The sequence below is a fragment of the Actinosynnema sp. NPDC049800 genome (assembly GCF_040656635.1).
Taxonomy (GTDB): domain Bacteria; phylum Actinomycetota; class Actinomycetes; order Mycobacteriales; family Pseudonocardiaceae; genus Actinosynnema.
Map to the genome: position 1 here is coordinate 1 of NZ_JBFAMT010000030.1, position 57,671 is coordinate 57,671.

A 57,671-nucleotide genomic window follows, 5' to 3' on the forward strand; every position below is an offset into this window, starting at 1 on the left:
GGGCAGGCTTGGCGGACGCTTTTCCCGCCAGGCCTGCCCGGCTTTGGCCTGCCTGGGGTGCCCGTAAGGGCCCCATGTCAAATCGAGCCGAACAGCACCACCCCGAACGCCGAACTCCCGCACCTGAACGCAGGACACTCCCGACCTGAACTCAGGACACGCCCAGCGTCGGGTCAGTCGGTCTGGTCCACGCCCAGGTAGAAGGCGATCAGGCGCAGCAGGTGCTCCGTGTCCACCGGCTTGGTCACGTAATCGGTCGCCCCCGAAGCCAGGGACTTCTCCCGGTCACCCTTCATCGCCTTGGCCGTCACCGCGATCACCGGCAGGTCGGCGTACCGCGACATCGCCCGGATCGCGGCCATGGTGGCGTTCCCGTCCAACTCCGGCATCATGATGTCCATCAGCACCAGCGTCACGTCGTCGTACTGCTCCAACGCCCGCACCCCGGTGATCCCGTTGTCCGCGTAGATCACCTGCAACCCGTGCAGCTCCAGCACGCTCGTCAACGCGAACACGTTCCGCAGGTCGTCGTCGACGATCAACACCTTCTCGCCGTGGAACCGCATCGGCGCGGGCGGCAGCTCCGACGGCGCGATGAGCGCCTGCGTGGCGTCGTCGGCGGGCGTCAGCAGCTCCGGCACGACCTCCGGCTCCACCGGGACCGGCGGCACCAGGCCCTGCTCCGCCAGCGGCAGGTACAGCGTGAACGTCGACCCGACGCCCGGCTCGGACCGCACGTCCAACCGACCGTCGAGCAACGTCGCCAGCTCCCGGCTGATCGACAGGCCCAACCCGGTGCCGCCGTACTTCCGCGACGTCGTGCCGTCCGCCTGCTGGAACGCCTCGAAGATCACCGACAACTTGTCCGACGGGATGCCGATGCCGGTGTCCTGCACGTCGAACGCGACCGAGCCCTCGACCACCCGGATCCGCAGCTTGATCTCGCCGTCGTGCGTGAACTTCACCGCGTTCGACAACAGGTTCCGCAGGATCTGCTGCAACCGGTGCTCGTCGGTGTGCAGGGTGGGCGGCACGTCCGGCTCCACCACGACCTCGAACGCCAGCCCCTTCTCCGCGGCCAGCGGCGAGGTCATCGCCTCGACGTACCCGACGACGTCGGACACGTGCACCGGGTCCGTCTGCACCTGCATGTGCCCGGCCTCGACCTTGGTCAGGTCCAGGATGTCGTCGATCAGCTGCAGCAGGTCCGTGCCCGACGAGTGGATGGTCTTGGCGAACTCCACCTGCTTCGGGTTCAGGTTCCCGTCCAGGTTGTCCGCCAGCAGCTTCGCCAGGATCAGCAGGCTGTTCAACGGCGTGCGCAGCTCGTGCGACATGTTCGCCATGAACTCCGACTTGTACTTCGACGCCGACGACAGCTGCCGCGCCCGCGCCTCCAGCTCGACCGAACCGGCCCGCAGCTCCTCGGTCAGCCGCTGCGACTCCACCAGCAGCGTGTCGGTCCGCGCGTTCGCGAGCATCGTGTTCAGGTTGACGCCGATGTTCTCCTTGAGCTGGTCCAACAGGTCCAGGTGCACCTCGGTGAACTCGCCGAACGACCCCAGCTCGATCACGCCGAGCGTCTCGCCCTGGAACACGATCGGCAGTATCACCAGGTTCGCGGGCGGCGCCGAGCCGAGCCCGGAGCCGATCTCGATGTACCCCGGCGGCACGTCGGTGACCAGCACCGTCTTCTTCTCCACCGCGACCTGCCCGACCAGCGACTCGCCGCGCGTGAACCGCGTGGGCCGGCCGCCGCGCGGCGTGTACCCGTAGGACGCGGTCAGGTCCAGGGCGTTCGACTCGGGGTCCGCCAGGAAGAACGCGCCGTGCTGCGCCGACACCAGCGGCGTCAGCTCGCTGATCACCAGCGACGCCATGGCGTTGAGGTCGCGGTGCCCCTGCATCTGGCCGGACAGCCTGGCCAGGTTCGTCTTCAGCCAGTCCTGCTCCTGGTTGGCCCGGGTCGACACCCTCAGGTTGCCGATCATCCGGTTGATGTTGTCCTTCAGCTCGGCGACCTCGCCGGACGCCTCCACGGTGATCTGCCGGGTCAGGTCGCCCGCCGTCACCGCCGTCGCCACCACCGCGATCGCGCGGACCTGCCGGGTCAGGTTCCCGGCCAGCTCGTTGACGTTCTCGGTCAGCCGCTTCCAGGTGCCCGAGACGCCTTCCACCTCGGCCTGGCCGCCGAGCTTGCCCTCGGTGCCGACCTCCCTCGCCACGCGCGTGACCTCCTGGGCGAAGGAGGACAGCTGGTCGACCATCGTGTTGATGGTGGTCTTCAGCTCCAGGATCTCGCCGCGCGCGTCGACGTCGATCTTCTTCGACAGGTCGCCCAACGCCACCGCCGTCGTCACCTGGGCGATGTTGCGCACCTGCGACGTGAGGTTGTTCGCCATGAAGTTGACGTTCTCGGTGAGGTCCTTCCACGTGCCCGCCACGTTCGGCACGCGGGCCTGGCCACCGAGGATCCCCTCGGTGCCGACCTCGCGCGACACGCGGGTGACCTCGTCGGCGAACGCGCGCAGCGTGTCCACCATGCCGTTGATGGTGTCCGCCAGCGCCGCGACCTCGCCCTTGGCCTCGACCGCGATCTTCTTGGACAGGTCGCCGCCCGCGACCGCCGTCGCCACCGCCGCGATCGACCTGACCTGCGTGGACAGGTTGTCGGCCATGACGTTGACGTTGTCGGTGAGGTCCTTCCACGTGCCGGCGACCCCCGGCACCCTGGCCTGACCACCCAACCGCCCGTCCGTGCCGACCTCCCTCGCCACCCGCGTCACTTCATCCGCGAACGAGGACAGCTGGTCGACCATCGTGTTGATGGTCGACTTCAGCTCCAGGATCTCGCCCCGCGCGTCGACCGTGATCTTCTGGGACAGGTCGCCACCGGCGACCGCCGTCGTCACCTGGGCGATCGACCGGACCTGGGCCGTGAGGTTGTTCGCCATGAAGTTGACCGAGTCGGTGAGGTCGCGCCAGGTCCCGGCGACCCCGGGCACCTGCGCCTGACCGCCCAACCGCCCGTCCGTGCCCACCTCGCGGGCCACGCGCGTGACTTCGTCGGCGAAGGAGGACAGCTGGTCGACCATCGTGTTGATGGTGTCCTTCAGCTCCAGGATCTCGCCGCGCGCGTTGACCGTGATCTTCTGCGAGAGGTCGCCGCGCGCGACCGCCGTCGCGACCTGCGCGATGTTGCGGACCTGGGAGGTCAGGTTGCCGGCCATGAAGTTCACGGAGTCGGTGAGGTCGCGCCAGGTGCCCGCCACGCCCGGCACCTGGGCTTGACCGCCCAGCCGCCCGTCGCTGCCGACCTCGCGCGCCACCCGGGTGACCTCGGCCGCGAACGACGACAGCTGGTCGACCATCGTGTTGATGGTGGTCTTGAGCTGCAGGATCTCGCCGCGCGCGTCGACGTCGATCTTCTGCGACAGGTCGCCCTGCGCGACCGCCGTCGTGACCTGCGCGATGTTGCGGACCTGGGAGGTCAGGTTGCCGGCCATGAAGTTCACGGAGTCGGTGAGGTCGCGCCAGGTCCCGGCCACGCCGGGCACCTGGGCCTGACCTCCCAGCCGTCCGTCCGTGCCGACCTCGCGCGCCACCCGCGTCACTTCATCCGCGAACGAGGACAGCTGGTCGACCATCGTGTTGATGGTCGACTTGAGCTCCAGGATCTCGCCCCGCGCGTCGACCGTGATCTTCTGCGACAGGTCGCCCTGCGCCACCGCCGTCGCCACCTGCGCGATGTTCCGCACCTGCGAGGTCAGGTTGTTCGCCATGAAGTTCACGTTGTCGGTCAGGTCGCGCCAGGTCCCGGCCACCCCGGGCACCTGGGCTTGACCGCCCAACCGCCCGTCCGTGCCGACCTCGCGCGCCACACGCGTGACCTCATCCGCGAACGACGACAGCTGATCCACCATCGTGTTGACGGTGTCCTTCAACTCCAGCATCTCGCCCGCCACCGTCACGGTGATCTTCTGCGACAGGTCGCCCTGCGCCACCGCCGTCGCCACCTGCGCGATGTCGCGGACCTGCTTGGTCAGGTTGTCGGACATGAAGTTGACCGAGTCGGTCAGGTCCTTCCACGTGCCCGCCACCCCCGGCACGACCGCCGTGCCGCCGAGCCGCCCGTCGGTGCCGATCTCGCGCGCCACCCGCGTGACCTCGCCCGCGAACGTGCGCAGCGTGGCCGTCATCGAGTTGAAGCTCTCCACCAGCACCGCGACCTCGCCGCGCGCGTCCACCACGATCTCCTGCGACAGGTCGCCCTCGGCGACCGCGGCGAGCACGCGGCTCAGCTCGGCGGTCGGCCTGGTCAGGTCGCCGATCAGGCCGTTCACCGAGTCCGCCGCCGTGGCCCAGCCACCGGTCGAGGTGCTCGGGGCCAGCCGCTCGCCGAGCCTGCCCTCCTGACCGACCGACTGCCGCACCCGGACCAGCTCGCCCACCAGCCACTGGTTGCGCTCCGCGATCTCGTTGAAGACCTCGGCCAGCTCGGCTGTCACCCCGTCGCGGTCTCCGCCCCTTTTGGGCACCACGAGACGACGGCGGAAATTGCCGTCCTTCATCTCACGCATCGCGGTCAGCAGTCGGGACAGGGTCACGTCCGTGTCGTCCTGGGCGGTCGTCACACGAGCCTCCGATGTCAGCGGAACTGCGCCAAGCCTGCCACTGTTGGAGGCAACTTGTCCGATAGGTTGGGTCGACCCGACACACAGGAGCCGTGATGGCCCAGGGCTACCGGCAAGGCGCCGACACGGGCCTCGACCTCGACGCGTGGCGTCGCGTGGTCGACGGCTTCCACGAGGCCGTCGTCGTGCTGGACCCGGAAGGTGTCGTCCGGTTGGCCAACCCTCTCGCACCCGCGCTGTTCCCGCAGGTCCGGACGGGCTCGATGCTGCCGGACGGCGGCACCGGTCGCGGCCGGCGGCAGGACCTCGGCGACGGCTGGGTGGCCTTGTACCGGGGCGTGGACGACTTCCTCGACGACGCCGCCCGCCGGATGACCTCGCTCACGGAGCGTGCGGCGACGCTGCGCGCCGTGGTCGAGCTCGCGCCCGCCGAGCACGCCGTCGTGGTGCTGCCCGGCGTCCGCGGCCGTCTCGAATGGTGGCGGCGCACGCCCGCCGGCGACGTGGCCGTGGCCCGCACCACCCGCCAGGTCGCCGGCACCGCGCCCGGCCTCACCGCCGTGCTGGAACGGCGGGTCGACCACGCCGAGCTGGCCGAGCTGGGCGAGGGCCCGTGGGGCGCGTCCGGTGTCGGCGTGGCCGTGCCGCTGACCGAGGGCGGCGCGCTGGTCTGCTTCGGCGGCACGTGGCACGTCGACCTGCTCAAGCGGTACGCGGCGCGGGCCGCCGCGGCGGTCGAGGCGAGCACCCGGTTCAGCGAGCAGCAGCAGACCGTGGAGGCGCTGAAGGCCGACCTGCTGCCCCTGCCCCTGCCGGAGGTCCCGGGCGTCCACCTGGCCGGCGTCTACGAGCCGGCGCACCGGCGGGTCCTGGTCGGCGGCGACTTCTACGACGTCCACCCCCGTGAGGACGGCAGCGCGGCGTTCGTGCTCGGCGACGTGGCGGGCAACGGGTTGGAGGCCGCCGTGCACAGCAGCCGGGTGCGGCGCAGCCTGCACACCCTGCTCGTGGTCGAGCAGCGGCCCGCGCAGCTGCTGTACCTGCTCAACGCGGCTCTGCGGGCCGCGGGCAGTCGCCTGTTCACCACGCTCGTCGTCGGCACGATGATGCCGGTCCAGACCGGCGGCCTGCGGCTGACCCTGGCCGCCGGCGGCCACCCCGCGCCGCTCGTGCTGCGGGCCGACGGTCGGGTGGACGAGGTCGCCGTGCACGGCGGGATCGTCGGCGTGCTGCCGGAGGTGCGGTTCAACCAGACGACCGTCGCCCTCGGGTCGGGGGAGACGTTGCTGCTCTACAGCGACGGGTTGACCGAGGCGCGCAAGCACGACGACCGGCAGGAGCTGTTCGGCGACGTGCGGCTGAAGGCGGCGCTGGCGGACTGCGCCGGCCTGTCGGCCGAGGCGGTGTCGGACCACCTGCGGCGCGTCGTGTTCGACTGGCTGGGGCAGGCGGAGCACGACGACCTGACCCTGCTCGTGCTGCAAGCGGCGTCCTGAGGCAGCGGCTAGCGGGCGCCGAGCGTGCCGGTCACCGGTTCGGTGCTGATGGCGTAGCAGACCGCGGTCGTGGCGCCGGAGGGCCAGTACTCCTGGGCCGGCATGACCGACCTCGCCGTGACGCCCGGCCGTGACCCGCCCAGGTACGCCTCGACCGCGCGGATGCAGCGGTCCATCGACAGCTCCATCATCGTCCCGTAGCTCGGCGCGGGATCGGTGTGGGACCCCAGCCGGACGACCCCGGGCACGGCTTCGCTGCGGTGCGGCTGGTCGCAGGGCACGACCCGCGTCGGCTCGTCCAGCGGCTCGCCGGCGTAGCACCGCCGCAGCGCGCCGAGACCCGCGGCGAGCGCGCCCTTGACGCTCCCGGTCCGCGTCGCCGCCTTGTTGTCCGGCCCGCGTTCCAGCATCGCGCAGGCGAACCACCGCTCACCGGCGGCCCACTGCTCCGGCGTCGGCCACAGGACCCGGTGTTCCAGCCGCGTGGCCTCGGCGTCCGGACCGCCCAGGTACGCGGCCATCGCGTCGCGGCACGTGGGCGAGATCGTCGTGCCGACCGGTGGGTAGCCGGCCGGGAACCCGGTCGGCAGGTGGTCGGACAGCGCCACCTCCGCCTGGTGCTCCCGCTCGCAGCCGACGGGCTGGAAGGCGTTGTCCACGATGGCCAGGCAGTCGCCGGGTCCGTGGGAACCCACCCGCTTCGGCGGTGGCTCGGCGGAGGTCGTGGTCACCACCGGCGCCGCCGCTCGCGGCGTGCCGGGCACCGAGGTGCCGCCGCAGGCACTCGTCAGCACGAGCGCGAGCACCCCGGCAACGCCGCGCCACCACAGGGAATCAACCACCGGGCCACCGTAAAGTTCGATCACCCGCGCCGGTGCCGCGATGGCAGCAACCTGCCCGCGGGACGGCGCACCCGACGTCCCCGGTCCCTAGGATCGGGTGCTGTGGAGCCACCTCTCGCCGAGGTCGCGCGAGCGCACCGCCGGCTGCTCGACGCGATCGCCGACCTGACCGACGCGCAGGTCGCGGCGCCGTCGCGGCTGCCGGGCTGGACGCGGGGGCACGTGCTGGCCCACCTCGCCGACGCGGCCCGCGCCCGCAGCCGGGTGGTCGAGCACTGGTCGCGCGGCGAGCGGGTGGCGATGTGGGAGCCCGGCGAACGGGACGCGATCATCGAGGCCACCGCGCACCGCGGCGCGGCTGAGCACCGGGCCGCGACCGCGGAGCAGTCCGAACGCCTGGAACGGGCGTGGGCGGGCGTCGCCGACTGGTCGGAGCCGGTCGACCCCGACGAGGCCGACCAGGTCCCGCCGGTGTTCACGCGCTGGCGCGAGGTGTGGATCCACCTGCTGGACCTCGACCTCGGCGTCCGGCCCGCCGAGTGGAGCGCGGACTTCGCCGTGCACACCATCGGCGTGCTGCGAGCGCGGTTGCCCGCCGGCGTGTCCCTGCGGGCGACCGACGTGCCGAGGACGTGGGGCACGGGCACGGAGGTCGTCGGCGGGGTGCGCGACCTCGCCGCCTGGCTCGCCGGCCGCGAGCCCGACGAGCCGCCCACCTCCGCCGCGCCGCTGCCGGAGCTCGGCCCGTGGCCGTCGTACCCGGCGCGCCGTCAGGACCTGCCGGACTGATCCAGCGACAGCGGCACCCAGTGCAGGGCCTCGCGCCACCCCTCTCGGCCGAACGCCCAGTCCGCGAGCACCGCCGCGACGGGGCCGACCCCGATCACGTCGGGCTGCCGGGGCACCTGCGCCCGGAACTGGCGGTCCGGGCCGCCCGCGTGGTGCTCCACGAGGTGGCTGAGGTCGTCGTTCAGGTGCACCCGCAGGTAGTGCTGCCCGGCCGGCTCCAGGTCGAGCCGGTGCACGGTCAGGTGTCGCTGGGTCAGGTCCAGGTCGGCGAGGAGGTCGTGCAGGGCGGCCTCGGACGGCTCGTCCCAGGACTTCCCCGACCACTCGGTCACGCGTACCACCGGCGTCGTCACAGTGCGCAAGATACCCACAGCCCCGAGGCCGCCCGCAAGGCCAGTCCCAGGCCGACGGTCAGCACGAGGGCCGCGGTGATCACGGGCAGGGCGGTGAAGCGGTCGCGCAGGCGTTCGACGGCGGCCAGGCGGTCCCGCAGGCGGACCAGGACGAGGCCGACGGCGGTCAGCGTGACGGCCAGGCCGAGGCCGTAGCCGAGGACGAGCAGCACGCCGAACCAGGTCCGGCCCAGCGCCACCGCGCCGAGCAGCACGACCAGCGCGGACGGGCTCGGCACCAGACCACCCGCCACACCCATGCCGACCAGACCGCTCCGCCCGACACGATGCCCGTGCCCGTGCCCGTGCCCGTGCCCATGCCCGTGGCCGTGCCCGTGCCCGTGACCGACGAGCGCCGGCCGGCGTTCCCTCAGCGACGTGCGCAGCAGCCCGACACCGATCACCGCCACCAGCAGGCCGCTCACCACCCCCAACCACCGCAGCACCGCGTCACCCGCCACCGCACTGGTCGCGCTGATCAGCAACCCCACCACCAACACCCCGGCCGTGTGCGTCACCGTCACCGCCGCACCCACCACCAGGGCGTCACGCGGCGTGCCCGCCCGCCCGGCCAGGTACGCCGCGATCACGGTCTTCCCGTGCCCCGGCAACGCCGCGTGCCCCGCGCCCAGGACCAGCGACAACAGCACCGCCAACACCCCGACCCACGGCGTCGGGTCCCGAACGCCGGCGAACGACGTGAACGCCCGCGTGGCCGCGCCCACCCACGACGGCCCACCCACCGCCGTGCCGACCACCGGCGCGGACGACCCCGCCCCGACCCGCAACACCACCGAACGCACGTCCACCGGGTCCGCCAGCAGGTCGTCCGGGTACTCGCGCAACTCACCCGTCACGCTCACCGCCGGCACCGGCGGGTCGAGCAGCGCCACGCCGTCGCCCACCGCCGTCATCTCCCGCCAGCCGACGCGGTCGTCCCGGTACCCGGCCCGCACCGCCACCGTCGCCCCCGACGCGCCGGCCTCCACCACGCAGGTCAGCCGGGTGGTCGGCAGCCCCGCGTCACCGGGCGGGAACTCGACCGCGCTCGACCGCACCTCGACCGGCACGGCCCGGCCGTCCACCTCCACCGCCGTGGCCCGCGACAGGGCGGCGCACTCGCGTGCCGCGTAGCCGACCACCTCCGCCGGCCGCTCCTGCACCGTGGGGATCTCGGCGGTGTCCACCACCGCGCGCACGGTCACGCGATCCGGGTGCACGGTGATCCCGTGGTAGTGGTTGACCGTGAAGTTGCCCAACGGGTGCGCGCCCGCCTGCGCCGGGAACAGCAGCAACCCCAGCAACACCACGCCGAGCACCTTCACCGCAGACCGTCCAGCGCCGCCCGCGCCCGCGGCGCGTCCACGAACGAGAAGTGCGGGTTGATCCGCAACGCCTCGTCCAACACCCCCGCCGCCTCGTCACCACGTCCCAGCGCGGCCAGGATCATGCCCCGGTGGTACAGGAACCCGGCGTTGTGCCACCCGGTCGAGACCGCGCGGTCGGCGAACGCCAACGCCTCCTCGTGCCGACCGTTCAGGTGCAGCGCCCACGCCAGCGCGTCGGCCACCAGCACGTGCTGCCGCCGTCCCCACTCGGCCTCCGCCAGCCGCAACGCCGACACCGCGTCACCCCGGTCCGCCGCCACCGCGGACGCCGCCAGGTCGTCCGGCGCCAGGGCGAACTGCCGTTCCAGCACGGCGAACTGCGGCGCGGGGTCACGTCCCGCCGCACGCAGCATGGTGGCGTGCTCGTGCACGAGCTGCGGCAACGGCGCGCGCTGCACCAGTTCCGAGTACAGCCGCAGCGCCTCGTCCACCGAACCGCGCGCGAACAGGACCTTCGCCTTGCCCTGCGACGACATCACGTCGCGCGGGTCCACCACCAGCCCTTGCGAGTACTGCGACAGCGCCTCGTCCAGGTCACCGTTGTCGAACGCCAGCTCACCCAGGTGGTAGCGGCAGAACACCACGTCCGGCGCGGCGCCCGCCGCGGCCAACGCCCGCTCCAGCGCCTCGCGCGCGCCCGGCACGTCCCCGCGTTGCTCCAGGTCGTAGGCGGCCCGCGTGAACGACGGGACGCCGGGCTCCAGGTCCAGCATCCGCTGCACCGCGGCGGTGGCCTCGGCCGGCATCCCGAGCTGCGTCAACGCGTCGGCCAGCACCCCGTACACCTCCGCGGTGTCCGGCAGCACCGCCTGCGCCCGTGACGCGTGGTCGCGGGCCGCCGCGAAGTCGTGCCGCGCGTTCGCCAGCGCGCCCAACCCGATCGACGCGAACCCGTTGCCCTCCGGCTGGTGCCGCAACGACGTGTCCAGCGCGCCCCGCGCCTTCTCGTAGTACGACGGGTCGCCGGTGATCCGCGCCTGCTCGACGTACGCCGAGCCCAACGCGGCCCACGCGCCCGCGTCCGACGGCGTGCGGCGTAGCTTGTCCTGCAACGCCGAGACGGTCCGGTGCGCGGCGACCTCCGCCACCGCGCCGGCCGGCGGCGCCGGAGCGTCCGAAGTGGACAAGGAGGTCACGGTCGTGACGAGCAGGGCGATCCCGCCGACGACGGCGGTGACGGCGACGAGCCGGAGCATGGCGTTCTCCCGGGACGGGGACTACTCGGTCGGGGGGTCCTGCTGGACGCGGTGGCGCAGGACCCAGGCCCCGGCGCCGATCAGCAGGATGGCGAGCAGCCCGCTCAACAGGGGCGCGGTCGGCACGCCGCCGCCCGCGGTCGGCTTGATCGCGACCTCCGTGCCGCCCGCGTTGACCGCGGTGTTGTTCGGCAGGGCCACGTACGGGAACCGCTTCTCGAACGCGTTCTCGTTCGCGTCCACCTTGTCGCCGGCGGCCAGCGCCTCGACCACGCCGTTCACCGCCGCGCCCTCCAGCGCCTGCAACCCGATGTCCAGCACGTCGTCGGACAGCCTGCGCCCGTTGGGGAAGCCCTGGTTGTCCTTGACGAGCACGCCGAGGCGGTTCGGCTCGGCCGCCGGCGGGACCGCCATGTTCAGCCGCAGCTGCTCGGACGGCACGAACTCGCGCTCGTCCACGTCGGCGTTCAGGACCTGCGAGTTCAGGTCGGCCTTGATCGGACCGCCGAGCTCGGTGGTGATGCCGGTCAGGAAGATCTCCACCAGGTCGTCGCGGCGGCCCTTCGGCGCGGGGACCCGGTAGATCGCCTCCACCAGCGCGGGCAGTTCCGGGTTCGCCACCCGGTCCACGAGCTCCTCGACCCTGCCGTCCTGGTCCGGTGTCAGCGAGTTGAACCTGTCCTTCAGCCCCGCCGGCACCACCACCTCGTTGACCAGCGGGTTCCCCAGCCGGGACACCTGCACCCAGTCGCCGTGCGCCCGGTAGCGGCCGGGGCTGAGCTCCATCGAGCGGCGCTCGGTGTCGCCCCACACCCCGATCACCGGGTTGCGCTTCGCGTCGCCCTTCAACGCCAGCCACGCCTTCGGCACCTGCAACGCGATGGTGTTGGCGTTGAAACCGCGCAGCGTGTCCTGCCCGACCTCGGACAGGTCGCCGCCGTAGAGCAGGTCGAACACCCGCAGGTCGAGGAAGAACGAGTCGTCCGCCTGCCCCACGTAGGCCTTCGCGCCGCCCTGGATCGGCGTGATGGCCTGGTCGCGCAACGCGCGGTAGTCCGGCATTGACTTCGGCCCGGTGTCGGACGGCGCGACCCTGCCCTTGCTGACCAGCTTCGTGGACGCGCCCCGCCGGTCGACCAGTTCCAGCGCGTAGGTCTGCCGGAACAGCAGGTTCTCGTCGTCCAGCGACGTCACGGCGCCGTTGTTGTAGAGGAACGTCGACTTGCCGCGCCGGTCGTCGTTCTGGAACGTGAAGCGGTAGGTGAGGTCGGCCCGGGCGTCGCCGTCGTTGTCGACGTTCAGGTCGTAGCGCGCGTCGGTCGCGAAGGGGTAGAAGTTCGGGCCGCCGTTCGGCTCCTGGAACGGGGAGAAGTTCGCGATCAGCGTCACGGTGTCCGGGTGGTCGGGGCTGACGAACGCGTAGACGTCGGTGTTGTCGACCGCCGGGTCGCCCGCGATCAGCGGCGCCTCGCGGTGGCTCGACGCGGCCGCACCGGACGCGCCGAGCAGACCGGTGGCCAGGGCCGTGGCGCCGACCGCGGCCAGCGCGACCGCCTTGGCGGCGCGGCGGCCGGTGAGCGGTGTGGACATGCTCGATCCCTTCATCGGATGCGCGAGCTGACATGAGGCAGTTCGGCCCGCGGGCACGTCCGGTTCAGAAGGTAGGGGGTCGGGGCTTCCGGTGAGTGGAAGATCCCGTTGACCCGCCGCCGGCGCGCTCCCTAGCGTTCGCCCACGTCAGCCGCACGACAACCGCCGGTTCCGGCCGCGCGCCCCGGAGGTCGGATTGGCCACCATCGCACCCCTCGCGGAGGCCGTCGCGCAGGTCGTGCGCGACGGCGACACCGTGGCTTTCGAGGGGTTCACGCACTTGATCCCGTTCGCCGCCGGGCACGAGGTGATCCGGCAGGGCAGGCGCGACCTGACCCTGGTCCGGATGACGCCCGACGTGCTCTACGACCAGCTCATCGGCGCGGGCTGCGCGCGCAAGCTGGTGTTCTCGTGGGGCGGCAACCCCGGCGTCGGCTCGCTGCACCGGTTCCGCGACGCCGTGCAGCACGGCTGGCCGCGCCCGCTGGAGCTGGAGGAGCACAGCCACGCGGGCATGGCCAACCGGTACGTCGCCGCGGCGTCCGGGCTGCCGTTCGCCGTGCTGCGCGGCTACACCGGCACCGACCTGCCCGCCCAGACCGCCAACATCGCCTCGGTGACCTGCCCGTTCACCGGGGAGGTGCTGACCGCGGTCGCCGCGCTCCGGCTGGACGCCGCCGTCGTGCACGCCCAACGCGCCGACCGGCACGGCAACGTGCAGCTCTGGGGCATCACGGGCGTGCAGAAGGAGGCGGTGCTGGCCGCGACCCGCTCGCTCGTCACCGTCGAGGAGGTCGTGGACGAGCTGGAGCCACGGCCGGGCGCGGTGGTGCTGCCGTCCTGGGTGGTGGACTACGTCGCCGAGGCGCCGGGCGGCGCGCACCCGTCCTACGCGCACGACTACTCGGTGCGGGACAACGACTTCTACGTGGCGTGGGACGAGATCAGCCGCGACCGGGACCGGTTCGCGCAGTGGTTGGAGAGCGTCGCGTGAGCGCGCGGTACACGCCCGACGAGATGATGACGGTCGCGGCGGCGCGGGCGCTGCGCGACGGAGCGGTGTGCTTCGTCGGCATCGGCCTGCCCAGCACCGCGGCCAACCTGGCCCGCCGCACGCACGCGCCGGACCTCGTGCTGGTCTACGAGTCCGGCACGATCGGCGCGAAGCCGGACCGGCTGCCGCTGTCGATCGGCGACGGCGTGCTGGCCGACACCGCGGTCAGCGTGGTCGGCGTGCCGGAGATCTTCAACTACTGGCTGCAACCGGGCCGGATCGACGTCGGCTTCCTCGGCGCGGCCCAGCTGGACCGGTTCGGCAACATCAACACGACCGTGATCGGCGGCGACTACCGCAACCCCGGCGTGCGGCTGCCCGGCGCGGGCGGCGCCCCGGAGATCGCCGCGTCGTGCCGCGAGGTGGTCGTGGTGGTGCGGCAGACCGAACGCGCGTTCGTGGAGCGGGTCGACTTCGTCACCTCGTTCGGCTTCGGCTCCGGGCCGGGCGGGCGCGAGGAGCTCGGCCTGACCGGCGCCGGGCCGCGACTGGTGATCACCGACCTCGGCGTGCTGCGGCCCGACCCGCGCACCTGCGAGCTGGTGCTGACCTCGTTGCACCCCGGCGTCGACCTGGCGACCGCGCGCGAGCGCACCGGGTGGGACCTCAAGGTCGCCGACGAGCTGGACCGCGGCGAACCACCCACCGACCGCGAGCTCGCCGTGCTCCGCGAGCTGACCCGCTAGACCACCCCTCGGCACGACGAACAGGAGAACCCGGTGCCGACCCACCTGCCGCACACCTACCGGCCGGACACGCCGTCACACCCGCCGGTGGCCTTCCCCGAGTACCGGTCCAACGTGCTGCGGGCGCCGCACCGGCCGTTCGAGCTGCTGCCGCAGCGGCTCGGCGAGATCACCGGGCCGCTGCTCGGCGAGGGCCGCGTCGGTCCGCACGACAACGACCTGACCCTCGGCCACGACGGCGAGCCGCAGGGCCAGCGCATCATCGTCGCCGGCCGCGTGCTCGACGGCGACGGCCGGCCGGTCGCGGGCACCCTGCTGGAGGTGTGGCAGGCCAACGCGGGCGGCCGGTACCGGCACGACGCCGACCGGCACCCCGCGCCGCTGGACCCGAACTTCACCGGCGTCGGCCGCGTCGTCACCGACGCCGAGGGCCGGTACTCGTTCACCACCATCCAGCCGGGCGCGTACCCGTGGCGCAACCACGACAACGCCTGGCGGCCCGCGCACATCCACTTCTCGCTGTTCGGCACCGCGTTCACCCAGCGGCTGATCACCCAGATGTACTTCCCGGGCGACCCGCTGTGCGCCCACGACCCGATCTTCAACTCGGTCCGCGACCCGAAGGCCCGCGAGGCGATGGTGGCCCGGTTCGACCTGGACACCACCGTGCCCGAGTGGGCGCTCGGCTACCGGTGGGACATCGTGCTGCGCGGCAAGAACCCCACGCCGCTGGACGAGGAGGACGACGATGAGTGAGCTCCGGACGACCCCGTCGCAGACCGTCGGCCCGTTCTTCTCGTTCGGCCTGGTGTGGCCCGACGGCCCGTACGTGGTGCCCGAGGGCACGCCGGGCGCGTTCCGGATCGCCGGGACGGTGTACGACGGCGCGGGCGTGCCGGTGCCCGATGCGGTGGTCGAGACCTGGCAGGCCGACCCCGAGGGCCGGTTCGACCACCCCGACGACCCGCGCGGCGCGGTGCGCTGGAAGGATTTCCGCGGCTTCGGCCGCAGCGCCACGGACCCCGAGGGGCGGTACTCGCTGCTGACCGTCAAGCCCGGCCCGCTGCCCGCGACCGGCGGCGGTGCGGCGGCGGACGGCGTGCAGGCACCCCACCTCGACGTGTCGGTGTTCTGCCGGGGCATGCTGGTGCGACTGGTCACCCGGATCTACTTCCCCGACGAGGAGGCCAACGCCGACGACCCGGTGCTCACCTCGATCGACCCGGCCAGGCGGCCCACGCTCATCGCCGAGACGGAGCCACCTGGCTACCGCTTCGACATCCACCTGCAAGGGGAGCATGAAACCGTCTTCTTCGACCTCTGAGCACGGCGGCCGGTCGTCCGGGCCGCGCGAACCGGGCACGCGCTCGCTCTGGGGCACGCTGTTCACCGACCCGGACGTGGACGACGAGACCTGCGACCGGGCGTGGCTGCGCGCCATGCTGGACTTCGAGCGCGCGCTGGCGATCGTGCAGGCCAGGGCGGGCATCGTGTCCGAGGAGGCCGCCCGGATGGTCGTCACGGCCATCGACGTCGGCCACTACGACCCGGTCGCCCTCGGCGAGGGCGCCCTCACGTCGGGCACGCCCGTCGTGCCGCTGGTCCGGGCGATCGGCGCGCACGTCACCCCCGAGGGGCGTGCGGCCGTGCACAACGGCGCCACCAGCCAGGACGTGCTCGACACGGCGTTGTCGCTGGTCGCGTTCCGCGCGCTCGGGCCGATCCTGGAAGGGCTGCGCGGCGTGGCCGCCGAGTGCGAACGGCTCGCGCGACGGCACCGGGACACCCTGATCGCCGGCCGCACGCTGACCCAGCACGCCCTGCCGACCACGTTCGGGCTCAAGTGCGCGGGCTGGCTGGTCGCGGTGGACGAGGCCGAGACCGCCCTGACCCGCGTGCGCACGCAGCGGCTGGCCGTGCAGTTCGGCGGCGCGGCGGGCACGCTGGCCGCGGTCGGCCCGGGCGGCGACCTGACCGCGGAGCTGGCCGCCCAGCTCGGCCTGACCGCGCCGCTGATCCCGTGGCACACCAACCGGACCAGGGTGGCCGAGCTGGCGGGCGCGCTCGGCGAGGCGTCCGGGGTGCTGGCCAAGATCGCGCAGGACGTGGTGCTGCTGGCGCAGACCGAGGTCGCCGAGGTGGCCGAGGCCGACGGCGGCACGTCGTCGGCGATGCCGCACAAGCACAACCCGGTGCGCGCGGTGCTGGTGACCGCGTGCACCCGCCGCGTGCCGGGGCTGGTGGCCACGGTGCTGTCGGCGATGGCGCAGGAGCACGAACGCGCGGCCGGCGCGTGGCACAGCGAGTGGCAGACCGTCACCGAGCTGCTGCGGCTGGTCGGCGGCGCGGTGCGCGGCACCCGTGAGCTGCTGTCGCGGTTGCGGGTCGACCCGGAGCGGATGCGCCGCAACCTGGACCTGACCGGCGGGCTGCTGATGGCCGAGAACGTGGCCGTGCGGCTGGCGAGGCGGATCGGCCGGTCGGAGGCGCAGGAGCTGGTCGCCGAGGTGTGCCGGACCGCGGTGGCGGCCGGGCTTTCGCTGCGCGACGCGCTGCTGGCCGACCTGCGGATCGGCTTGTCGGAGAAGGAGATAGACGACGCGCTCGACCCGGCCGGGTACACCGGCGCCGCGGGCGAGTTCACCGACCGCGCCCTCGCGGCGCACCGGGGGAGGAGCCGGCCGTGAAGCCGCACTACGAGTTGAGCGGGCCGCCGGACGCGCCGGTCCTCGTCCTGGGCAACTCGCTGGGCACCACGACCGCGTTGTGGGACCGGCAGCTGCCCGTGCTGCACCGGCGGTTCCGGGTGCTGCGCTACGACCACCGGGGCCACGGTGGTTCCCCGGCGGGGCCCGGCCCGTACCGGATCGACGACCTCGCCGACGACGTGCTGGAGCTGCTGGACGCGCTGGGGCTGGCCAAGGTGTCGTACTGCGGCGTGTCGATGGGCGGCATGGTCGGCATGTGGCTGGCCGGGCACGCGCCGGAGCGGATCGAGCGGCTGGTGCTGTGCTGCACGGCGGCCGGGTTCCCGTGCGCGCGACCGTGGTTGGACCGCGCGGCGGCCGTGCGGTCGTCGGGCACCGGTTCGATCGCGGCCGCGGCCGCCGGTCGCTGGTTCACCCCGGCGTTCCGCTCCCGCTCGCCCGAGGTGGTGGCCGCGTTCGAGGCCGGTCTGTCCGAAGTGGACGACGAGGGGTATGCGGCGTGCTGCGAGGCGTTGGCGGCGATGGACTTGCGGTCCGTGCTGCCGGTGATCGAGGCGCCGACGGTGGTCGTCGCGGGTGCGGACGACGAGGCCACGCCACCGGACTGGGGTCGTTTCATCGCCGACTCGGTGCCGGGCGCGTCGTTCCACGTCGTGCCCGGGGCGCACCTGGCGAACGTGGAGGCGGCCGACGAGGTGTCGGCGATCCTGGAGGCGCACCTGTGAGCTTCGACGAGGGCATGCGCGTGCGGCGGGAGGTGCTCGGCGACGAGCACGTCGACCGGGCGGTCGCGAACACCGACGCGTTCACCGCGGATTTCCAGGACTTCATCACCCGCTACGCGTGGGGCGAGGTGTGGACCCGGCCCGGCCTGGACCGGCGGGCGCGGTCCTGCGTCACGCTGGCGGTGCTGGCCGCGCTGGGGCACGAGCACGAGCTGGCGATGCACGTGCGCGCGGCGTTGCGCAACGGCGTGACGGCGGAGGAGATCAAGGAAGTGCTGCTGCAGGTGGGCGTCTACGCGGGCGTCCCGGCCGCGAACCGCGCGTTCGCCGTGGCCCAACCGATCCTGGCGTCGGACTGACCCGCGGCCGACGGCGCCGGCACGGGGCCGGCGCCGTCGGCGAGTCGATCACTGACCGCGGACCTCGGACTTCACCTGCTGCCCGGACTGGCGGGCGTGCTGGCCGACCTCCTGGGCCGAGCCCTTGGCCTGCTCGACGGTCGTCTGCGTGGCCTCCTGGGCGACCTGCTTGACCTGGTCGGCGGCCTCGCCGACCATCGTGCCGGCGTCGTCCTTCAGCTTCTGCGCGGACTCCGTCAGCGCCTCCTTCACCGGCTCGACGGCGCCACTGGCGCGTTCGCTGAGCTGTCGGACGGCGTCCTGCTCGGCCCGCGTCGCCGGGATCAGCGTCGCGACCAGCGCACCCGCGCCGAACGCGATCAGCCCCGCCGCCAGCGGGTTGCCGCGGGCCTGTTGCCGTGCCTGGTGGGGCGCCTGCTGCACGGCGTGCGCGGCCTCTTGTGCCTTCTCGCCGACGGTGGACGCGGCCTGCTGGGCCTTGTCCCCGACGGTCGAGGCGGCATCCTGCGCGCGCTCGCCGACGGTGGTGGCCATGCCCGCCGTCCGGTCCTGCACCGTGGCGGCGGTCTCCGGAACCGTGCCCATGACTCGCTCCTTCAACGTGCTCATGCGGTGTCGGACCCGGTCTGCCCGGCGGTGCGCGATGTTGCGCGGCCTGGCGTGGTCGACGATCCGGTTGGCGTCCGCCACCAGCTCGGCGCGGGTGCGGTCGATGTCGTGCCTTATTTGGTCGGGTGACGGGCCCATTCCGCGTCCTCCTTCAAGGTCTCGATGGTGCGCTCCGGCTTGGGGTTGACCTTCCGCAGCCGAGCGCGGCCGGTGGAGAACAGGGCGAACCCGGCGACGGCCCACAGCACGGCGACGACGAGCGTCGCCCAGCCCAGGCCCATGAACGTCGCCAGGCCGAACGCCAGCGCGAGGCTGAGCAGCACCGCGGTCATGTAGCCCGCGAAACCGGCCGCCCCGAGCATCCCGGCGGCCTTGCCCGCCTTGGTCGCCTCCTGCCGGATCTCGGCCTTGGCGAGCTCGAGCTCCTGGCGCATCAGCCGGGACAGGTCTTCGGCCAGGTCGCCGACGAGCCGGCCCAGCGAGGGCTCCTCCTCGACCGGCGGCACGGCTCCGGGAGGCGGTGTCGCTCCGGTCGCCGGTACCGCGCCGCTCGGCACGCGGCTCTCCGGCACCTGCCCCCGCGGTACCCGCCCACCGGCCAAGCGGGTCGTCTCAGCGCTGGACATACGGCGATCCCTCCGGCTGGTAAGGGGCGCGCGGCGTCGGCGCGCCGTACTCGGACGGCACCGGCGACGGTGACGACGGCGTCGCGCTCGGCGGCGGCACGGCGGTCGGCGTGGTCACCGGCGTCGTCGGCACCTGGTCGGTGTAGCCGCGCTGCACCTGCTGCGGCTGGTCGGAGGCGCTCATGCTCTTCGCGGCGCGGGCGACCAGGAAACCGGCCACCGCCGCGCCGATCAGGAACGTCCCCGGCTTGCGCCGCGCGAAGTCCTGGGCGGAGTCGAGCAGCCCGCGCGCACCCCGTTCGTCGAGGTACCGCGCAGCCTGCCGACCGGCGTCGGAGACCTGGCGCAACGCGCCCGCGGTCAGCGAGTCGGGGCCCGAGCCGTCGGCCATCGTGCCCAGCTCGTCGGCGATCCGGTCGATCTGCCGCGACACCCGCCGCGCCTGCTCCTCGGCCTCGGTCGCGACCCGCTCCCGCATGTCGTGCACCACGTGCTTGGCCTGGCCCGTCGCCTCGTGGGCCACCTGCCCGACCTGCTCGCGCGCGGTCGAACGCACGTCACCGGCCGCCTGCCTGGCGTGCTGCGCCACGGCCGCGCCCTCCTGTCCGGCGGTCTCGCGGACCGCACCCACCTGGTTCTCGTCCACGACTGACTCCTCAAGGTCGGCGTGCTCTCCCTACCCAGCTACCCCCGTGGCCGACGCCTAATCACCCTCGCGACGACGGCGATCCCGACGCGCGCCGCCGTTCGCGCGCTGCCGCGGAATAGCCGACAAATGTGTGACGACCCTGCGGCCGGTGTTTCGGCCGCAGGGTCGTCGTGGGTAGTCGGTTGATTATCCGGTCAGTCGGTCAGAACGAGAAGACGGTGCCCGTCTCCTGCTCCATCACGCACTCGTTCGGGAATTCCTCCACGTACTGCACGGGAGTGCCGCGCCAGGAGCCGAACGCGACCACGGTCACCGGCCGGTAGTCGAACGTGCACACCTGCGGCTCGGTGCCCGCCAACTGCGTGAAGTCACCGTCGGCGGCCGCGATCTCACCGCAGGCGGCCTGCGCCGCGCGGTGGTCGCCCGCCGCCGGGTCGCAGGTCAGTCGGGTGCTCTCGACACCGGTCTCCTCCTGGTAGACCGCCAGCACGAGGTCCGTCTCCGGCGGCGCGGCGGCCGCCGTCCCGGTGGCGATCAGCGGAGCGGCCAGCAGGCCGGACGCGAACAGGGAAGCCATGAGGGTTCGTGTTCGTCGCATGGCCCCGGGGTGACCCGATCGGGTGGCACGTATTCGGACGGATTCCCATCTCACCGGGATGTCGTAATCTGTGAATTAACGTTTCCAATTCGTCCGGAATAGCTCACCAAGTGGGTCGCGCGCTGATCCCGCCGTCCACCACCAGGTCATTTCCGGTGATCCAGGACGCCATCGGGGAGGCGAGGAAGACGCAGGCGTCACCAACGTCCTCGGGTCGACCGAGCCGGCCGAGCGGCGCGGCCCTCGTCCACCGGTCGACCCCGTCGGGCCAGTCCTCCGCCAGCCCGGGCCGGTCGACGAGGCCGGGTGAGACGGTGTTGACGCGGATGCCGCGCGGCCCGTACTCCAGCGCGGCCGACCGCGCGTGCATGATCAGGGCGGCCTTGGACGCGCTGTAGTGCGCGTGCCCGGCGGCGGGACGCGAGCCCTCGACCGAGGCGATGTGGGTGACCGAACCGCCCGCCGGCAACACCTCGGCGGCGGCCTGCGTGCAGGAGAACGCGCTGGTGAGGTTCACGTCCACCACCGCGCGCCACTGCGCGGCCGTCATGCCCGGCAGGTCCTGCACCGGCTGCACGCCCGCGTTGTTGACCACCGCGTCCAGCCGGCCACCCCACTCCGCCGCTTCACGCACCAGCCGACGGCACTCGTCCTCGTCGGCGAGGTCGGCCCGGATCCCGATCGCCCGGCCGCCGCTCTCGGTGATCCGCGCGACGAGCTCCGACACGTCACTGCGCCGGCTGTGCGCCACCACCGCCGCACCGGCCCGCGCGAACCGCGCCGCGATCCCGTGCCCTATGAGCCCACCGGCCCCGGTGACGAGCGCGACCGTGTTGACGAGAAGTCCTGTCACGGGCACGGAGGGTAGCGCCACAAGGGCGCGCGCCCTTCCCGCCGGCCGAACCCGAGTTCGGGTGCTCACCAAGGGTTCCCGGTCCGGTCACCGGGCCGAGCGGTACCTTCCGGGTTCTTGCCCTGCCCTGCCACCCGCTCGACCTGGGCGAGGACGCGTTGCGGGCCTTGTTCGGCTTCGTCCTGGAAGGCCTGCCCGACGCGGCGGACGTCGACGCGGACCAGGTGCTCCTGCACGGGTTCCGGGTGACCGACCCGAGGTGAAGGCCGGGTCTCAGACCGGTGCGAGGGGGCTGTGGGGTTCGCTGGGGAGCTCGACCCGGATCTCGTCGCCGGGGCGGATCTCGCCGCCCACGAGGACGACCGACATGATGCCCGCCTTGCGGACCACGTTGCCGTGCTCGTCGCGGCCGACGACCTGCTTGAGCAGGCCGTCCTGGAACCCGTCGATCTGCGGGCACGGGTTGCGCAGGCCCGTCACCTCGACCACCGCCTCGGCGCCCAGGTGCAGGCGGGTGCCGGTCGGCAGCGCGAGCAGGTCGACACCGCGCGTCGTCACGTTCTCGCCCAGTTGGCCCGGCTCGACGGAGAAGCCCGAGGTGTGCAGCTCGTCGTGCAGCTCGGCGTGCATCAGGTGGACCTGGCGCAGGTTCGGCTGCGTGGGGTCGCGCTTGACGCGCGACCGGTGCTTCACCGTGACGCCCTGGTGCACGTCGCCCTCGACGCCGAGCCCGGCGAGCAGGGTGATCGAGTCCTGGTTGGGCTTGGTGAACGTGTACTCCCCGCTCCGGCTCACGGCCGTGATCGTCCCCATGCGCCCGACCCTACCGAAGTGAGACTTTCGGGCCCGGCGGCGATATGAGTAGTGCACACCTTTCTGGGGACGACGGTGAAGATCATGGATGACGAGTTGAACCACCGGGCACGCGCATTGCTGCGCGCGGTCGCCGCGGGACGCGCCGAGGTGACCCGCAGCAGCGAGCCCGACCTGAAGGTCGACGGCCTGCTGTGCTGCGACCAGGGCGCGGCGCGGGAGCTGGCGCACGCCGGGCTGCTCCGTCCGGCGCAACGCGACGACTCCGGGCCGTGGGTCCCGGCCGAGCTGACGCCCGCGGGCCGCGCGGTGCTCGCCTGACCCGTGCCGGCCGACGCCCGAACGGGGCGCGCCTGTCCGGGTCGTCCTCGGCTTCCCGACTCTTGACGCTGCGTGCACGGAGCGGTTGACTGCGTGTCCGTAACCGGTTTCGGTACCGGTTCCGGGTCGCCGTTGACCGTAGTCGAGGAGTGCACTGTGCGAGTCACGATCGCCGAAGTCGCCCAACGCGCCCAGGTGAGCAAGGCGACCGTGTCCCGCGTCCTCAACGGCAAGCCGGACGTCGACGCGGCGACCGCGGCACGCGTGCGCCAGGTGATCGCGGACGTCGGGTACGTGCCCAGCGCGCGTGCGGTCGGGTTGGCCCGCGGGCGGGCGAGGACGGTGGGGATGCTGGTCCCGTCGTTGACCTGGCCGTGGACCGGTGAGGTGGTGCAGGGCGCGGTGGACGAGCTGGAGGCCGAGGGCTACGGGCTGCTGCTCTACACCGTGAACCGGGGTGCCGAGTCGTTGGCGCAGTTCGCCAGCCACGTGTCCGCGAAGGCGTTCGACGGGCTGCTGGTGATCGAGCCGCCGGACACGTTGAGCTACATCGAGACCCTGCACGACCAGGGGCTGCCCGTCGTGATGATCGACGACCGGGGCAGCCGGCCCGGGTTCCCGTCGGTGTGCACGACGAACCGGGAGGGCGCGCAGGCGGCGGCGCAGCACCTGGTGGCGGCCGGCCGCACGGGGTTCGCCGTGGTGACCGGGCCGGCGAACTTCGGGTGCGTGCGCGAGCGGTTGGACGGGTTCCTGGACGCGCTCGGGGCCGCGGGCGTGCACGTCGACCCGCGGCTGGTGGTGGAGGGCGACTTCGGCACCGACCGCGGCGCGGTGGCGACCGAGAAGCTGATGGCCACCGGGTTGCGCTTCGACGCCGTCTTCGCGCAGAACGACCTGTCCGCGCTCGGGGTGATCCGGGCGCTCAACGCCGCCGGGCGGAAGGTGCCCGACGACGTCGCCGTGGTCGGCTTCGACGACATACCGATCGCCGCGCACGCCGAGCTGACCACGGTGCGCCAGCCGATGCGGGAGATGGGCGAGGCCGCCGCGCGCCTGCTGCTGTCCCGGCTGGAAGGCGCGGCGCCGACGCGGGAACCGGTCGTGCTGCCGACGACCTTCGTCGCCCGCCGCACGGGCTGATCGGCGCTTTTCGTCGCCGACGACACGTTTCGGCTTGACGGCGGTCCGTCCCGGGTACCACCCGGGTGATCGTCAGGGGGACGGAACGACGTTGGGAGTCGACAATGCCTTGGGTTGAACGCCATCGCCGCCGCCTGCCGCACAGCTGGTTCCGCACCACGTCGGTGGAGCGGCACTACCGCAGGTCGCCCGCCACCATCCCGACCGTGATCGCGGTGGTCCTCGCGATCGTCCTGCTGATCGTGCTGTTCTGACGGCGACGCCGCGCTGGAGCGGGTCGCGATGACCCGGTACGACGTGGTGGTGCTGGACCTGGACCTGCCCGAGGTGCACGGTGACGACGTGTGCCGGGCCGTCTTGCGACGGTGGCAGGGCTCGGTGCGGGTGTCGAGTTCGCTGGTGCTGTCGCCGCGTGTGGGTGGCGGGATCGTTGCTACGGAGGGGTTTTCGTCGAAGTCCTGTTGATGTCGGTGTCGCCGGCTTCGCCCTGCCGGCGAGCGCCGTCGCCGAGGAACCCGCATGACCGACGAGAACCGCACCGTGCCGTGGGTCGCGACCGGCGGCACGGCGGTGCTCAAGCGCGGCGAGCGGGTGTCGGCCTCGGAGATCGCGCAGGGCGACCGCGTCACCGCGATCAACACGCCGGGTGGCAAGGCGGGCGGCGCGGCGCGTCATCATCCACGGCGCCGAGGACGACTAGTGAGCTAGCAGCACTTCGCCCCGCTGTTCCCGATCCTCCGAGGGCTCCCGGCTGTTCCAGTTCTGGGAACGGCCGGGAGCCCGTCGAGCTGACGCGGCCGGTCCTGCTGGTCGAACAACCCCGCCGGGCGGCGGCACGCCGACCCGTTCGCGCACAGCGGCTCCACGCACCAGGCGTCCCGGCCAACCGGCGGCGTCAGGACCGCGTGCCCGACCAGGCCGCCCACAGCTCGGCGTACCGACCGCCGGCGGCCAGCAGCTCCTCGTGCGTGCCGCTCTCCACCACCCGGCCCGCCTCCATCACCACCACGCGGTCCGCCGTCACGGCCTGGGTCAGGCGGTGCGCCACCAGCAGACCGGTCCGCCCGTCCAACGCCCGCGCCGCCGCCTCCTCCAGCTCGCGCGCGCCCGCGCTGCCCGCGTCGGCGGTCGCCTCGTCGAGGATCGCCACCGGCGGATCGGCCAGCACGAGCCGTGCCAGCGCCAGCTGCTGCGCCTGCGCCACGGTCAACCGGTGCCCGCCCTCGCCGACCACGGTCGCCAGGCCCGACGGCAGCGCGGAGGCCCAGCCGAGCGCCCCCACCCGCGCCAACGCCGCCCCGATCTCGTCGTCGGTGGCCCCCGGGCGGGCCAGCCGCAGGTCCTCGGCCAGCGGACCGGCGAAGACGTGCACCTCCTGCGTGATCAACGCGACCGACCGCTCGGCGGACGCCAGCTCCACCCCGCCGATGCTGATGCACCCCGTAGTCGGCTCGTGCACCCCCGCGATCAGCTTCGCCAACGTGGTCTTGCCCGCGCCGGAGGCCCCGACCAGCGCCACCCGCTCGCCCGCGGCCAGCTCCAGGTCGACGTCCCGCAGCACCGGGTGACCGTCCACGTAGGAGTACGAGACGCCGGCCAGCTTGATCGTGGTGTCCGCGGGCCGCACCCGGCCCTCCAGCACGGGCATCGGCTCGTCGGTCACGCCCACCAGCCGGGACAGCGACGCGGTGGCGGCCTGCGCGTCGTCGGCCAGCGCCAGGGCGGCGTTGATCGGGTTGAACAGGCTGTGGAAGTACAGCGCCGCGGCGGTCGCCGTGCCCACCGACGCCGTACCGGCGCCGACCAGCCAGAACCCGGTCACCAGCACGCCCGCCAGCCCGATGAACTCGGCCGCGTTGAGCCGACCGTAGAACCGGGTCAGCAGCCGGATGCCGCGCAACGCGAGGTCCACCGCCTGCTGCGACCGCGACCGGACCTGCGCCACGTGCGCCGGGGCCAACCCGAACGTCCGCACGGTCGCCGCACCGCCGATGGAGTCCAGCAACTGCTGTTGCTGCACGCCCACGGCGACGCGCTGCGCCGCGTACAGCTTCACCGCGCGCCCGCCGTACCACCGCACGGTGTGCACGTGGATCGGCATCGCCAGCAGCACGGGGATCAGGAACCGCCAGTCCAGCACCGCGATGCCGACGACGGTCAGCCCGATGGTCAGCGCGGAGCGCGCCATCACCGGCAGCGCGTTGCGCACCGCGTCGGCGATCACCTGCACGTCCCGCGTCACCCGCGAGGTCAGGTCGCCGGAGCCCGCCTTCTCCACCCGCTCCAGCGGCAGGTGCAGCGCCCGTTCCACGAACTTCTCGCGCAGGTCGGCGAGCATCCCCTCGCCCAGCCGCGCCACCAACGACGTGCCGAACGCCGTCGACACGCCCTGGACGACCGCGACCAGCACCAACACCACCACGGGCCAGGCGATGGCGGAGGACCCCGCGCCCACCAGGTCCACGATCCGGCCGAGCACCGGCGCGGTGAGCAGCCCCACCGCCGTGCCCGCCAGCAGCACCAGCAGCGCCGCCCACGCCAACGCGCGGCGCGGCCGGACCAGGTCGCCGACCGCCGCCCACGTCCGGGCGGCGGAAGCGGTCGCCAGCAACTCGCGCATCAGCCCAACACCACCAGTCGGTAGTCCTCGTCCGCCACCAGGTCCGCGTGCGCGCCGGACGAGACGACGGCGCCGTCGGCCAGGAACACCACGCGGTCCGCGGCGGCCAGCAGCGCCGGGCTCGTGGCCACCACGATCGTCGTCGACCCGGCCCGCATCCGCTTGATCCCGGCGGCCAGCGACACCTCCGTCACCGCGTCCACCGCGGTCGTCGGGTCGTGCACCACCAGCACCGGGGGAGCGGCGGCCAGGGCGCGCGCCAGCGCCACCCGCTGCCGCTGCCCGCCCGACAGCGACCGGCCGCGTGCCGAGATCACCGTGTCCAACCCGTCGGGCAACGCCCGCGCCACGTCGTCCACCCGTGCCGCCTCCAACGCCTCGCCCAGCCTCGCCCCGCCGGCCGCCACGTTGTCCCGCACCGACCCCTCGAACAGGTCCGCGTCGTGCGCCGCGACCAGCACCGCCGCCCGCAGCGCCGAACCCTCCACAGTGGACAGCGGCACGCCGTCCACCGCCACCGCGCCGGCCGCGGGGTCCACCTCCCGCGCCAGCACGGCCAGCAACGACACCGCGTCCGCCGGATCACGGGCGACCACACCGAGCAGCTCGCCGGGCGACGCGGTCAACGACACACCGCGCAACGACCCGGACACCACGTCGGTCAGCTCGACCCGCCCGGCCACCGGTGACGGCAGGGGCGACGAACCCGGCGGCACGTCCGGGGGAGCGGCCAGCACCTCGGCGACCCGCGCCGCCGACGCCCGGCCCTGCGCCAGCAGCCCGTTGACCCAGGAGAAGATCGACAGCGGCCACAGCAGGAACTGCGCCAACCCGACCGCGGCCACCAACTGGCCGACGGTGATCGTCCCCGCCGCGGCCAGGTGCCCGCCGACCAGCGCCACGATCGCCAGGAACACGCCGGTCATCGCCAGCATCGAGCCGTCCAGCCAGGCCCGCGACTTGGCCGCGCGGATCGCGGCCTCCATGGACGACCGGCTGGTCACCCGGTACCGCCGCGCCGCCGTGGCCTCCGCGCCGATGCCCTTCAACGCCCGCAGCCCGGCGACCAGGTCGGCCGCGACCCCGGACGCCAGCGCGGCCCGGTCCTGCTCGGCGTCGCTGCGCCGTTCGAGTGGTTTGCCGAGCACGTGCGCCAGGCCGAGCAGGACCGGCGCCGCCACCAGCACCAGCAGCCCGAGCACCCACGACACCCGCAGCAACGCCACCGCGCCCACCAGCACGCCGATCACCGCCGAGAACGCGATGGGCAGCGCCAGGTTCACCTGCCCGACGCGCTGCGCGTCGCTGGTCGCGATGTTCGCCAGCTCCCCGGACAGCCTGCCGTGCGCCGCGCCGCCGTCCGCCGAGAGCACCCGCGCGGCCAACGTCGACCGCACCTCGTGCGCGGCCTGGTGCGACGCCTTCTCCCCGCTGCGCAAGGAGAAGCGGAAGCTCAACGACAGCGCCACGAACACCGCGGCCAGCACGCCGATCCAGAGCACCAGCCGCCCGCTCGCGCCGGTGCGCACCGCTTCGTCGATCACCACGCCGATCAGGAGGGGCACCGCGGCCTCGCCGGCCTGGTGCGCCGCGCCGAGCGCCGACGCGACGGTCACCGACTTCCACTGCCCGGTCACCGCACCTTTGAGGACATCGGTCCTGAGGTCGGTTTTCACCCCTGTGCCCGCCTTCCGCTGAGTGCTAGGTGAGGCTACCCTAATCAGAAGAGAGGCCTGGATCACTCCCGCGGAGGATCAACTTAGGTTAGGGTAACCAAAGTTTGATCACGCCCTGTTCTCGCACCGATGGGACAGCCATGCCACAGCCACCGGTCTTCGACGTCCTCGGCGTCGGCTTCGGGCCCTCCAACCTGGCCCTCGCGATCGCCGTCACCGAGTACAACGCCACCGCGCGTGCCGAAGACGTGGTGACCGCCCACTTCCTGGAACGCCAGCCGCGGTTCGGCTGGCACCGCGGGATGCTGATCGACGACGCGACCATGCAGGTCTCGTTCCTCAAGGACCTGGTGACGCTGCGGAACCCCCACAGCACCTTCACCTTCCTGAGCTACCTGCACAGCAAGGGCAGGCTGGTCGACTTCATCAACCACAAGAACCTGTTCCCGCTTCGGGTCGAGTTCCACGACTACTTCGAGTGGGCCGCCGGCCGCGTCGACGACCTGGTGTCCTACGACCACGACGTGGTGGAGGTGCGGCCGGTGACCGAGGACGGCGTGATCACGCACTTCGACGTCGTCTCGCGCACGTCGACGGGCGAGGTGGAGGTGCGCCGCGCCCGCAACCTGGTGCTGGCCACCGGCCTGCGCCCGGCCCTGCCCGAGGGCGTCCGGCCGTCCGAGCGGGTCTGGCACAACCGGGACTTCCTGCACCGCGTCGAGTCGCTGGCCGATCCGCGCCGCCTCGTCGTGGTCGGCGCCGGGCAGAGCGGCGCCGAGGTCACCGCGTTCCTGCACGAGCGGTTCCCGGCCGCCGAGGTGTGCGCGGTGTTCGCCCGCTACGGCTACAGCCCGGCCGACGACAGCTCGTTCGCGAACCGGATCTTCGACCCCGCCGCCGTCGACGACTACTTCGCCGCGCCCGAGCAGGTCAAGCGCAAGCTGATGGACTACCACGGCAACACCAACTACGCGGTGGTCGACAACGAGCTGATCGCCGAGCTGTACCGGCGGGTGTACCGGGAGAAGGTGCTGGGCGAGCAGCGGCTGCGGCTGCTCAACCTCTCCCGCGTGGCCGAGCTGGACGACCGCGGGGACGGCGTGGTGGTGACCGTCGAGTCGCTGAGCACCGGCGCGCGCGAGGTGCTCGACGCGGACGCGATCGTCTACGCCACCGGCTACCGCGAGGCCGACCCGACCGGGCTGCTCGGCGAGCTGGCCGGCCGCTGCGCCCGCGACGCGCACGGCAGGCTCGGCGTCGGCCGCGACTACCGCCTGGACACCGACGACGACCTGCTGGCCGGCCTCTACCTCCAGGGCGGCACCGAGCACACCCACGGCATCTCGTCGTCGTTGCTGTCCAACACCTCCGTGCGGGTGGGGGAGATCCTCCAGTCCGTGCTCGGCCGCCGCACGCCGGCAGTGCCCTCGCCGCCCGAATACGCGATCAGCGTCTCACGGGTGAGCTGAAACGCCCCGCAGTTTGTTAGGTTATGCAAACCTAACCTGGTACAGCGGCGCGCCGCCGCGCCTCCGAAAGGGAAACCCTGTGATGTCCACGAAGTTCAAGCTGGTCGCGGCCGTCTCGGCCGCAGCGCTGGCGCTGGCCGCCTGCGGGGGCGGCGGCGACGCCGGCTCCGGCGGGACGAGCCAGACCAACGCGGCCTCCACCGGCGCGTTCCCGGTCTCGGTCGAGCACAAGTACGGCACCACCGAGATCAAGGCCGAGCCGAAGAAGGTCGTCACGCTCGGCCTGTCCGACCAGGAGCCCGTGCTGGCCCTCGGGGTCAAGCCGGTCGGGGTCGTGGACTGGTTCAAGGAGCGGCCCTACGGCAACTGGCCGTGGACCAAGGAACTCTGGGGCTCCACCCAGCCGGAGGTCGTCGGCGAGCGCGACGAGTACAACCTGGAGAAGGTCGCCGCGCTCAAGCCCGACCTGATCCTCGCGGTCTACTCCGGCATGAAGCAGGAGCAGTACGACACGCTGTCCAAGATCGCGCCCGTGGTCGCGCAGCCCAAGGCGTTCCCGGACTACGCCGCGCCGTGGCAGGACCAGACCCTGCACATCGGCAAGGCGCTGGGCAAGGCGAAGGAGGCGCAGGCGCTGATCGACGGCGTCGCGAAGAAGTTCGGCGAGGCCAAGGCCGCGCACCCCGAGTGGGCCGGCAAGAAGATGGTGGTGGCCGACAGCTTCAAGCCCGGCCAGTACTCCGCGTTCGCGCCGACCGACCCGAAGGCCATCTTCATGAAGGAGCTGGGCTTCACCCTCGTGGACGAGATCGGCAAGCTCGCCGGCCAGCTGAACGTGGCCGAGTTCAGCGAGGAGCGGTTCGACCTGCTCGACGCCGACCGCCTGGTGTGGCTCATGTTCGACCAGAGCGCGTGGGAGCGGGTCAAGTCCGTGCCCGCCTACCAGCGGCTCAAGGTCGTCAGCGAGAAGCGCGACCTGTTCCTCACCTACATGGACCCGCCGATCGGCGCGGCCATGTCGTTCAACACGGTGCTGAGCGTGCCCTACGGCATCGAGCAGGTCGTGCCGCTGCTCGAAGCGATCAAGAACTAGTCGGCGGATCCACCGCGGGTGGGGGTGCCGGCGTGCACCCCCACCCGCGGTGTGCGTGCGGGGAAGTCGGGAAGGAACGGGAAGGTCGTGACCATGGCGCTGCCCTTGACCGGTGCGCAGACCGGTGTCTGGTTGGCACAGCAGCTGGAGCCCGACAACCCCGTCTACAACGTGGCGTGGTACCTGGAGCTGCGCGGACCGGTCGACCACGACCGGCTGGAGGCGGCCGTCCGGCAGGTGATCGGGGAGACCGGCGCGCTGCACGTGCGGTTCACCGAGGACGGCCAGGTGCCGACGCCGCCGACCACCGACGTCACGCTCCTGTCGTTCGACTCGCTCGCCGACGCGCGGGCGTGGATGGACGACGACCTGGCGCGGCTGACGGACATCACCGCCGGACCGCTGTTCCACCACGCGCTGCTGCGCATCGCCGACGACCACGTGCTCTGGTACCAGCGCTACCACCACCTCGCGGTCGACGCCTACGGCTGCGTGCTGATCACCCGCCGCGCCGGCGAGCTGTACGAGGGCGCCGCGGAGCCGCGGCCCAAGCCGATCCAGGCGCTGGTCGACGCCGACCTCGCCTACCGCGACTCGGCGGCCCGCGAGGAGGACCGGGCGTTCTGGCACGCGAAGATGGCCGACCACCCCGAGCCGGTGCGGCTCGTGCCGCGGGCCGCCGGGCAGGTGCGCGAGGTCGTCCGCCGCACCGTCGAGCTGCCGGACCCGTTGACCTCGCGGCAGGTCATCGCCGCCGTCGCCGCCTACACCCACCGCGTGACCGGCGCGTCGGACCTGGTGCTGGCCATGCCGGTGACCGGTCGGCGCGACGCGGTCAGCCGGGTCACGCCCGGCATGGCGTCCACCGTGCTGCCGCTGCGCGTCACCGTGCGGCCGGACAGCACCATCACCGGCCTGATCGCCGACGTCGACCGCGAGATCCGCGAGATCGTCCCGCGCAGCGCCTACCGCGGCGAGGACCTGGCCCGCGAGCTCGGCCTGCGCGACGGCATCCCGGAGCTGGTCGGGCCGACGGTCAACTACCTGGGCTTCGGCCGGGAGATGGGCTTCGCCGACCTCGACCCGGCGTTCCACACGCTGTCGCTGGGCCCCGTCAACGACCTGACCACCTCGTTCCTGCAACGCGCCGACGGCAGGCTGGTCGTCACGTTCGAGGCGAACGCCGCCGTGTGCACGCCGCAGGAGCTGGCCGACCACCAGCGCCGCTTCCTGCGCGTGCTCGACGCCGACCCGGACCGGCCCGTGGCGTCGATCGACCTGGTGGACGACGCGGAACGCTCGCGGCTGCTGGACTTCGGCACGTCGCCGCGCGAGGTGGACGAGGTGACGTGGCCCGGCGCGGTCGAACGCCAGGCCGCGCTGCGCCCGGACGCCGTCGCGGTGGTGTGCGAGGACGTGTCGCTGACCTACGCCGAGCTGAACACCGCCGCCAACCGGCTCGCCCGCGCGCTCGTCGCCTCGGGGGTGCGGGCCGAGGACGTCGTGGGCGTGGCCCTGCCCCGGTCGGTCGACCTGGTCGTCACGCTGCTCGCGGTGATGAAGGCGGGCGCGGCGTACCTGCCGCTGGACCTCGACCACCCGCGCGACCGGGTCGACTACATGGTCGCCGACGCGGGCGCCCGGCTCGTCATCACGCCGGAGACCCGGTTCGACCTGCCCGCGGACGGCTCCGACCTGCGCCTTCCCATCGCGCTGGACCAGGCCGCGTACGTGATCTACACGTCCGGCTCGACCGGGCGGCCCAAGGGCGTCGTGGTGACGCACGAGGGCATCGGCAGCCTCATCGCGACCGCGCTGGACCGGATCGGCATCACGCCGGACAGCCGGGTCGTGCAGTTCGCGTCCGTCGGGTTCGACGTGGCCGTGTGGGACCTGTGCATGTCGCTCGGCGTCGGCGGGCGCGCGGTCGTCGTGCCGTCGCACCGGCGGGTCGCGGGTGGGGAGTTGACCTCCTACATCGCCGCGCACGAGGCCACGCACATGATCCTGCCGCCGTCGCTGGTCGCCGCGCTGCCGCCGGAGTGCGAGCTGCCCGAGGGCGCGGTGCTGGTCGTCGGCACGGAGACCGTGCCGACCGAGCTGATCGCCCGGTGGGCGCGGCGGTTGCGCGTCGTCGCCGCGTACGGCCTGACCGAGGCCACGGTGAACTCCACGCTGTGGGCCGCCCAGCCCGACTGGACCGGGCCCGTGCCGATCGGCGTGCCGGATCCGAACACCCGCTGCTACGTCCTCGACTCGGCGCTGCGGCCGGTGCCGGTGGGCGTCGAGGGCGAGCTGTACGTCGGCGGGCGCGGGCTCGCCCGGGGGTACCGGGGACAGGCGGCGCTGACCGCGTCCCGGTTCGTCGCCGATCCCTTCGCCGGACCCGGTTCCCGCATGTACCGGACGGGCGACCGGGCGAAGTGGCGCGCCGACGGGAACCTCGACTTCCTGGGCCGGTCCGACGGCCAGGTGAAGATCCGGGGTTTCCGGATCGAGCCGGGCGAGGTCGAGAGCGTCCTCATGGCGCACCCGGAGATCGCGCAGGCCGCCGTGCTGGTGCGGGAGGACCACCGGCGGGTGAAGCGGCTGGTCGCGTACGTGGTCGGCACGGCGTCGCCGGCGGACGCGCGCGAGCACGTCTCCTCGGCGTTGCCGGAGTACATGGTGCCGTCGGTCGTGGTGCCGATGGCCGGGCCGCTGCCGCTGACCCCGAACGGCAAGCTGGACCGCGCGGCGCTGCCGGAGCCGGACTGGACCGCCCTGGCCGGTGACGCGCCGGCCACGAACCCCGTCGAGCGGACGTTGGTGGAGCTGGTCGAGGCGGTGCTGGGGCTGACGCCCGGGATCCACGACAACTTCTTCGAGCTGGGCGGCGACAGCATCGTCACGATGCAGTTGGTGTCGCGGGCGCGTGACGCGGGCCTGGAGTTCACCCCGCGCGAGGTGTTCGAGCACCGGACCGTGGCCGGGTTGGCGCGGGTCGCGCGGGTGGCCGGGGCCGACGAGGTCTCGCTGGACGGGTTCTCCTCGGACGTGCTGCCGGCGTCGCCGTTGCAGGAGGGCTTCTTCTTCCACGCGCGCTACGACGCCGACGACTCGTACGTGGTGCAGGAAGTGCTGAGCCTGGACGTCGACCGGGACGCCGTGCAGGGGCTGCTGGACCGGCACCCGTTGCTGCGGGCGGGTTTCCGCCAGACCGATCGCGGGCGCGTGGAGCAGGTGATCGCGGAGGCGTCGACGCTGCCGTGGCGCGAGTACCCGGCCACCGACGACGTCGAGGCCGTGCTGGCCGCGGAACGGGCGGAGCCCTTCGACCTGTCCCGGCCGCCGTTGATGCGCGCGGCCCGGCACGGCGACCGGCTGGTGCTGACGCTGCACCACATCCTGCTGGACGGGTGGTCGGTCGGGCTGCTGCGGCGTGAGCTGGTCGGCGGCCGGCTGGAGCCGGTCGACCACCGGCGCTACTTCGCGTGGCTGGCGAGCCGCGACCGCGACGCGGCGCACGAGGCCTGGCGCGCGGCACTGTCCGATGTGGACGAACCGACGAAGGTGGTCGGCACGGTCTCGCCGCGCCACGGGCAGCACCGCGTGCGGCTCCCCGCCGAGCTGAGCGCGGCGTTGTCGGGCCAGGCGCGGCGACGCGGCCTCACCCTGAGCACGGTCCTGCACGGCGCGTGGGGCCTGCTGCTCGGCGGCCTCACCGGGCGGGCGGACGTCGTCTACGGCACCACCGTGGCCGGGCGGCCGGCCGAGGTGCCCGGCATCGAGAACGCGGTCGGGCTGTTCATCAACACCGTCCCCGTCCGCCAGCGCTGGCGGGGCGCGGACAGCCTGGCGACCACCTTCCAGCACCTGCAGAGCGAGCAGGCGCGGCTGCTGGACCACCAGCACCTCGGCCTCGCCGAGATCCAGCGCGTCACCGGGCACGGCGAGCTGTTCGACACCCTCGTCGTGGTGGAGAACTTCCCCGACCTGGTCGACGACGTCGAGATCCGCGACCAGGTGCACTACCCGCTGGCCCTGGTCGCCCTGCCCGGCGACCGCATCGAACTGCGCCTCAAGCACCGCCTCCCCGACGTCGAGGCGGCCGCCCTCGCCCAGCGGCTGGTCCGGCTGCTGTCCGCGTTCGCCACCACCCCCGACCGGCCGGTGGCGAGCCTCGACCTCGTCTCCGACGCCGAAGCCGAGTGGCTGGGGCGGCTCAACGCGACCGCCGTCGACGTGCCGGAAGGCACGCTCGTCAGCCGGATCGCCGACCAGAGCGCCCGCACCCCGGACGCCGTCGCGGTCGTCTACGACGACGTCACCCTCACCTACGCCGAACTCGACCGGCGCTCCACCGCGCTGGCCCGCAGGCTGCGCGGCCACCGCGTCGTCGGCGTGGCCGTGCCGAGGTCCGCCGAGCTGCTGGTGGCGCTGCTGGGCGTGCTCAAGGCCGGCGCCGCGTACCTGCCCCTCGACCTCGACTACCCGGCCGAGCGCGTCGAGTTCATGCTGGCCGACTCCGGCGCGACCACCGTCGTCCGGCCCGAGGACTGCGCCGACACCGAAGCCCCGCCGGTCGACCTCCCCGCACCCCACCCGGACCAGCCCGCCTATCTGATCTACACGTCCGGCTCGACCGGGCGGCCCAAGGGCGTCGTCGTCACGCACCGCGCGATTGTGAACCGGCTCGCCTGGATGCAGCACGAGTACGGCCTCACCGCCGACGACCGCGTGCTGCAGAAGACGCCCTCCAGCTTCGACGTCTCGGTGTGGGAGTTCTTCTGGGCCCTGTGCGAGGGCGCGGCCGTCGTGCTCGCCAAGCCGGACGGCCACCGCGACCCCGCCTACCTCGCCGACCTGATCCGCCGCGAGCGGATCACCACGCTGCACTTCGTGCCGTCGATGCTGGCCGCGTTCCTCGGCGTCTCCGAGGTGCACGAGGACGCGGCGTGGTCGGCGAGCCTGCGCCGCGCGTTCAGCAGCGGCGAGGCGTTGACCGGCGACGTGGCCGCCCGGTGGCTCGCGCTCACCGCCGTGCCGCTGCACAACCTCTACGGCCCCACCGAAGCCGCCGTCGACGTCACCTACTTCGAGTACGACGCCGCACCGGATCCGGCCGTGCCGATCGGCCGCCCGGTCTGGAACACGCGGCTGCACGTGCTCGACCCGTTCCTGCGGCCCGTCCCCGCCGGCGTGCCGGGTGAGCTGTACCTGGCGGGCGTCCAGCTCGCCCTCGGCTACCACGGCCGGTTCGCGCTCACCGCCGAGCGGTTCGTCGCCGACCCGTTCGGCGCGCCCGGCGACCGCATGTACCGCACGGGCGACCTCGTGGTGCGCCGCCCGGACGGCGTGCTCGTCTACCTCGGCCGCACGGACCGGCAGGTCAAGGTGCGCGGCAACCGGATCGAGCTGGGCGAGGTCGAGGCCGCGCTGGTCAGGCAGCCCGGCGTCCGGCGGGCCGCGGTCATCGCCCGGGACAACCAGCTCCTCGCCTACGTGACACCGGCCGACGTCGACCTCGACGCGGTGCGGGCCGGCGTCGCCGACGCCCTGCCCGCCGCGATGGCGCCGCACGCGATCGTGGCGCTGCCCGACCTCCCGCTCACCCCCAGCGGCAAGCTCGACCAGAACGCGCTGCCCTCGCCCACCCTCGCCAAGGCCGAACGCCGTGCGCCGCGCAACGACTGCGAACGCCTGCTGTGCGAGGTGTTCGCCGACGTGCTCGGCCTGGCCGACCTCGGCGTGGACGACGACTTCTTCGTGCTGGGCGGCGACAGCATCACGTCCATCGCGGTGTCCAGCCGGGCCCGGAGGCTGGGCGTCGAGATCAGCCCGCGCGACGTGTTCGAGCACCGCACGGTCGCCGCGCTGGCCGCCGTCGAGACCACCGCGGACACCGCCGACGACGCGCCGCTGCTCGTGCTGACCGACGAGCAGCGCGCCGCGCTGCCCGAGGCGGAGGACGTCTGGCCGCTGTCGCCGTTGCAGGAAGGCCTGTACTTCCACGCCAGCTACGACACCGGCGCGCTCGACGTCTACCTCTCCCAGGAGACGATGGACTTCGCCGGCCGGCTGGACGTCGAACGCCTGCGCCGCGCGGGCGCCGCGCTGCTGGACCGCAACCCGAGCCTGCGCGCCGGGTTCACCAGCGACGGCGTGCCGTCACCCGTGCAGTTCATCGCGCCCGGCCCGGAGATCCCGGTGCGCGTGGTCGAGGCCGAGGACGCCGACGTGCCGGACCTGCTGGCCGCCGACCGGCGCGAGCGGTTCGACCTGGCCGCGCCGCCGCTGTGCCGGTTCCTGGTGCTGCGGCTGCCCGACGGTCGCGACCGGCTCGTCATCACGCACCACCTGATCCTGTGGGACGGCTGGTCGGCGTGGCTGTTCCTGGAGCAGCTGCTGGAGCTGTACCGCGACGTCGACGCCGAGCTCCCGCCGCCCGGCAGCTACCGCGACTACCTGGCCTGGCTGGCCCGGCAGGACCACGACGCGGCCCTGCGGGCGTGGCGCACCGCGCTGTCCGGCCTGCGCGAGCCGACCCTGGTCGCGCCCGTCGACCGGTCGCGCGAGCCGGTCATCCCGGCCGAGTTCCACCAGGAGCTGACCGAGGAGCTGACCGAGCGCATCCTGGCGCAGGCCCGGCGGCACGGCCTGACCGCGAACGCCGTGTTCAACGCCGCGTGGGCGATGGTGCTGGCGAGCCAGGTCGGCCGCGACGACGTGGTGTTCGGCACCGCCGTCGCGGGCCGCCCGGTCGAGGTCGACGGCGTCGAGCACGTCATCGGCATGTTCCTCAACACCATCCCCACCCGCATCGCGATCGACCCGCGCGAGACCGTGCTGGAGCTGCTGCGGCGCGTCCAGGCCGAGCGGACCGCGCTCATGTCCTACGAGCACGTCGGCCTCGGCGAGATCCAGCAGGAGGCGGGCCACCGGCAGCTGTTCGACACGCTGTTCGTGCTGCGCACCGGAGACGGCGACGACCGCCAGGACGGGTTCGCGGCCCGGCACGGCGTGCTCGAAGTGTCCAATGTGGATGGAACGCACTTCCCGCTGACGCTCATCATCACGCCCGGCGCGCGCACCCGCGTCACGCTGGCGTCCCGGCCGGACGTCTTCACCGCCGACGCCGCCGAGGCCCTGCTCACCCGGTACACCACCGTGCTGCGCCGGCTGGTCGAGTCGCCGGACGCGCTGCTCGGCGCGCTCGACGTGCTGCCCGACCGCGAACGGCGCGCGCTGGAGGCCGAGTGGGACGGCAGCGCCAACCCCATGGTGTCCGAGACCATCGCCGACCTGCTCGTCGCCCAGGCCCGCAAGACCCCGGACGCGACCGCGCTCGTGTTCGGCGACCGGCGGCTGACCTACGCCGAACTGCAGGACCGGATCGACGCCCTGGCCCGGCTGCTGATCAGCCGGGGCGCGGGGCCGGAGCGGGTGGTCGCGCTGGCATTGCCGCGCACGATCGAGATGGTGGTGGCGTTGTTCGCGGTGCTCCGCACCGGGGCCGCCTACCTGCCGCTGGACCTCGACCACCCGGCCGACCGGCTGCTGCTGATGATCGAGGACACCGCGCCGCTGTGCGTGCTCTCGACCACGGCGGTCGGGCTGGTGCCGGACGCGCTGTGCCTCGACGACCTGCCGGAGGGCCCGCGGGACGTCGAGTGGCCCACGTTCTCGCTGGACCACCCGGCGTACGTGATCTACACCTCCGGCTCCACCGGCCGGCCGAAGGGCGTCGTCACGCCGTACCGCGGCCTGACGAACATGCAGCTCAACCACCAGCAGGCGATCTTCGCGCCCGCCATCGCGGCGGCCGGCGGTCGGCGGCTGCGCATCGCGCACACCGTGTCGTTCGCGTTCGACATGTCGTGGGAAGAGCTGCTGTGGCTGGTCGAGGGCCACGAGGTGCACGTGTGCGACGAGGAGCTGCGCCGGGACGCGGCGGCCCTGGTGGCGTACTGCGACGAGCACCTGGTCGACGTGGTCAACGTGACCCCGACCTACGCCCAGCTGCTGATCGAGGAGGGCCTGCTGGAGGGCCACGTGCCCGCGCTGGTGCTGCTCGGCGGCGAGGCCGTGCCGGAATCGGTGTGGCAGCGGCTGCGCGAGACGCCCGGCACGTACGGCTACAACCTGTACGGGCCCACCGAGTACACGATCAACACGCTCGGCGCGTCCACCGAGGACAGCGAGACGGCGACCGTCGGCAAGGCGATCTGGAACACCAGGGCCTACGTGCTGGACGCGCGCTTGCGGCCGGTGCCGCCCGGCTCGCCCGGTGAGCTCTACATCGCGGGTGTCGGCCTGGCCCGCGGCTACCACGACCGGTTCGGCCTGACCGCCGAGCGGTTCGTCGCCGACCCGTACGGGCCGCCCGGGACCCGCATGTACCGCACGGGTGACCTGGTGCGCGCGCGGGCCGACGGCAACCTGGACTTCCTCGGCCGCACCGACGACCAGGTCAAGATCCGCGGCTACCGGGTCGAGCTCGGCGAGGTCGAGTCGGCCCTGGCCGCCCAGCCGGGCGTGACGCACGCGGCGGTCGTCGTGGACGCGGGTCCGGGCGGGGTGAAGCGCCTCGTCGGGTACGTGGTCGCCGACACCGATCCCGCGGCGCTGCGGGAGAACCTGAAGCGCGGCCTGCCCGACTACATGGTGCCCGCCGCGATCATGCCGGTGGACGCGCTGCCGCTCACCGTGAACGGCAAGCTCGACGTGCGCGCCCTGCCGAAGCCGGTGGTGTCCGGCGCGGTCTCGTCGCGCGCCGCCGCCACCCGGGAAGAGGAAGTGCTGTGCGGCTTGTTCGCCGACGTGCTCGGGGTGCCGTCGGTGGGCGTGGACGACAACTTCTTCGACCTCGGCGGCCACTCGCTGCTCGCCACCCGGTTGGTCAGCCGGGCCCGCACGGCGCTGGGCGTGGACCTGGCGATCCGTGACCTGTTCGACGCGCCCACGGTCGCGGAACTGGCCCTGCGGGCCGGTGGTGGGTCGGTTCGGCCGCCGCTGGCGCCGGTCGAGCGGCCCGCCGAGCTGCCGCTGTCGTCGGCGCAGCAGCGGTTGTGGCTGATCCAGCAGATGGAGGGCACGTCCGCCGCTTACAACTTCCCGCTGGTGTTCACGCTGCACGGCGCGCTGGACGTGGCCGCGTTCACCGCCGCCGTCGGCGACGTGGTCGACCGGCACGAGGCGCTGCGGACGGTGTTCGGCGAGCACGAGGGCACGCCGTTCCAGCGGGTGCTGACCGACGCCACGCCGGTCGTGGCGGTCCGGGAGGCGTCCCGCGAGGACGTGCCGGACATCGTGCGCGCCGAGGTCGAGCGACCGTTCGACCTGCGCACCGAGCTGCCGCTGCGGGTGACGATCGCGTCGTTGGCGCACGACGAGCACCTGATCGTCATCCTGCTGCACCACATCACCACCGACGAGTGGTCCGACCGGCCGTTCCTGCGCGACCTCGCGACGGCGTACCGGGCGCGGCGGGCCGGTGAGGCTCCCGGGTGGGAGCCGCTGCCCGTGCAGTACGCGGACTACACCGTGTGGCAGCGGGACGTGCTGGACGTCGTCGGCGAGCAGCAGCTGGACTTCTGGGCGCGGGCGCTGGCCGGCGCGCCGGAGGAGCTGGAGCTCCCGGTGGACCGGCCGCGGCCGGGACGCCCCACGTTCCGCGGCTCGGACCTGGAAGTGGTGTTCGAGCAGGCCGCGGCCGATCGGCTGCGGGCGTTCGCGCAGACGTCCGGCGCGTCGATGTTCATGGTGCTGCAGGCCGCCGTCGCCGCCCTGCTGAGCAGGTTGGGCGCGGGCGAGGACATCCCGTTGGGCGCGCCGATCGCGGGCCGCACCGACGAGGCGCTGGACGACCTGGTCGGCTTCTTCGTCAACACGCTCGTGCTGCGGGCCGACCTGTCCGGCGACCCGGGCTTCGCCGAGCTCGTCGGGCGGGTGAAGGAGACGTCGCTGGCGGCGTTCTCGCACCAGGACGTGCCGTTCGAGGCCGTGGTCGACCGGCTGAACCCGACCCGTTCGGCGGCGCGCAACCCGCTGTTCCAGGTGATGGTCGGCTACCACAGCCGCGGCGGCGACGCGGGCTCGTTCGACGGCCTGCCGGTGACGTGGGTCGGCCACGAGACCACGACCGCGAAGTTCGACCTGGTGTTCAGCTTCACCGAGGTGGTCGACGGCCCGGTGGTGTGCCGGCTGGAGTACGCGACCGACCTGTTCGACCGGGTGACCGTCGAACGGCTCGGCGCGCGACTGACCACGCTGGTCGACGCCGTGCTGGCCGCGCCGTCCGCGCCGGTGAGCGCGGTGGACCTGCTCGCGCCCGACGAGCGCCGGCGCGTGGTCGACGAGTTCAACCGGACCGCCAGGGCGGTGCCGGAGGAGGCGTTCACGACGATGTTCGCCCGGTGCGTCGCCGAGAAGCCGGACGCGGTCGCCGTGGTCGACCGCCACCGCTCGGTCGACTACGCCTGGCTGGACGCCCGGTCCAACCGGATCGCCCGCCTGCTCGCGGCACGCGGGGTCGGCCGCGAGTCCGTGGTCGGCATCGCGGTGCCCAAGTCGGCGGACATGGTCGCCACCGTGCTGGCGGTGCTGAAGCTCGGCGCGGCCTACCTCCCGGTCGACCTCTCGCACCCGGCGGACCGGATCGCGTACCTGATCGAGGACTCGGCGGCCTCGGTCGTCGTGACCACGTCCGACGCCCCGGTGCCGGCGCCCGCCGTGCTGCTGGATTCCCCGGACGTGGTCGAGGAGCTGGCCGCGCTGGACGGGACCGCGGTGGGGGACGGGCCGCTCGGGCTCGACTCGGCGATGTACGTGATCTACACGTCCGGCTCGACCGGTCGGCCCAAGGGCGTGGTGGTGCCGCACGAGGGCATCTCCAGCCTCGCCGCGACCGCCATCGACCGGATGGGGCTCACCGCCGAGAGCCGGGTGCTGCAGTTCGCCTCGGTCGGCTTCGACGTGGCGGTGTTCGAGCTGACCATGGCGCTCTGCGTGGGCGGACGGCTGGTGTTCGCGCCGGACGAGGTGCGCGTGGCGGGCCCGGAGCTGACCGACTTCCTGCGCGACCGGCGGATCACGCACATGATCCTGCCGCCGTCGCTGGTGTCCGCGCTGCCCGCCGACTGCGAGCTGCCCGAGGGCTCCACCATCCTGGTCGGCACCGAGACCGTGCCGCCGGACGTGATCGGCCGCTGGGCCGGGCGGCTGAACCTGCTCGCCGCGTACGGCCTCACCGAGGCCACGGTCAACTCCACGCTGTGGAAGGCCGTGCCGGAGTGGGACTCGGCCGTGCCGATCGGCGTCCCCGACCCCAACACCACCGTGTACGTGCTGGACGACCGGCTGCGGCCGGTGCCGCCCGGCGTGGTCGGCGAGCTGTACGTGTCCGGTCGCGGCCTGGCCCGCGGGTACATCGGCCAGGCCGCGCTGACGGCGTCGCGGTTCGTCGCCTCGCCGTTCGGCCCGCCGGGAGCCCGCATGTACCGCACCGGCGACCGCGCGCGCTGGCGTGCGGACGGCAACCTGGACTTCCTCGGCCGCGTCGACACCCAGGTCAAGATCCGCGGCTTCCGGATCGAGCTCGGCGAGATCGAAGCCGCCCTGACCAGGCACCCGGCCGTGGCGCAGGCGGCCGTCGTCGCCGACCGCACGGGTGACGTGACCCGGCTCGTCGGGTACGTGGTCGGCTCGACGGAGGACGACCTGCGCGCGCTCGTCGCCGAACGGCTGCCCGAGTACATGGTCCCGGCCACGGTGATCTTCCTGGACGGCCCGCTGCCGTTGACGCCCAACGGCAAGCTCGACCGCCGCGCGCTGCCGCGACCCGACTGGTCCGCGCTGACCGGCGACGACCGGCCGGTCACGCCGGAGCAGAAGGCGATCGCGGAGCTGTTCGCCGAGATCCTCGGTGTGTCGCCGGGTGTCCACGACAACTTCTTCACCCTCGGCGGCCACTCGATGGCGTCCATGCGGCTGGTCGGCAAGATCCGGTCGGTGTTCGGGGTCGACATCGCGTTGCGCGACGTGTTCGACTCGCCCACCGTCGCCGGGCTGGCCGGGCGGCTGACCGGCGCCACGTCGGCCCGGCCGCGGCTGCGCCGCTTCGACCGGCCGGTGGACCTGCCGACGGCGCCGGTGCAGCGGGGTCCGGTCTCCTGGGACCACGCGCTGGCGTTGAAGGCCTCGACGCCGTTCGACGTGCCGGCGCTCGTCGCCGCCTACGCGGACGTGGTCGAGCGGCACGAGCCGCTGCGCACGGTGCTGGACGGTGACGTGCAGCGCGCCGTCGCGGTGCCGCCGCTGGAGGTCGAGCCGGTGGTGGCGCTGGACGAGGCGCTGCCCGCGTTCGCCGCCGGGCCCGTGGATCCCGGCCGCCCGCCCGTGCGGGCCCGGCTGGTCGTGGACGCGTCCGGCGCGCAGGCGTTGCTGCTGACCATGAGCTACCTCGCGGTGGACGAGTGGTCGGTGGTGCCGCTGTTCCGGGACCTCCAGCGGGCCTACGCGGCACGCCGGCGCGGCGAAGCTCCACAGTGGACCGGCCTGCCCGTGACCTACGCCGACTACGCGCTGTGGTCGGCGGAGGTCGTGGCGGCGGTGGGGGAGAAGCAGCACGCGTTCTGGCGCGACGCGCTGCGCGACCTGCCCGACCTGGCCCTGCCCCGCTCCGGTGACCGGCGGCCCGGCCGCCACCCCGCCGCGGTGGTCCCGTTCTCGCTGCCCGCGTCGCTGCACGCGGCCGTCGACCGACTGGCCACCCGGACCGGCACCAGCATGTTCATGGTGGTGCAGGCCGCCGTGGCCGCCGCGCTCACGCCCTACGGCACGGACCTCCCGATCGGCACGATGGTCGCCGGGCGGACCGAGGAGGCGCTGGCCGACCTGGTCGGCTGCTTCGCCAACCGGATCGTGCTGCGCACCGACACCGCCGGCCGCCCGAGCTACACCGAGCTGCTGGCCCGCGTCCGCGCCACCGACCTGGCCGCGTTCGACCACGCGGACGTGCCGGTGCCCGTGGAACCGCAGGTGATGATCATCCACCACGAGAAGGCGGTCCTGTCGACCCTGGAGGGCGGCACGGGCTCGCTCGAAGCCGTCCCGACCGGCGCCACACCCGCCGAGCTGACCGTCAGCTTCTACGAACCGCGGGACGACGGCCCGGTGCCGTGCTACCTCGTCTACGCGACCGACCTGTACACCCCGACCACCGCCCAACACCTGGTCGACGCGGTGCTGCACCACCTGCACCGCGCGACGACCGACCCCGACCGGAGGATCGAGCCGTGACCAACCCGTTCGAAGACCCCGAAGGCCGTTTCCACGTCCTGGTCAACGACGAGGGCCAGCACTCGCTGTGGCCGTCGTTCGCCGACGTCCCCGCCGGCTGGACCACGCGCTTCGGCCCCGACACGCGCGACGCCTGCGTGGCGTACGTGGAGGAGCACTGGACCGACCTGCGCCCGCTGTCCCTCCGCTGATCTCCTACTGCTCCGACAGGCTGCGCGGCAACTGACGGGCGTCCTCGCGGAACACCTCGCTCCACCGGGCGAGGTTCCGCGCGGCGCGCCCGGAAACATCCACCGCGATCACGTGGTTCGCCGTGTGCGTCCTGCTCTCAGGACAGACGGTCGTGCTCGTCTTCCTGCGCCGCGTCCTGCGCCCTCCCACGACGCCGGTCACGGTCGACGTCGGATCGGGGTAGCGGCGAGGTCGAGCGGTGCGGGGACAGCCTCACCACCCCGTGGTCGAGGTCGACCGCGAGCGGTGGTGCGCCCTGGGCGTCTTCCTCGCGCATCACGGCCACGGAGTCGCGGTGGTCGAGTTCCATCCGCTTGGAGCCGTAGAACATCGCCGTGATCTCGTTGACGGTCGTCGTGGCCAGCGGTGTGCCGGCGCGCTTGCGGCGGCGTTGGCGCAGCAGTTCGTAGACCGCGATCCCGACCACCGACAACGTCCCGCCGGGGATGCTCCACGCCAACACCGTCTCCACCGCGTCCACACCACCCGAACGGGCGGGGGAGCGTCGCGGTTCCGGGTGCCTCGTGGGGTGGCGCGAAGCCACCCCACGAGGCGCGCGGGTCAGTACACGAAGCACTCCGTGCTGCTGCCCGTGTAACCCGCCGCACGCACGTCGGCCGGGGCGAACGAGCCGGCGAACCGGCGGTCGACCTCGGCGCGCTCGGCGGCGTTCGGCAGGTCGTTGCGGCACGACACCGGCGCGCTGGAGCCGGACATCAGGTCGGCGCACAGGCCGGTCCGCCGGTCCGGCAGGCCGAGGATGTGCCCGATCTCGTGCGTCGAGATCCGCGGCCGGTAGTAGCCCTGCTGGACGGCCTGGCGTCCCATGTAGACGGTGCCGTTGCCGAGCGACGACACGTAGGCCCGCGGCCAGCCGTTGTCCGCGAGGATGCGGATGTTGACGCCGGAGGTGGAGGTCCGGCGGGCCAGCCTGACGTTGGACACCGAGTTGTTCCAGTTCGTCGCGGCGAGATCCCAGTCCGCGGTGAACTCCTGGGCCTGGCTCACGTCGTAGTACAGGGTGCGCACCAGGGCCTGCGGCTCCGCCGACGCGGCGGGCGCCGCCACCGCGACCAGCGGCAGCAGCAGGCCCAGCACGCCGGCGAGGACGCCGACGGCCTTTCGTACGAGCATGGTGGTCTCCTTGGGGTACAGGGAAGGGGAGCCGTGTGACAGGGGAGGCTCCCGCCACCCAACGAACCAGTGCGTAGCCGGTTGTCACCAGCCCCATACGTAGGGTTGTTCGGCTGTGGTCGGGTGCGTCCGCCGTGTGAAGCTGCGGCCATGACAGCCGAGACCACCGTTTCCCAGTGGCGCGACCAGGCGCTCGCGCCCCTCCTGCTCGCCTACCACCTGCGGACCGAGGCCGAGAAGGGCGTCGCGGTGTCCGCCGTCGGGGACCTGCCGCCGCGCTACCGGGCCGAGGTGCTCGACCCGCGGGCCGCGTTCGCCGCCGACACCGTGTGGGTGGCCGAGACCGGCGGGAACGCGGTGGGCTGCGTGGTGGCGTCCCCTTCGACCGGCGGCTCGCTGGAGGTCAAGCGGCTGTGGGTGGACCCGGCCCGGCGGGGCAAGGGGGCGGCGAAGGCGCTGGTCGGCGCGGTGCTCGGACACGCCGCCGACATCGGTGCGGCCTCGGTGCGCTTGTCCGTGTGGCACTGGCGGCAGGGCGCCATCGGCCTCTACGAACGCCTCGGCTTCACCCGGGTCGGCTCGTGGGACGACCGGCCCGGCCTGGTGTGCATGGAACGCCGGCAGGAATAGTTGACTCTGACTAGTTGCTCATGGATAGTCAGAGTTGACTAGGAGGTGGCGGTGAAGTCCAAGCGGAAGGTCGGCAACCTGCTCGGGTTGGCGGTGCTCGGCTATCTCGTCCGCGAGCCCCTGCACCCCTACGAGCTGAGCCGGCTCATGCGGGCGCACGGTGACGATCGCAGCATCAAGTTCACCCACGGCTCGCTCTACATGGTGTTCGGGCAGCTCGCGAAGGCCGGGTTCATCGTGGAGCACGGGACGTCCCGCGAGGGGCAGCGGCCGGAGCGCACGGTCTACGCGTTGACCGACGCCGGCCGCGCCGAGCTGAAGGACTGGATGCGCGAGCTCGTCGCCGAACCGGTGCACGAGCACCCGCGGTTCGTCGCGGCCCTGTCCATGATCGCGGCCCTGCACCCGGACGAGGTCGTCGTCCTCCTGCGCGACCGGCTGGACGGGCTGCGCCGGCAGCTGGACGAGGCCGAGGCGATCCTGGCCGGCGCCGACGCGCACCCGCTCTTCCTGGTCGAGGAGGAGTACCGCATCGCGCTGCTGAACGCCGAGGTGGCGTTCGTCCGGCACTTCCTGGAGCGCATCGACGACTGGCGCCCGCTGTGGGCGGGCTTCCACGAGGAGGAACGATGAGAGCGACCGTCATCGGCGGCGGCATCGGCGGGCCCGTGGCCGCGCTGGCCCTGCGCAAGGCCGGGATCGAGGCGACCGTCCACGAGCGGTACGACCGGACGGCCGACGGCTCGGGCGGCGCGCTCAGCATCGCGCCCAACGGCTTGCAGGCCCTGGAGGTGGTGGGCCTGGCCGACGCGGTGCGCGAGATCGGCACGCCGATCACCGCGATGGAGTTGCAGAGCTGGACGGGCAAGACGCTCGGCCGGTTCGGCAGCGAGCCGCCGCAGCTGCTGGTGTGGCGCTACGACCTCTACCGCGTGCTGCGCGACGAGGCGGTCCGGCGCGGGATCGCCATCGAGCACGGCCGGGACCTCGTCGACGCCGTCGACCGCGGCACGCACGTCACGGCGCGCTTCGCCGACGGCTCCGAGGTGGACGCCGACCTGCTGGTCGGCGCGGACGGCATCCGGTCGACCGTGCGGCGGGTCATCGACCCGGGCGCGCCGGGCCCGCGGCACACCGGCCTGCTCGGCTTCGGCGCGCGGCTGGCGCGGACCGGTGAGCCGTCCTCCGGCGGCGCGATGCGGCTCGTGTCGGGCAAGCGCGCGTTCTTCGGCTACCAGGTCGACGACGACGGCTCCGGCGGCTGGTTCGCCAACCTGCCCCGCCGGACACCGCTGACCACGGCCGAGGCCAGGGCCACGAGCCCGCGGCGGTGGCTGGCCGTGCTGGGCGAGGCCTTCGCCGCCGACCGCACGCCCGCCGCGCGGATGATCGCCGCCACCGACCCGGCCGACCTGGTCGTGACGGGCGCGTTGGAGGACGTGCCGAGCGTGCCGAAGTGGAGCCGCGGCAGGCTGGTCCTGGTCGGCGACGCCGCGCACGCCACGTCGCCGAGCTCGGGCCAGGGCGCCTCGCTGGCGTTCGAGAGCGCCGTGCAACTGGCCCGCTGCCTGCGCGACCTCCCGTACGACGAGGCGTTCCGGGCCTACGAGGCGCTGCGCCGCGGCCGGGTGGAGCGGATCATCGCCCAGGCCGCGCGGACCAACCGCGACAAGGCCGCCGGTCCCGTCGGCCGCCTGCTTCGGGACGCCCTGATGCCGCTGGCGTTCAAGTTCGTCGACCCGGCGAAGTTCACCTGGCAGTTCGACCACCGGATCGAGTGGGACGACACCCTCAGCCACGCCTAGTGCCTGAGGCGAGCCCTTCCGGTCTCAGTGCGTCTTGTCGTAGCGATCGGCCATCGCCTGGTAGGCGTTCACCGCCGTGACCTCGCGGAAGTGCTTCGCGGCCTTGTCCCAGTCCCACGTCATCTTGTCCCCGTGGTACTTCATGTCCAGGCCGCTGAAGGTCAGCTCGAGCATGAAGTCGCGCTTGGTGTCCACGATGAAGGCGCTGAGAGTCGTGCCGGTGCCGGTGTCCCCCAGCAGGACGGTCGCCTTGTCCCACGGACCGTCCGCGGTGCGCTCGGCCGCGTTGCCGCCCGATTTCGCGTAGACGTCGCGCATGAGCTGCAACTTCAGGTCGTAGCGCCCGGTCGGCGTCTTGTACTTCTCTTCGTGGTAGAGGTGGCCCTCCATGTTGGCGTTGCCGAACCCGATGGAGATCCTCCCCTCGGCGTCGCTGCTCGCGTGCCTGGGGTCGTCGTAGAAGAGGGCACGCCCCTCGCAGAGCTTGACCCCGGCCGTGTTCGTGCCGTTCGTGCTGAGCAGGTCGTCGGCGAACTTCTGGTAGTCGAGGAACTCGGCGAGCTCGCGCACGTGGTCGGCGAACATCTCGCAGGCGTCCCAGCCCTCGATGGTGCCCGCCTTCACCTCTTCGATCGACCGGACGCTGGGAGCGGTCGGAGGAGCCGGAGGCGTGCCCCCGTTGCCGCCGCCACCTCCGCACGCGGCGAGCAGGAGACCGGTGGCGAGGACCGCCACGAAGCCCTTGCCCGGCCTTCGCCGACGACCGGGTGTCGATGGGGTGGTCACGGCGCGCGTCCTCCGGGGTGGGTGTCGATCGGGGAGTCCGTCGTCTTGGCGGCGGGTGCCCGCGCGCCGGTGCGACAGCTGATCGTCACGTTAGGGGACCAGCGGTTCCGCCGGTGTCCGGCGAACACCCGACACCGGCCGCCGTCGTCTCGCGGAGCACCGCCCACGCGTCCGCCACCGGGCCGACGTGCCCGAGCTTGTCGGGGTTGATCACCGTGCGGATCGTCCGGACCCGGCCGTCGAGGATGTCGAGCGCCCAGGTGTTGACCACCTTGCCGTCCCGGTCGCGGAACACCGCGCCCGGCTCGCCGTTGACCTGCCGCGGCTCGACCACACCGCCGATCCGGACGAACGGCGGCACGAGCGCGGTGAGCACCCGGGCCACCTTCTCCGCGCCGACGAACCGCCCGGCCCACTGCGGCGCCTTGCCGCCGGCGTCGCCGACCAGGTGCACGTCGGCGGCGAGCAGCTCGCGCACGCCGTCCACGTCCCCTTCCCGGAAGGCGTCGAAGAACCGCCCGGCGAGTTCCTCGCGCTCCCGCCGGTCGGCCTCGAACCGGGGCCGGCCCGCGTCCATGTGCCGGCGCGCCCGCACCGCGAGCTGGCGGCACGCCGCCTCCGACCGACCCACCGCCGCCGCGACCTCGGGGAAGCCGAACCCGAACACCTCCCGCAGCACGAACACCGCCCGTTCGAGCGGGGAGAGCCGCTCCAGCAGGAGCAGCGCCGCCATGGACAGCGAGTCCGCCAGCTCCGCCGACCGCTCCGGGTCCTGGTACGGGTCGGTGAGCAGCGGTTCGGGGAACCACGGCCCGACGTACCGCTCGCGCCGGACGCGGGCCGAGCGCAGCACGTCGATCGAGATCCGGGTGACCACCGCGGCGAGGAACGCCTTGGTCGACGCCGGTCGGGTCGGGGAGGCGTCGTGGCGCAACCAGGTCTCCTGGACCGCGTCCTCGGCCTCGGCGACGCTGCCCAGGATCCGGTAGGCGATCGAGAACAGCAGCGGCCGCAGCTGCTCGAACTCCTCGTCACGGGTCACCAGGACACCGGGCCTTCCGCGCCGAAGAACCCACCGGTCGGTCCGTCCGCGCCGAGCGTGGCCAGCTGCACCACGACCGAGGCGCCCTGCTCGACGGTGAGGAACCCGGTGTGGTTGTTGCTGTCGGTGTCGACGTAGCCGGGCGCGACCGCGTTGACGAGCACGCCGTCCTTTCGCAGCTCGTTGGCGTACTGCACGGTCAGCGCGTTCAACGCGGACTTGGACGGCGAGTACGCCGCCGACGGCAGCAGCGCGGCGAACGGGCCGGCGGGGTCGCTGGTGAGGGTCAGGGACGCGGCGTGGCTGCTGACGTTCACCACGCGCGGCGCGGGTGAGCGCCGCAGCAGCGGCAGCACGGCGTTGGTCACCGCGATCACCCCGAAGACGTTGGTCTCGAACACCGCCCGGACCATGTCCAGGTCGACGGTGCTCGGCACCTGGTCGTGCGCGTCCGCGGGCGAGACCTGCCCGGAACCGGTGATGCCCGCGTTGTTGACCAGCACGTCGAGGCGGCCGAAGCGCTCCTCGACCTGCCTCGCGACCTCATCGACGGTGGTCTGGTCGGTGACGTCCAACGTGACCGCGTGCGCGTCGCCACCCGCCGCGCGCAACGCCTCGGCGGCCTCCTCGCCGCGCCGCCGGTCCCGCGCGCCGACCAGGACCGTGAAGCCCAGCGCCGCGAGCCGCCCCGCGACCCCGCGCCCGATCCCCTTGTTCGCCCCGGTGACCAGCGCGACCCCGTGCTCGCCCATGACCTGCTCCTGTCCCGCGTCGACTCCTTGTCGCAACCCGAGACGAGACAGCACCGGCACCTGTGACATCCGGCCGGGCAACACTGGGGCTGCGACGGCGTGCGGTGCCCGCAGCAGGTCGGTAGCTTGCGGTATGGCCTTCACCGATGAGGAGATCGCGTACCTGCGGTCGCAGCCGCTCGGTCGGTTGGCGACCCTCGGCGCGGGCGGGCAGCCCGACGTGGTGCCGGTGGCCGTCGAGTTCGACGGCGAGGTCCTGTGGGTCGGCGGCGGCGCGACCGTGCGCGACACCCGGAAGTTCCGCAACGTCGCCGCCGGGAACCACAAGGTGGCGCTGGTGGTCGACGACCTGGTGTCACTCGAACCGTTCGTGGCTCGCGGCATCCGCGTGTACGGCGACGCGGCCCAGCCGTTCGACCGGGTCGGCATGGTCGGGCCCGGCACCTACCTGCGCATCACGCCGACCGTGTCCTGGAGCTGGAACCTCGCGGGCGAGCCCGTCGGTGACGAGTGGTACGCGGCGCGGAAGACCGTGCACTAGGAGAAGCGGCCCAGCAGCAGGTCCAGGCGGGCCCGGCGGTGGCCGGGGCGCAGGCGGCGACCGTGGTCGAGGGTGGCCTGGCCGTGCAGCGCGCTCCAGAACACCTCGGTCCTGGTCTCCACGTCGTCGTCACCGGCCAGGGGCCCGACGGCGGCCACGAACTCGCCGAACGCGGCCCGCAGCTCGGGCGGCGACTCGGCGGTGCCGAACGACAGGTCGACCTCGCGCACGAACATCGCCTCGTACAGCGCGGGCCGCTCGGCGGCGAAGTCCAGGTAGGCCATCGCCAGGGCGCGTAGCGCCCGCGCGGGCGAGCGGTGGGCCGTGCGGGCGGCGCGCAGGCGCTCGGTCATGTCGGCGAAACCCTGCACGGCCACCGCGCGCACGATCGCGTCCTTGCCCTTGAAGTGGCTGTAGAGCACCGGTTGGCTGTACTCGACGCGCTCGGCCAGCCGACGGGTGGTGACCGCGTCCCACCCCTCGGCCTCGGCCAGCTCCCTGGCCGCGTCGACGATCAGCCGCCCGCGCTCGGCGCGTTCGCGCTCACGGCGCTCCTGGATGGACACACCCCGGATGCTAGCAGCGCTAGACATTCGAGCGCACGGCGAGCTAGTGTCGCTCTCGTACCTAGCACTGCTAGCACCAGGAGTCGGGACATGTCCCACCACCGGATCAACACGGTCCTCGCCGCGCTCGTCGTCCTCGCCGGCCTCTACTTCGGCCTCGGCTTCCTGCTCGACCCGCAGAGCGCGGCGGCGGGGTTCGGCATCGACCCCTGGCCGCGGGAACCGGGGTACTTCGTGGTCAAGGGCGTCCGCGACATCGCCTACGCGCTCACCGCGCTGATCCTGCTGCTGTTCCGGCACCGCCGCGCCCTCGGCTGGGTGGTGCTGGCCGACGCGGTCATCCCGATCGGCGACTGCGTCGCCGTGTTCACCAACGGCGGCACGGTGGCCTACGCGCTGGCCGTGCACGGCTCGGCGGCCGTGCTGGTGCTCATCGTGGCGGCGTCGCTGCTGTGGGAGACCCGGAAGCGGGCGACCCCGCGGCCGTGAGCAGGAACGCGGGGGACCACCAGTAGTCGTGCAGCCGGGTGACCCGGACCTCGGTGAACCCGGCCCGCTCGACCTGCTCCGCCCACCGCGCCGCGGGCTGCTCCCAGGTGGCCCGGGTCGCGCCCGGCACCAGCTGGCCGGTCAGCACCGGCATCAGGAACCCCTGCGCCACCAGGTCCCGGTCCTCCTCGTACTCGGCCAGCCCGCGTTCGTAGGCCTCGGCCAGGAACCTGAGGTGCTCCGGGCTCGCGGGCGGCAGGTCCGGCACGTCGAACTCGACCACGGCGAGCACCCCGACGTGCCCGACCAGGTCGGCCAGCACGCCGTCGCGCACCTCGTGCGGCAGCGTGTGCAGGGCGAACGTCGACTGCGCCACGTCGAACACCGCGTCCGCCGGCAACGCCGCCGCGAACGGCTCCACCCTCGTGCGCCGGGCGTCGACGTCGTACCCGGCCAGCGCCCGCACCGCCTCGTCGAGCAGCGCCGCGGACGGCTCGACCAGCGTCACCGAGGCCGGCGCGTGCTCCGAGGCCAGGACGGGCCGCAGCGCCCGCCCGTCACCGCAGCCGACGTCCAGCAGGCTCGACGGCCGCGCCCGCGCGTACACCCGCGCCAACGCCTCGGTGACCGCCCGGTACAGGCCCACGTTGCCGCCACCGTCGATGAACGCCTCGAACGCCGCGGGCTGGTCGTACACCGAGCCGGTCCGCGCCGCCGCCAGGTGCTCGGCCAACGCCGCCGCCAGCGGTGTGCCCCCACCGCGCAGCGCCTCCCTCGCGCCGTCGACGTCGCCGCCCGCCAGTGCCCGCAGAGCTTCCTCGCTGTGGTTCGTCACGCTCCGAGCATGCCAAACGCCGCAGGTCGTCACCGGGAGTTGGCCGGACGTTGGTCAGTCGTTGGCGTGTCGCGCTGCACTGTCACCTGAACGAATCCGAGCAGGGGGAGAGATTTCCGTGGGAACGCGAGGGCACGGCGGCGACGCGGCCGGGGAGGGCCGGCGATGACCGACCAGTGGACCGGAGCCGGGATCTTCGAGAGCTACGCGAGCTTCGTCAAGACGATCGAGGGTGACGCGCAGAGCGAGACCGAACGCGTGCTGGACATCACGTTCGGCGCGATCGACGTGGTCGCCTCGACGGTGGCGCTGGCGATCGACCCGATCGGCACGCTGCTCGCGGCCGGGATCGGGTGGCTGATCGAGCACGTCAGCTTCCTGCGCGAGCCGCTGGACATGCTGATGGGCGACCGCGACGCCATCCAGGCGCACATCGAGCTGGTGAAGGCCGACGCCAAGCAGATCCGCGACCAGGCCGAGCTGCACAAGACCGCGATGGACCAGTTCACCGGCTGGGAGGGCAAGGCGGCCGAGGCGTTCAGGCAGAGCATGGACCGGCTCGGCGGCGAGCTGGACTCGCTGGCCGAGGTCGTGGACGGCACGGCGCGCGTCACGGCGGTGACCGGCACGCTGATCATCATCCTGCGCGACATCGTGCGCGACCTGATCGCCGGCCTGCTCGCCCAGCTCGTCAAGGGCGCGTTGATCGCGGCGGCGGCCGCGGTGTTCACCCTGGGTGCGTCCATCGTCGGGTTCATCGGGTACGCGGTCGGGGCGGCCACCGCGCTGGCCGTGCAGATCGGCGCCCGGATCGCCAAGCTGATCGCCGCGCTGGGCAGGCAGGCCGCGCGGCTGGGCAAGCTCGGCGGTTCGATGGGCTCGATCGCGCAGGGCTTCTCGCGGTTCGGCGACGCGGGCGGCATCGTGCACGAGTCGGTCAAGGCGGGCGGCGGGTACGGCGACTTCTACGGCGACGGCAAGAGCGGCGCGCCGGACCAGTCGAAGGCGGCCGTCTGATGGCCCGCCACGGAGGCGGTGGCTCCACGCCGCCGCCCGGCAGCCCGGACAGCACCACCAGCACGACCAGCAACCCGTTCAGCGACCGGTACGAGGTCAGCCCGCCGCCCTCGCCCAACCCGTTCTCGGACTTCTACCAGATCAGCGACAACGGCAGCGCGATGAGCCTGGACAACCTGGACTGGCAGGCGCAGAACCTCGACAACCTGGGCGCCGGCCTCACCACGACGAGCCAGAACCTCGGCTCGCACCAGGCCACGGCCGACGCGTACGGCGCGTTCGGCAGCATGATCGCGTCACCGCTGAACACGACGATCAGCCAGGGCGCGGACACGACCAAGGCCGCCGCGGACGCCGCCGCCAACGCCGCCCAGAAGGTCCGCGACTCGGCCGAGACGATGCGCACGACCGACAGCGACATCACCGACGACCTGAACAGCATCGGGCAGGACAACGACGTCTACCAGGGACCGCCCGGCTCGTCGGGCGGGCGTTCCGACGGCGGCACGGGCGGTCAGGGCGACCGCGCCGACGGCGACAACGGCACCGTGCCGCCGCCTCCCGAGGTGACCGGTGACGGCCCGATGTCGCCACCGCCGAACGCCACGCCGATGCCGAACCCGGACCCCAGGCCGATCGGCGACCGCATCGGCGACATCCGGCAGCAGCTCGGCGTGAACAACGACGTCGGCGCGGTCGTCGTGCCCACGGGCAACCGGCCGGACGGCCGCCCGTACACCCTCGACACGCCGGTCATGGACCTGCCGCCGGGCAACCGCCACGGCCTCACCCCCGAGCAGCAGGGGATGACCCTCGGCGAGATGATGGGCTTCCCGCCGGACCTCATGGCCGACCCGGACTTCGCCGGCACCCCGGCCAAGGACGCCCTCGACATGCAGGGCGGCGGCGCCTACAACGGCGACAGCAACCTGCTCATGCTCGACGACCAGCACAACGACAACGCGACGCTGGTGCACGAGGTCGGGCACGCCAGGCAGAACGAGCACGGCTTCAACCACCACAACTCGCACAACACGTTGCTGGAGTACCAGAACGTGCTGGTCAACGAGAACGCCCACCACGACGCCAACGGCAACCCGCCGCGACTGGCCTACCAGCCGCCGCCGGGCCAACCCCCGACCGACTGGAACGGCCTGCGCGACTACGTCCAGGGCAACCCGGTGACCCTCAACGGGCAGCAGCTCACCCCGAACCCCGCCCACCGGGACCAGAACCTGGTCCTGCTCGACCAGATCGAGCAGCTCACCGGACCCGGCGGCCCGTACGCCGCGGACGGCGCACGGGTGCGCGACAACCTGATCAAGGAGTTCTTCGCCAAGGAGAAGCAGTTGCAGGGGTAGTGCGCGCGCCCGCCCCCCGGCTAACCGCGGCCGGGGGCCGGGCTGCGCATCACGATCAGGTCGCCGTGACCGCCGTACCCCAGCACGTGCTCGGCGTACTGCGTGCCGTCGAACGTGATCAGCCACCACTCGCGGCCGACCGGCAGCAGCATCGGGTGCGGGATGTTCGTGCCGTACGGCGCGTCGAGCGTGCCCAGCTTGCGCATCGCCAGGTCGTACACGGGGTAGTTGCGCGCGTCGCCGTCGCTGGCGAAGAGGTACCACTCGCGGCCGACCCGCTGGATGATCGTGCCCTCGGTCTGGTCCACGGCGGTGTCCGCGCCGACCAGCCGCGTCCGCGTGTAGTCCGCGCCGGGGGCGGCGACCGCGAGCGCCGGGTGGAAGACGAACGCGGGCTGCTGCGCCTCGCTCTCCACGAACGCGAGGTGCCAGCGGTCGTTCACGCGGGTCAGCGCCGGGTCCCACGAGCTGACGGAGGTCGGCAGCGGCAGCCGCTCGGTGCGCAGCACGTGCACGCCGCGCAGCACGTTCGCGGTGGTCGCGGCGTGCCGGATGTGCACGCCCCGGAACGCGAAGTCGCCCCACGAGCTCATGAGCAGGATGAACCGGCCGGTGCGGTCGTCGTACACGACCTGCCCGGCGTGGTCGCCCAGCACCACGCCGTCGCGCTCGAAGAACAGGATCGCGACCTGCTCCAGGCGGGACGGGTCGGCCAGGTCGATCGTCCACACCGCCCAGTGCGCCTGCTGGAAGAAGCCCAGCCCGGCGTTGGTCATGGTCAGGTACAGCTTGCCGTCGCGGATGAACGGCCTGCCGTCGGCGTGCTGCACCACGTGCGGGTCGCGGACGCCGGCCTGGCCGAAGTAGCCCGCGCGCACCCGGCCCAGCCGCACGTCGCCGCCGCGCCCGCCGTAGGCGTAGTCGAGGCCGCCCAGCACCGCGGGCACCCGCAGGTCGACCAGCGCGCGCACGCCGTCCCGCTCGGTCAGCACGGGCTGCCAGCCGGTGCCCGTGCCGGTGGTGTCGACCAGGACGGTGACCGCGTTCTCGTTGACCACGACGGCGAACCGGAACGCGCCGGTCACGCGCACGTCGGCGGACTTCAGCGTGGTCGTCGCGCCGCCGGTGGTCACCTCGATCGTCGCCTTGCCGGTGGTCGCGTCGAGCGTGCCGAGCACGGACGTGCCGCCGCCGGCCAGGCCCGCCACCACCACGCCCTCGGCGCGCTGCACCTCCACCAGCACCGACCCGAACGGCGCACGGGGCCGGACACCGGTGCCGACCAGCGTGTCCGCCGTGGTGACCGGTGGTGTGATCGCGCTGTCGTACTGCACGAACCGCGGCGCGACCAGGTCGAACGGGCGGTGCTTGTGCGCCACCGCGAAGTGCAGGTCGAACGGAGTCGTCGCCGGCTGACCCATCGCGGGCACGTTACCGAACAGCGTCGAGAGCGCCCCGACCGCACCCGCCGCCCCGGCGTGGCGCAGCAACGCGCGTCGATCCATGTCCCGTGCCGCCATCGGACCTCCTCGGACTCCTGCCGGTACTTGTCAACCATGTGTTACAGGCAGGTGTGACCAAGTGTCCAGGGCTCAGGCGGTCAGCACGAGCTTCCCGCGCCCGTGCCCCTCGGCGGCGGCCCGGTGCGCCGCGGCGGCGTCGGCCAGCGGGAACGCCCGGCCGACGGTGGTGACGAGCTCGCCCTTCGCGGCGAGATCCGCCACTTCGGCCAGGCGTTCGGCGGACCGCCGCGGCGGCCCTTCGGTGAACACCACGCCCAGCTCGGCGGCGGCCGCCCCGTCGGCGATGGTGACGATGCGGTCCGTGCCGCCGCGCAGCTCGATCGAGGCGGGCAGCGCGCCCTTGCCCGCGACGTCGAACACCGCGTCGACACCCTCGGGCGCCAACGCGCGCACCCGCCGCACCAGGCCCTCGCCGTACGTCGTCGGCGTGGCGCCGAGCGCGGCGACGTGCTCCTGGTTGGCCGGGCCGGCGGTGCCGATGACCCGCAGCCCCGCCAGCACGCCCAGCTGCACGGCGATCGTGCCGACACCGCCCGCCGCGCCGTGCACCAGCAGCGTCTCGCCCGGCTCGACGCCGAGCAGGCCGAACACGCGGTCGGTGGTCTCGACGGCCACGGGCAGCGTCACGGCGTGCTCCCACGACAGCCCTTCCGGCTTGCGCGCGACCGTGGTGGCCAGCGCGTACTCGGCGTACGCGCCGGTGTCGGACCAGCCGAGCACCTCGTCGCCGACCGACCAGCCGTCGACCTCCGAGCCGACCGCGTCGACCACGCCCGCGACCTCGACGCCGAGGATCGTGGGCAGCGGCGTGCTGAAGAACGCTTCCATGGCGCCGGCGCGGACCTTCGCGTCGTACGGGTTCACCCCGACCGCCCGCACCCGCAGGCGCACCTGGCCGGGTCCCGGCCCGGGCTGTTCGACCTCGTCCAGGAGCAGGCTCTCGGGCCCGCCGAAGCGGCTCAGCACAACGGCTTTCACGGTGTCTCCTCTGCGGGGCGGAGCTTGGCGACCAGTTCACCGCGGCTGCGCACGTCGACCTTGCCGAACACCGACTTCAAGTGGTCCTGCACGGTGTGCGCGGAGATGACGAGCCGGGCCGCGATGTCCGAAGTGGACCGCCCGGCGATGACCTCGTGGCACACCTCGCGCTCCCGGGCGGTGAGGCCGTAGGCGGCCAGGAGCAGGCCGAGCAGCTCGGCGCCGGACGCCCGTTCGACGGTCACCACCGTCTCGCGGTCGTCCTCCGCGATCAACCGGCAGGCCTGCAGCAGGACCCAGCCGCCGGACGCGTCGCGCACGCGCGCCCGGAACGTGCCGGACGGCGCCGCCCGCGCCCCGGTCACCACGGC

50 protein-coding genes (1 of these 50 running past the window's edge) are annotated in these 57,671 nt (G+C 73.1%); 26 read left to right on the plus strand and 24 right to left on the minus strand.

Features of this window, described 5'->3' with window-relative positions:
- Nucleotides 1-173: 173 nt before the first annotated feature.
- A complete protein-coding gene (locus AB0I91_RS27990; protein WP_499639593.1) occupies nt 174-4,634 on the minus strand; it encodes a hybrid sensor histidine kinase/response regulator in 4,461 nt (1,486 codons plus the stop codon).
- A 95-nt stretch (nt 4,635-4,729) separates the two neighbouring features.
- Here AB0I91_RS27990 and AB0I91_RS27995 point away from each other — a divergent pair, with 95 nt between their 5' ends.
- On the plus strand, nt 4,730-6,130 hold the full coding sequence (locus AB0I91_RS27995) for a PP2C family protein-serine/threonine phosphatase (RefSeq protein WP_499639595.1): 1,401 nt from the start codon (nt 4,730-4,732) through the stop codon (nt 6,128-6,130).
- Between the two features lie 8 nt (nt 6,131-6,138).
- Here the strand turns inward: AB0I91_RS27995 and AB0I91_RS28000 are convergent, their stop codons facing one another.
- On the minus strand, nt 6,139-6,972 hold the full coding sequence (locus tag AB0I91_RS28000) for a septum formation family protein (protein ID WP_499639597.1): 834 nt from the start codon (nt 6,970-6,972) through the stop codon (nt 6,139-6,141).
- Nucleotides 6,973-7,074: 102 nt separating this feature from the next.
- On the opposite strand from AB0I91_RS28000, the gene AB0I91_RS28005 reads away from it, so the two are divergent.
- Nucleotides 7,075-7,761, plus strand: a complete 687-nt coding sequence (locus tag AB0I91_RS28005; RefSeq protein WP_498773260.1) for a maleylpyruvate isomerase family mycothiol-dependent enzyme — start codon at nt 7,075-7,077, stop codon at nt 7,759-7,761.
- Here the strand turns inward: AB0I91_RS28005 and AB0I91_RS28010 are convergent.
- The 4 genes from AB0I91_RS28010 to AB0I91_RS28025 are packed head-to-tail and all read right to left on the minus strand — an operon-like array spanning nt 7,743 to nt 12,327.
- On the minus strand, nt 7,743-8,114 hold the full coding sequence (locus AB0I91_RS28010; protein ID WP_499639600.1) for a hypothetical protein: 372 nt from the start codon (nt 8,112-8,114) through the stop codon (nt 7,743-7,745). The two genes, AB0I91_RS28005 and AB0I91_RS28010, sit on opposite strands and share 19 nt — an antisense overlap.
- The gene (locus AB0I91_RS28015) at nt 8,111-9,463 is read right to left on the minus strand and encodes an urease accessory protein UreH domain-containing protein (protein WP_499639602.1); all 1,353 of its coding nucleotides are present in this window, start codon (nt 9,461-9,463) and stop codon (nt 8,111-8,113) included. Before AB0I91_RS28015 ends, AB0I91_RS28010 begins: the two co-directional genes overlap by 4 nt.
- A gap of 11 nt (nt 9,464-9,474) precedes the next feature.
- On the minus strand, nt 9,475-10,737 hold the full coding sequence (locus AB0I91_RS28020; RefSeq protein ID WP_498773266.1) for a tetratricopeptide repeat protein: 1,263 nt from the start codon (nt 10,735-10,737) through the stop codon (nt 9,475-9,477).
- Between the two features lie 21 nt (nt 10,738-10,758).
- Nucleotides 10,759-12,327, minus strand: coding sequence for a DUF4331 domain-containing protein (locus tag AB0I91_RS28025; protein ID WP_499639604.1), 1,569 nt, complete (start codon nt 12,325-12,327; stop codon nt 10,759-10,761).
- A 196-nt stretch (nt 12,328-12,523) separates the two neighbouring features.
- Here AB0I91_RS28025 and AB0I91_RS28030 point away from each other — a divergent pair, with 196 nt between their 5' ends.
- From AB0I91_RS28030 to pcaC, 7 genes are read left to right on the plus strand one after another with little or no spacing between them, the layout of a single operon-like run.
- Nucleotides 12,524-13,321 (plus strand): CoA transferase subunit A, encoded by a 798-nt coding sequence (locus tag AB0I91_RS28030; protein WP_498773270.1) that lies wholly within the window; start codon nt 12,524-12,526, stop codon nt 13,319-13,321.
- 23 nt (nt 13,322-13,344) lie between these two features.
- On the plus strand, nt 13,345-14,067 hold the full coding sequence (locus tag AB0I91_RS28035) for a CoA-transferase subunit beta (RefSeq protein WP_498773464.1): 723 nt from the start codon (nt 13,345-13,347) through the stop codon (nt 14,065-14,067).
- A gap of 33 nt (nt 14,068-14,100) precedes the next feature.
- The gene (gene pcaH / locus AB0I91_RS28040) at nt 14,101-14,823 is read left to right on the plus strand and encodes a protocatechuate 3,4-dioxygenase subunit beta (protein ID WP_498773272.1); all 723 of its coding nucleotides are present in this window, start codon (nt 14,101-14,103) and stop codon (nt 14,821-14,823) included.
- On the plus strand, nt 14,816-15,391 hold the full coding sequence (gene pcaG, locus AB0I91_RS28045; RefSeq protein ID WP_498773274.1) for a protocatechuate 3,4-dioxygenase subunit alpha: 576 nt from the start codon (nt 14,816-14,818) through the stop codon (nt 15,389-15,391). The genes pcaH and pcaG overlap by 8 nt, the downstream gene beginning before the upstream one ends.
- Nucleotides 15,366-16,754: a 3-carboxy-cis,cis-muconate cycloisomerase gene (gene pcaB / locus AB0I91_RS28050; protein WP_498773276.1), complete on the plus strand. Its 1,389-nt coding sequence runs from the start codon at nt 15,366-15,368 to the stop codon at nt 16,752-16,754. Before pcaG ends, pcaB begins: the two co-directional genes overlap by 26 nt.
- Complete coding sequence (gene pcaD / locus AB0I91_RS28055) at nt 16,751-17,500, plus strand: 3-oxoadipate enol-lactonase (protein WP_498773278.1); 750 nt, start codon at nt 16,751-16,753, stop codon at nt 17,498-17,500. The genes pcaB and pcaD overlap by 4 nt, the downstream gene beginning before the upstream one ends.
- Nucleotides 17,497-17,859, plus strand: a complete 363-nt coding sequence (gene pcaC, locus AB0I91_RS28060; protein WP_498773280.1) for a 4-carboxymuconolactone decarboxylase — start codon at nt 17,497-17,499, stop codon at nt 17,857-17,859. Before pcaD ends, pcaC begins: the two co-directional genes overlap by 4 nt.
- Nucleotides 17,860-17,907: 48 nt before the next feature.
- On the opposite strand, the gene AB0I91_RS28065 is transcribed toward pcaC, so the two are convergent.
- The 5 genes from AB0I91_RS28065 to AB0I91_RS28085 all read right to left on the minus strand — a co-directional run bounded on the left by AB0I91_RS28065 (nt 17,908) and on the right by AB0I91_RS28085 (nt 21,194).
- Nucleotides 17,908-18,606, minus strand: coding sequence for a DUF3618 domain-containing protein (locus AB0I91_RS28065; protein WP_498773282.1), 699 nt, complete (start codon nt 18,604-18,606; stop codon nt 17,908-17,910).
- Complete coding sequence (locus AB0I91_RS28070; RefSeq protein WP_498773284.1) at nt 18,582-19,094, minus strand: phage holin family protein; 513 nt, start codon at nt 19,092-19,094, stop codon at nt 18,582-18,584. Before AB0I91_RS28070 ends, AB0I91_RS28065 begins: the two co-directional genes overlap by 25 nt.
- Nucleotides 19,081-19,740, minus strand: coding sequence for a hypothetical protein (locus AB0I91_RS28075; RefSeq protein ID WP_498773286.1), 660 nt, complete (start codon nt 19,738-19,740; stop codon nt 19,081-19,083). The genes AB0I91_RS28070 and AB0I91_RS28075 overlap by 14 nt, the downstream gene beginning before the upstream one ends.
- Before the next feature lie 205 nt (nt 19,741-19,945).
- On the minus strand, nt 19,946-20,320 hold the full coding sequence (locus AB0I91_RS28080) for an SSI family serine proteinase inhibitor (protein ID WP_498773288.1): 375 nt from the start codon (nt 20,318-20,320) through the stop codon (nt 19,946-19,948).
- 124 nt (nt 20,321-20,444) lie between these two features.
- Nucleotides 20,445-21,194: an SDR family NAD(P)-dependent oxidoreductase gene (locus AB0I91_RS28085; protein ID WP_499639607.1), complete on the minus strand. Its 750-nt coding sequence runs from the start codon at nt 21,192-21,194 to the stop codon at nt 20,445-20,447.
- Between the two features lie 122 nt (nt 21,195-21,316).
- On the opposite strand from AB0I91_RS28085, the gene AB0I91_RS28090 reads away from it, so the two are divergent.
- Nucleotides 21,317-21,457, plus strand: a complete 141-nt coding sequence (locus AB0I91_RS28090) for a DUF6928 family protein (RefSeq protein ID WP_498773466.1) — start codon at nt 21,317-21,319, stop codon at nt 21,455-21,457.
- A 10-nt stretch (nt 21,458-21,467) separates the two neighbouring features.
- Here the strand turns inward: AB0I91_RS28090 and AB0I91_RS28095 are convergent, their stop codons facing one another.
- Entirely contained in the window at nt 21,468-22,007 is a 540-nt protein-coding gene (locus AB0I91_RS28095; RefSeq protein WP_499639609.1) for an MOSC domain-containing protein, read from the minus strand.
- A gap of 84 nt (nt 22,008-22,091) precedes the next feature.
- Here AB0I91_RS28095 and AB0I91_RS28100 point away from each other — a divergent pair, with 84 nt between their 5' ends.
- From AB0I91_RS28100 to AB0I91_RS28120, 5 genes are all read left to right on the plus strand, one after another.
- Entirely contained in the window at nt 22,092-22,328 is a 237-nt protein-coding gene (locus AB0I91_RS28100) for a hypothetical protein (RefSeq protein ID WP_498773294.1), read from the plus strand.
- A gap of 156 nt (nt 22,329-22,484) precedes the next feature.
- Complete coding sequence (locus tag AB0I91_RS28105; RefSeq protein WP_499613188.1) at nt 22,485-23,471, plus strand: LacI family DNA-binding transcriptional regulator; 987 nt, start codon at nt 22,485-22,487, stop codon at nt 23,469-23,471.
- 104 nt (nt 23,472-23,575) lie between these two features.
- Nucleotides 23,576-23,725 carry a hypothetical protein gene (locus AB0I91_RS28110; RefSeq protein ID WP_499613185.1) on the plus strand — a complete coding sequence of 50 codons (150 nt, stop codon included), beginning with the start codon at nt 23,576-23,578 and terminating at the stop codon, nt 23,723-23,725.
- 28 nt (nt 23,726-23,753) lie between these two features.
- Complete coding sequence (locus AB0I91_RS28115) at nt 23,754-23,936, plus strand: hypothetical protein (protein ID WP_499639611.1); 183 nt, start codon at nt 23,754-23,756, stop codon at nt 23,934-23,936.
- A 54-nt stretch (nt 23,937-23,990) separates the two neighbouring features.
- A complete protein-coding gene (locus AB0I91_RS28120; protein ID WP_498773298.1) occupies nt 23,991-24,179 on the plus strand; it encodes a hypothetical protein in 189 nt (62 codons plus the stop codon).
- 187 nt (nt 24,180-24,366) lie between these two features.
- On the opposite strand, the gene AB0I91_RS28125 is transcribed toward AB0I91_RS28120, so the two are convergent.
- Together AB0I91_RS28125 and AB0I91_RS28130 are read right to left on the minus strand one after the other, a co-directional pair.
- A complete protein-coding gene (locus tag AB0I91_RS28125) occupies nt 24,367-26,094 on the minus strand; it encodes an ABC transporter ATP-binding protein (protein ID WP_498773468.1) in 1,728 nt (575 codons plus the stop codon).
- Nucleotides 26,091-27,728, minus strand: a complete 1,638-nt coding sequence (locus tag AB0I91_RS28130; RefSeq protein WP_499639613.1) for an ABC transporter ATP-binding protein — start codon at nt 27,726-27,728, stop codon at nt 26,091-26,093. The genes AB0I91_RS28125 and AB0I91_RS28130 overlap by 4 nt, the downstream gene beginning before the upstream one ends.
- Nucleotides 27,729-27,907: 179 nt before the next feature.
- Here AB0I91_RS28130 and AB0I91_RS28135 point away from each other — a divergent pair, with 179 nt between their 5' ends.
- The 4 genes from AB0I91_RS28135 to AB0I91_RS28150 all read left to right on the plus strand — a co-directional run bounded on the left by AB0I91_RS28135 (nt 27,908) and on the right by AB0I91_RS28150 (nt 43,801).
- Nucleotides 27,908-29,236, plus strand: a complete 1,329-nt coding sequence (locus AB0I91_RS28135) for a lysine N(6)-hydroxylase/L-ornithine N(5)-oxygenase family protein (RefSeq protein WP_499639615.1) — start codon at nt 27,908-27,910, stop codon at nt 29,234-29,236.
- A gap of 82 nt (nt 29,237-29,318) precedes the next feature.
- Nucleotides 29,319-30,329, plus strand: coding sequence for an iron-siderophore ABC transporter substrate-binding protein (locus AB0I91_RS28140; RefSeq protein WP_498773304.1), 1,011 nt, complete (start codon nt 29,319-29,321; stop codon nt 30,327-30,329).
- Nucleotides 30,330-30,422: 93 nt separating this feature from the next.
- Nucleotides 30,423-43,610, plus strand: coding sequence for an amino acid adenylation domain-containing protein (locus AB0I91_RS28145; protein ID WP_499639617.1), 13,188 nt, complete (start codon nt 30,423-30,425; stop codon nt 43,608-43,610).
- The gene (locus AB0I91_RS28150) at nt 43,607-43,801 is read left to right on the plus strand and encodes an MbtH family protein (protein ID WP_498773308.1); all 195 of its coding nucleotides are present in this window, start codon (nt 43,607-43,609) and stop codon (nt 43,799-43,801) included. Before AB0I91_RS28145 ends, AB0I91_RS28150 begins: the two co-directional genes overlap by 4 nt.
- Nucleotides 43,802-43,938: 137 nt before the next feature.
- Here the strand turns inward: AB0I91_RS28150 and AB0I91_RS28155 are convergent, their stop codons facing one another.
- Nucleotides 43,939-44,313, minus strand: coding sequence for a DUF6191 domain-containing protein (locus AB0I91_RS28155; RefSeq protein WP_499639619.1), 375 nt, complete (start codon nt 44,311-44,313; stop codon nt 43,939-43,941).
- Nucleotides 44,314-44,402: 89 nt separating this feature from the next.
- On the minus strand, nt 44,403-44,975 hold the full coding sequence (locus AB0I91_RS28160; protein ID WP_498773312.1) for a snapalysin family zinc-dependent metalloprotease: 573 nt from the start codon (nt 44,973-44,975) through the stop codon (nt 44,403-44,405).
- A 150-nt stretch (nt 44,976-45,125) separates the two neighbouring features.
- On the opposite strand from AB0I91_RS28160, the gene AB0I91_RS28165 reads away from it, so the two are divergent.
- Genes AB0I91_RS28165 through AB0I91_RS28175 form a run of 3 tightly spaced genes read left to right on the plus strand, consistent with a single transcriptional unit; the run spans nt 45,126 to nt 47,410 of the window.
- Nucleotides 45,126-45,605, plus strand: a complete 480-nt coding sequence (locus AB0I91_RS28165) for a GNAT family N-acetyltransferase (protein WP_498773314.1) — start codon at nt 45,126-45,128, stop codon at nt 45,603-45,605.
- 51 nt (nt 45,606-45,656) lie between these two features.
- Nucleotides 45,657-46,238: a PadR family transcriptional regulator gene (locus AB0I91_RS28170; protein ID WP_498773316.1), complete on the plus strand. Its 582-nt coding sequence runs from the start codon at nt 45,657-45,659 to the stop codon at nt 46,236-46,238.
- Nucleotides 46,235-47,410, plus strand: a complete 1,176-nt coding sequence (locus AB0I91_RS28175) for an FAD-dependent oxidoreductase (protein ID WP_499639621.1) — start codon at nt 46,235-46,237, stop codon at nt 47,408-47,410. Before AB0I91_RS28170 ends, AB0I91_RS28175 begins: the two co-directional genes overlap by 4 nt.
- A 24-nt stretch (nt 47,411-47,434) precedes the next feature.
- Here the strand turns inward: AB0I91_RS28175 and AB0I91_RS28180 are convergent, their stop codons facing one another.
- From AB0I91_RS28180 to AB0I91_RS28190, 3 genes are all read right to left on the minus strand, one after another.
- On the minus strand, nt 47,435-48,196 hold the full coding sequence (locus tag AB0I91_RS28180) for a hypothetical protein (protein WP_499639623.1): 762 nt from the start codon (nt 48,194-48,196) through the stop codon (nt 47,435-47,437).
- Between the two features lie 85 nt (nt 48,197-48,281).
- Nucleotides 48,282-49,238: an RNA polymerase sigma-70 factor gene (locus AB0I91_RS28185; RefSeq protein ID WP_498773322.1), complete on the minus strand. Its 957-nt coding sequence runs from the start codon at nt 49,236-49,238 to the stop codon at nt 48,282-48,284.
- A complete protein-coding gene (locus AB0I91_RS28190) occupies nt 49,235-49,990 on the minus strand; it encodes an SDR family NAD(P)-dependent oxidoreductase (protein ID WP_499639625.1) in 756 nt (251 codons plus the stop codon). The genes AB0I91_RS28185 and AB0I91_RS28190 overlap by 4 nt, the downstream gene beginning before the upstream one ends.
- Before the next feature lie 133 nt (nt 49,991-50,123).
- Between AB0I91_RS28190 and AB0I91_RS28195 the strand changes: the two genes are divergently transcribed.
- Nucleotides 50,124-50,531, plus strand: coding sequence for a PPOX class F420-dependent oxidoreductase (locus tag AB0I91_RS28195; RefSeq protein ID WP_498773325.1), 408 nt, complete (start codon nt 50,124-50,126; stop codon nt 50,529-50,531).
- Here AB0I91_RS28195 and AB0I91_RS28200 read toward each other — a convergent pair.
- Entirely contained in the window at nt 50,528-51,097 is a 570-nt protein-coding gene (locus tag AB0I91_RS28200) for a TetR/AcrR family transcriptional regulator (RefSeq protein WP_499613154.1), read from the minus strand. The two genes, AB0I91_RS28195 and AB0I91_RS28200, sit on opposite strands and share 4 nt — an antisense overlap.
- A gap of 90 nt (nt 51,098-51,187) precedes the next feature.
- On the opposite strand from AB0I91_RS28200, the gene AB0I91_RS28205 reads away from it, so the two are divergent.
- Nucleotides 51,188-51,586 (plus strand): DUF4267 domain-containing protein, encoded by a 399-nt coding sequence (locus AB0I91_RS28205; protein ID WP_498773328.1) that lies wholly within the window; start codon nt 51,188-51,190, stop codon nt 51,584-51,586.
- On the opposite strand, the gene AB0I91_RS28210 is transcribed toward AB0I91_RS28205, so the two are convergent.
- Nucleotides 51,528-52,421 carry a class I SAM-dependent methyltransferase gene (locus AB0I91_RS28210; RefSeq protein WP_498773330.1) on the minus strand — a complete coding sequence of 298 codons (894 nt, stop codon included), beginning with the start codon at nt 52,419-52,421 and terminating at the stop codon, nt 51,528-51,530. The two genes, AB0I91_RS28205 and AB0I91_RS28210, sit on opposite strands and share 59 nt — an antisense overlap.
- A 165-nt stretch (nt 52,422-52,586) precedes the next feature.
- Here AB0I91_RS28210 and AB0I91_RS28215 point away from each other — a divergent pair, with 165 nt between their 5' ends.
- Nucleotides 52,587-53,438 (plus strand): WXG100 family type VII secretion target, encoded by an 852-nt coding sequence (locus AB0I91_RS28215; protein WP_498773332.1) that lies wholly within the window; start codon nt 52,587-52,589, stop codon nt 53,436-53,438.
- Complete coding sequence (locus tag AB0I91_RS28220; RefSeq protein ID WP_498773334.1) at nt 53,438-54,799, plus strand: hypothetical protein; 1,362 nt, start codon at nt 53,438-53,440, stop codon at nt 54,797-54,799. The genes AB0I91_RS28215 and AB0I91_RS28220 overlap by 1 nt, the downstream gene beginning before the upstream one ends.
- Nucleotides 54,800-54,819: 20 nt before the next feature.
- Here the strand turns inward: AB0I91_RS28220 and AB0I91_RS28225 are convergent, their stop codons facing one another.
- The 3 genes from AB0I91_RS28225 to AB0I91_RS28235 all read right to left on the minus strand — a co-directional run.
- The gene (locus AB0I91_RS28225) at nt 54,820-56,319 is read right to left on the minus strand and encodes a hypothetical protein (RefSeq protein WP_498773336.1); all 1,500 of its coding nucleotides are present in this window, start codon (nt 56,317-56,319) and stop codon (nt 54,820-54,822) included.
- Nucleotides 56,320-56,391: 72 nt separating this feature from the next.
- Complete coding sequence (locus tag AB0I91_RS28230) at nt 56,392-57,300, minus strand: NADP-dependent oxidoreductase (RefSeq protein ID WP_499639628.1); 909 nt, start codon at nt 57,298-57,300, stop codon at nt 56,392-56,394.
- On the minus strand, nt 57,297-57,671 hold the end of the coding sequence (locus AB0I91_RS28235) for a helix-turn-helix transcriptional regulator (RefSeq protein ID WP_498773340.1). The gene runs 660 nt beyond the window's last position; 375 of the gene's 1,035 nt are visible here — the last part of the coding sequence; the start codon falls outside the window, past its right edge — the gene reads right to left on this strand; the stop codon is at nt 57,297-57,299. Before AB0I91_RS28235 ends, AB0I91_RS28230 begins: the two co-directional genes overlap by 4 nt.

Coding starts and splice junctions, on each gene's coding strand:
- AB0I91_RS28140 (WP_498773304.1), top strand. CDS start 29,319: ATGTCCACGAAGTTCAAGCTGGTCGCGGCCGTCTCGGCCGCAGCGCTG.
- AB0I91_RS28215 (WP_498773332.1), top strand. CDS start 52,587: ATGACCGACCAGTGGACCGGAGCCGGGATCTTCGAGAGCTACGCGAGC.
- AB0I91_RS27995 (WP_499639595.1), top strand. CDS start 4,730: ATGGCCCAGGGCTACCGGCAAGGCGCCGACACGGGCCTCGACCTCGAC.
- AB0I91_RS28190 (WP_499639625.1), bottom strand. CDS start 49,990: ATGGGCGAGCACGGGGTCGCGCTGGTCACCGGGGCGAACAAGGGGATC.
- AB0I91_RS28070 (WP_498773284.1), bottom strand. CDS start 19,094: ATGTCCAGCGCTGAGACGACCCGCTTGGCCGGTGGGCGGGTACCGCGG.
- AB0I91_RS28020 (WP_498773266.1), bottom strand. CDS start 10,737: ATGCTCCGGCTCGTCGCCGTCACCGCCGTCGTCGGCGGGATCGCCCTG.
- AB0I91_RS28100 (WP_498773294.1), top strand. CDS start 22,092: ATGGATGACGAGTTGAACCACCGGGCACGCGCATTGCTGCGCGCGGTC.
- AB0I91_RS28120 (WP_498773298.1), top strand. CDS start 23,991: ATGACCGACGAGAACCGCACCGTGCCGTGGGTCGCGACCGGCGGCACG.
- AB0I91_RS28080 (WP_498773288.1), bottom strand. CDS start 20,320: ATGGCTTCCCTGTTCGCGTCCGGCCTGCTGGCCGCTCCGCTGATCGCC.
- AB0I91_RS28110 (WP_499613185.1), top strand. CDS start 23,576: ATGCCTTGGGTTGAACGCCATCGCCGCCGCCTGCCGCACAGCTGGTTC.
- AB0I91_RS28025 (WP_499639604.1), bottom strand. CDS start 12,327: ATGTCCACACCGCTCACCGGCCGCCGCGCCGCCAAGGCGGTCGCGCTG.
- AB0I91_RS28205 (WP_498773328.1), top strand. CDS start 51,188: ATGTCCCACCACCGGATCAACACGGTCCTCGCCGCGCTCGTCGTCCTC.
- AB0I91_RS28115 (WP_499639611.1), top strand. CDS start 23,754: ATGACCCGGTACGACGTGGTGGTGCTGGACCTGGACCTGCCCGAGGTG.
- AB0I91_RS28160 (WP_498773312.1), bottom strand. CDS start 44,975: ATGCTCGTACGAAAGGCCGTCGGCGTCCTCGCCGGCGTGCTGGGCCTG.
- AB0I91_RS28035 (WP_498773464.1), top strand. CDS start 13,345: ATGATGACGGTCGCGGCGGCGCGGGCGCTGCGCGACGGAGCGGTGTGC.
- AB0I91_RS28195 (WP_498773325.1), top strand. CDS start 50,124: ATGGCCTTCACCGATGAGGAGATCGCGTACCTGCGGTCGCAGCCGCTC.
- pcaG (WP_498773274.1), top strand. CDS start 14,816: ATGAGTGAGCTCCGGACGACCCCGTCGCAGACCGTCGGCCCGTTCTTC.
- AB0I91_RS28165 (WP_498773314.1), top strand. CDS start 45,126: ATGACAGCCGAGACCACCGTTTCCCAGTGGCGCGACCAGGCGCTCGCG.
- AB0I91_RS28095 (WP_499639609.1), bottom strand. CDS start 22,007: ATGGGGACGATCACGGCCGTGAGCCGGAGCGGGGAGTACACGTTCACC.
- AB0I91_RS28145 (WP_499639617.1), top strand. CDS start 30,423: ATGGCGCTGCCCTTGACCGGTGCGCAGACCGGTGTCTGGTTGGCACAG.
- pcaB (WP_498773276.1), top strand. CDS start 15,366: ATGAAACCGTCTTCTTCGACCTCTGAGCACGGCGGCCGGTCGTCCGGG.
- AB0I91_RS28220 (WP_498773334.1), top strand. CDS start 53,438: ATGGCCCGCCACGGAGGCGGTGGCTCCACGCCGCCGCCCGGCAGCCCG.
- AB0I91_RS28135 (WP_499639615.1), top strand. CDS start 27,908: ATGCCACAGCCACCGGTCTTCGACGTCCTCGGCGTCGGCTTCGGGCCC.
- AB0I91_RS28065 (WP_498773282.1), bottom strand. CDS start 18,606: ATGGGCCCGTCACCCGACCAAATAAGGCACGACATCGACCGCACCCGC.
- AB0I91_RS28175 (WP_499639621.1), top strand. CDS start 46,235: ATGAGAGCGACCGTCATCGGCGGCGGCATCGGCGGGCCCGTGGCCGCG.
- AB0I91_RS28225 (WP_498773336.1), bottom strand. CDS start 56,319: ATGGCGGCACGGGACATGGATCGACGCGCGTTGCTGCGCCACGCCGGG.